Source organism: Mesorhizobium sp. M0159, assembly GCF_040322295.1.
Lineage (GTDB): Bacteria > Pseudomonadota > Alphaproteobacteria > Rhizobiales > Rhizobiaceae > Mesorhizobium.
Map to the genome: position 1 here is coordinate 1 of NZ_JAMYTF010000003.1, position 56063 is coordinate 56063.

The 56063-nt window shown below is 64.0% G+C and carries 54 protein-coding genes (1 of these 54 running past the window's edge); 24 read left to right on the top strand and 30 right to left on the bottom strand.

What is annotated here, in order from left to right:
* Nucleotides 1–226: 226 nt before the first annotated feature.
* On the bottom strand, nt 227–2071 hold the full coding sequence (gene ilvD / locus NKJ32_RS03635; RefSeq protein ID WP_352826814.1) for a dihydroxy-acid dehydratase: 1845 nt from the start codon (nt 2069–2071) through the stop codon (nt 227–229).
* 288 nt (nt 2072–2359) lie between these two features.
* Here ilvD and NKJ32_RS03640 point away from each other — a divergent pair, with 288 nt between their 5' ends.
* On the top strand, nt 2360–2833 hold the full coding sequence (locus NKJ32_RS03640; RefSeq protein ID WP_352826815.1) for a VOC family protein: 474 nt from the start codon (nt 2360–2362) through the stop codon (nt 2831–2833).
* 52 nt (nt 2834–2885) lie between these two features.
* Here NKJ32_RS03640 and NKJ32_RS03645 read toward each other — a convergent pair whose 3' ends face one another.
* The 4 genes from NKJ32_RS03645 to NKJ32_RS03660 form a co-directional block, all read right to left on the bottom strand.
* Entirely contained in the window at nt 2886–4484 is a 1599-nt protein-coding gene (locus NKJ32_RS03645; RefSeq protein ID WP_502897323.1) for a peptide chain release factor 3, read from the bottom strand.
* Nucleotides 4485–4567: 83 nt separating this feature from the next.
* Nucleotides 4568–4930 carry a hypothetical protein gene (locus tag NKJ32_RS03650; RefSeq protein ID WP_352635014.1) on the bottom strand — a complete coding sequence of 121 codons (363 nt, stop codon included), beginning with the start codon at nt 4928–4930 and terminating at the stop codon, nt 4568–4570.
* A gap of 266 nt (nt 4931–5196) precedes the next feature.
* Nucleotides 5197–6123: a haloalkane dehalogenase gene (locus tag NKJ32_RS03655; protein ID WP_352826816.1), complete on the bottom strand. Its 927-nt coding sequence runs from the start codon at nt 6121–6123 to the stop codon at nt 5197–5199.
* 4 nt (nt 6124–6127) lie between these two features.
* Complete coding sequence (locus NKJ32_RS03660; RefSeq protein ID WP_352591167.1) at nt 6128–6718, bottom strand: TetR family transcriptional regulator C-terminal domain-containing protein; 591 nt, start codon at nt 6716–6718, stop codon at nt 6128–6130.
* A gap of 116 nt (nt 6719–6834) precedes the next feature.
* On the opposite strand from NKJ32_RS03660, the gene NKJ32_RS03665 reads away from it, so the two are divergent.
* Complete coding sequence (locus tag NKJ32_RS03665) at nt 6835–7911, top strand: NAD(P)/FAD-dependent oxidoreductase (RefSeq protein WP_352826817.1); 1077 nt, start codon at nt 6835–6837, stop codon at nt 7909–7911.
* Here the strand turns inward: NKJ32_RS03665 and NKJ32_RS03670 are convergent.
* Together NKJ32_RS03670 and NKJ32_RS03675 are read right to left on the bottom strand one after the other, a co-directional pair.
* A complete protein-coding gene (locus tag NKJ32_RS03670; protein ID WP_352826819.1) occupies nt 7905–9275 on the bottom strand; it encodes an amidase in 1371 nt (456 codons plus the stop codon). The two genes, NKJ32_RS03665 and NKJ32_RS03670, sit on opposite strands and share 7 nt — an antisense overlap.
* A gap of 171 nt (nt 9276–9446) precedes the next feature.
* Nucleotides 9447–9662, bottom strand: a complete 216-nt coding sequence (locus tag NKJ32_RS03675) for a DUF6356 family protein (RefSeq protein WP_352826820.1) — start codon at nt 9660–9662, stop codon at nt 9447–9449.
* 115 nt (nt 9663–9777) lie between these two features.
* On the opposite strand from NKJ32_RS03675, the gene NKJ32_RS03680 reads away from it, so the two are divergent.
* The 3 genes from NKJ32_RS03680 to NKJ32_RS03690 all read left to right on the top strand — a co-directional run bounded on the left by NKJ32_RS03680 (nt 9778) and on the right by NKJ32_RS03690 (nt 11474).
* Complete coding sequence (locus tag NKJ32_RS03680; protein ID WP_023676368.1) at nt 9778–10248, top strand: Lrp/AsnC family transcriptional regulator; 471 nt, start codon at nt 9778–9780, stop codon at nt 10246–10248.
* A gap of 84 nt (nt 10249–10332) precedes the next feature.
* Nucleotides 10333–10818: a dUTP diphosphatase gene (gene dut, locus NKJ32_RS03685; protein WP_023717930.1), complete on the top strand. Its 486-nt coding sequence runs from the start codon at nt 10333–10335 to the stop codon at nt 10816–10818.
* On the top strand, nt 10818–11474 hold the full coding sequence (locus NKJ32_RS03690) for an HAD family hydrolase (RefSeq protein ID WP_352826821.1): 657 nt from the start codon (nt 10818–10820) through the stop codon (nt 11472–11474). Before dut ends, NKJ32_RS03690 begins: the two co-directional genes overlap by 1 nt.
* Nucleotides 11475–11507: 33 nt before the next feature.
* Here NKJ32_RS03690 and NKJ32_RS03695 read toward each other — a convergent pair whose 3' ends face one another.
* Entirely contained in the window at nt 11508–12092 is a 585-nt protein-coding gene (locus NKJ32_RS03695) for a TetR/AcrR family transcriptional regulator (protein ID WP_352698242.1), read from the bottom strand.
* Between the two features lie 82 nt (nt 12093–12174).
* On the opposite strand from NKJ32_RS03695, the gene NKJ32_RS03700 reads away from it, so the two are divergent.
* From NKJ32_RS03700 to NKJ32_RS03715, 4 genes are all read left to right on the top strand, one after another.
* Complete coding sequence (locus NKJ32_RS03700) at nt 12175–12585, top strand: SRPBCC family protein (protein WP_352570218.1); 411 nt, start codon at nt 12175–12177, stop codon at nt 12583–12585.
* A 77-nt stretch (nt 12586–12662) separates the two neighbouring features.
* Nucleotides 12663–13520 carry a hypothetical protein gene (locus NKJ32_RS03705; RefSeq protein WP_352698240.1) on the top strand — a complete coding sequence of 286 codons (858 nt, stop codon included), beginning with the start codon at nt 12663–12665 and terminating at the stop codon, nt 13518–13520.
* Between the two features lie 77 nt (nt 13521–13597).
* Complete coding sequence (locus tag NKJ32_RS03710) at nt 13598–14401, top strand: isocitrate lyase/PEP mutase family protein (protein ID WP_023676373.1); 804 nt, start codon at nt 13598–13600, stop codon at nt 14399–14401.
* Between the two features lie 14 nt (nt 14402–14415).
* On the top strand, nt 14416–15414 hold the full coding sequence (locus tag NKJ32_RS03715; protein ID WP_352698239.1) for a proline racemase family protein: 999 nt from the start codon (nt 14416–14418) through the stop codon (nt 15412–15414).
* Here the strand turns inward: NKJ32_RS03715 and NKJ32_RS03720 are convergent.
* Nucleotides 15345–16106, bottom strand: a complete 762-nt coding sequence (locus NKJ32_RS03720) for a sulfate transporter family protein (protein ID WP_352826823.1) — start codon at nt 16104–16106, stop codon at nt 15345–15347. The genes NKJ32_RS03715 and NKJ32_RS03720 overlap by 70 nt on opposite strands.
* Before the next feature lie 215 nt (nt 16107–16321).
* Between NKJ32_RS03720 and NKJ32_RS03725 the strand changes: the two genes are divergently transcribed.
* A complete protein-coding gene (locus NKJ32_RS03725) occupies nt 16322–17314 on the top strand; it encodes an adenosine kinase (protein ID WP_352826824.1) in 993 nt (330 codons plus the stop codon).
* Nucleotides 17315–17427: 113 nt separating this feature from the next.
* Here the strand turns inward: NKJ32_RS03725 and NKJ32_RS03730 are convergent, their stop codons facing one another.
* Nucleotides 17428–19707: an NADP-dependent malic enzyme gene (locus NKJ32_RS03730; RefSeq protein WP_352826825.1), complete on the bottom strand. Its 2280-nt coding sequence runs from the start codon at nt 19705–19707 to the stop codon at nt 17428–17430.
* 203 nt (nt 19708–19910) lie between these two features.
* Here NKJ32_RS03730 and mutS point away from each other — a divergent pair, with 203 nt between their 5' ends.
* Nucleotides 19911–22601, top strand: a complete 2691-nt coding sequence (mutS, locus tag NKJ32_RS03735; protein WP_352826944.1) for a DNA mismatch repair protein MutS — start codon at nt 19911–19913, stop codon at nt 22599–22601.
* Between the two features lie 96 nt (nt 22602–22697).
* Here the strand turns inward: mutS and NKJ32_RS03740 are convergent, their stop codons facing one another.
* From NKJ32_RS03740 to NKJ32_RS03750, 3 genes are all read right to left on the bottom strand, one after another.
* Nucleotides 22698–23543: an aldo/keto reductase gene (locus NKJ32_RS03740; protein WP_352698234.1), complete on the bottom strand. Its 846-nt coding sequence runs from the start codon at nt 23541–23543 to the stop codon at nt 22698–22700.
* Nucleotides 23544–23652: 109 nt separating this feature from the next.
* Nucleotides 23653–24039 carry a CopM family metallochaperone gene (copM, locus tag NKJ32_RS03745; RefSeq protein ID WP_352826827.1) on the bottom strand — a complete coding sequence of 129 codons (387 nt, stop codon included), beginning with the start codon at nt 24037–24039 and terminating at the stop codon, nt 23653–23655.
* Nucleotides 24040–24083: 44 nt separating this feature from the next.
* Complete coding sequence (locus NKJ32_RS03750) at nt 24084–26588, bottom strand: heavy metal translocating P-type ATPase (RefSeq protein WP_352826828.1); 2505 nt, start codon at nt 26586–26588, stop codon at nt 24084–24086.
* A 227-nt stretch (nt 26589–26815) separates the two neighbouring features.
* Between NKJ32_RS03750 and NKJ32_RS03755 the strand changes: the two genes are divergently transcribed.
* Together NKJ32_RS03755 and murJ are read left to right on the top strand one after the other, a co-directional pair.
* The gene (locus NKJ32_RS03755; RefSeq protein WP_352591208.1) at nt 26816–29614 is read left to right on the top strand and encodes a [protein-PII] uridylyltransferase; all 2799 of its coding nucleotides are present in this window, start codon (nt 26816–26818) and stop codon (nt 29612–29614) included.
* A 46-nt stretch (nt 29615–29660) separates the two neighbouring features.
* Nucleotides 29661–31259, top strand: coding sequence for a murein biosynthesis integral membrane protein MurJ (gene murJ, locus NKJ32_RS03760; RefSeq protein ID WP_352755992.1), 1599 nt, complete (start codon nt 29661–29663; stop codon nt 31257–31259).
* Here the strand turns inward: murJ and NKJ32_RS03765 are convergent.
* A complete protein-coding gene (locus NKJ32_RS03765) occupies nt 31234–31638 on the bottom strand; it encodes a type II toxin-antitoxin system VapC family toxin (protein ID WP_352614480.1) in 405 nt (134 codons plus the stop codon). The genes murJ and NKJ32_RS03765 overlap by 26 nt on opposite strands.
* Entirely contained in the window at nt 31638–31883 is a 246-nt protein-coding gene (locus tag NKJ32_RS03770; protein WP_023676383.1) for a type II toxin-antitoxin system VapB family antitoxin, read from the bottom strand. Before NKJ32_RS03770 ends, NKJ32_RS03765 begins: the two co-directional genes overlap by 1 nt.
* 364 nt (nt 31884–32247) lie before the next feature.
* Between NKJ32_RS03770 and trpS the strand changes: the two genes are divergently transcribed.
* The 3 genes from trpS (at nt 32248) to NKJ32_RS03785 (ending at nt 34626) form a co-directional block, all read left to right on the top strand.
* Complete coding sequence (gene trpS / locus NKJ32_RS03775; protein ID WP_352690993.1) at nt 32248–33330, top strand: tryptophan--tRNA ligase; 1083 nt, start codon at nt 32248–32250, stop codon at nt 33328–33330.
* Nucleotides 33331–33426: 96 nt separating this feature from the next.
* Nucleotides 33427–33918 (top strand): universal stress protein, encoded by a 492-nt coding sequence (locus NKJ32_RS03780; protein ID WP_023717912.1) that lies wholly within the window; start codon nt 33427–33429, stop codon nt 33916–33918.
* A gap of 138 nt (nt 33919–34056) precedes the next feature.
* Nucleotides 34057–34626: a NifU family protein gene (locus NKJ32_RS03785; protein ID WP_023676386.1), complete on the top strand. Its 570-nt coding sequence runs from the start codon at nt 34057–34059 to the stop codon at nt 34624–34626.
* 110 nt (nt 34627–34736) lie between these two features.
* Here the strand turns inward: NKJ32_RS03785 and NKJ32_RS03790 are convergent, their stop codons facing one another.
* The 4 genes from NKJ32_RS03790 to NKJ32_RS03805 form a co-directional block, all read right to left on the bottom strand.
* A complete protein-coding gene (locus tag NKJ32_RS03790) occupies nt 34737–35354 on the bottom strand; it encodes a L,D-transpeptidase (protein ID WP_352591300.1) in 618 nt (205 codons plus the stop codon).
* Nucleotides 35355–35692: 338 nt separating this feature from the next.
* The gene (locus NKJ32_RS03795) at nt 35693–35818 is read right to left on the bottom strand and encodes a hypothetical protein (RefSeq protein ID WP_023676388.1); all 126 of its coding nucleotides are present in this window, start codon (nt 35816–35818) and stop codon (nt 35693–35695) included.
* Nucleotides 35819–35947 carry a hypothetical protein gene (locus NKJ32_RS03800; protein WP_023676389.1) on the bottom strand — a complete coding sequence of 43 codons (129 nt, stop codon included), beginning with the start codon at nt 35945–35947 and terminating at the stop codon, nt 35819–35821.
* Nucleotides 35948–36106: 159 nt separating this feature from the next.
* Complete coding sequence (locus NKJ32_RS03805) at nt 36107–36433, bottom strand: GYD domain-containing protein (protein ID WP_352476054.1); 327 nt, start codon at nt 36431–36433, stop codon at nt 36107–36109.
* Nucleotides 36434–36582: 149 nt separating this feature from the next.
* On the opposite strand from NKJ32_RS03805, the gene NKJ32_RS03810 reads away from it, so the two are divergent.
* Both NKJ32_RS03810 and NKJ32_RS03815 read left to right on the top strand, forming a co-directional pair.
* Nucleotides 36583–36882 (top strand): DUF1330 domain-containing protein, encoded by a 300-nt coding sequence (locus NKJ32_RS03810; RefSeq protein WP_352570234.1) that lies wholly within the window; start codon nt 36583–36585, stop codon nt 36880–36882.
* A gap of 740 nt (nt 36883–37622) precedes the next feature.
* Nucleotides 37623–38123 carry an MmcB family DNA repair protein gene (locus NKJ32_RS03815; protein WP_023676393.1) on the top strand — a complete coding sequence of 167 codons (501 nt, stop codon included), beginning with the start codon at nt 37623–37625 and terminating at the stop codon, nt 38121–38123.
* A 101-nt stretch (nt 38124–38224) separates the two neighbouring features.
* On the opposite strand, the gene NKJ32_RS03820 is transcribed toward NKJ32_RS03815, so the two are convergent.
* The 10 genes from NKJ32_RS03820 to NKJ32_RS03865 form a co-directional block, all read right to left on the bottom strand.
* On the bottom strand, nt 38225–38413 hold the full coding sequence (locus NKJ32_RS03820; RefSeq protein WP_352570235.1) for a hypothetical protein: 189 nt from the start codon (nt 38411–38413) through the stop codon (nt 38225–38227).
* Between the two features lie 135 nt (nt 38414–38548).
* Nucleotides 38549–38911, bottom strand: a complete 363-nt coding sequence (locus tag NKJ32_RS03825) for a nuclear transport factor 2 family protein (RefSeq protein ID WP_023676394.1) — start codon at nt 38909–38911, stop codon at nt 38549–38551.
* Between the two features lie 85 nt (nt 38912–38996).
* Complete coding sequence (locus NKJ32_RS03830; protein WP_352448517.1) at nt 38997–39470, bottom strand: carboxymuconolactone decarboxylase family protein; 474 nt, start codon at nt 39468–39470, stop codon at nt 38997–38999.
* 111 nt (nt 39471–39581) lie between these two features.
* A complete protein-coding gene (locus tag NKJ32_RS03835; protein ID WP_352635844.1) occupies nt 39582–41135 on the bottom strand; it encodes an alpha/beta fold hydrolase in 1554 nt (517 codons plus the stop codon).
* Nucleotides 41136–41241: 106 nt separating this feature from the next.
* Nucleotides 41242–41550 carry a formate dehydrogenase subunit delta gene (locus NKJ32_RS03840; RefSeq protein ID WP_352570237.1) on the bottom strand — a complete coding sequence of 103 codons (309 nt, stop codon included), beginning with the start codon at nt 41548–41550 and terminating at the stop codon, nt 41242–41244.
* Nucleotides 41540–42367, bottom strand: coding sequence for a formate dehydrogenase accessory sulfurtransferase FdhD (gene fdhD, locus NKJ32_RS03845; RefSeq protein ID WP_502897325.1), 828 nt, complete (start codon nt 42365–42367; stop codon nt 41540–41542). The genes NKJ32_RS03840 and fdhD overlap by 11 nt, the downstream gene beginning before the upstream one ends.
* 202 nt (nt 42368–42569) lie before the next feature.
* Nucleotides 42570–45482, bottom strand: a complete 2913-nt coding sequence (gene fdhF, locus NKJ32_RS03850) for a formate dehydrogenase subunit alpha (protein WP_023676803.1) — start codon at nt 45480–45482, stop codon at nt 42570–42572.
* 12 nt (nt 45483–45494) lie between these two features.
* On the bottom strand, nt 45495–47051 hold the full coding sequence (locus NKJ32_RS03855; RefSeq protein WP_023676804.1) for a formate dehydrogenase beta subunit: 1557 nt from the start codon (nt 47049–47051) through the stop codon (nt 45495–45497).
* Entirely contained in the window at nt 47048–47527 is a 480-nt protein-coding gene (locus NKJ32_RS03860) for a formate dehydrogenase subunit gamma (RefSeq protein WP_023676805.1), read from the bottom strand. Before NKJ32_RS03860 ends, NKJ32_RS03855 begins: the two co-directional genes overlap by 4 nt.
* A gap of 133 nt (nt 47528–47660) precedes the next feature.
* Complete coding sequence (locus NKJ32_RS03865) at nt 47661–48560, bottom strand: LysR family transcriptional regulator (protein WP_023717897.1); 900 nt, start codon at nt 48558–48560, stop codon at nt 47661–47663.
* Between the two features lie 193 nt (nt 48561–48753).
* Between NKJ32_RS03865 and NKJ32_RS03870 the strand changes: the two genes are divergently transcribed.
* Both NKJ32_RS03870 and NKJ32_RS03875 read left to right on the top strand, forming a co-directional pair.
* Nucleotides 48754–49395, top strand: a complete 642-nt coding sequence (locus NKJ32_RS03870) for a DUF47 domain-containing protein (protein ID WP_023676807.1) — start codon at nt 48754–48756, stop codon at nt 49393–49395.
* On the top strand, nt 49395–50399 hold the full coding sequence (locus tag NKJ32_RS03875; protein ID WP_352826829.1) for an inorganic phosphate transporter: 1005 nt from the start codon (nt 49395–49397) through the stop codon (nt 50397–50399). Before NKJ32_RS03870 ends, NKJ32_RS03875 begins: the two co-directional genes overlap by 1 nt.
* 38 nt (nt 50400–50437) lie before the next feature.
* On the opposite strand, the gene NKJ32_RS03880 is transcribed toward NKJ32_RS03875, so the two are convergent.
* Nucleotides 50438–50815 carry a VOC family protein gene (locus NKJ32_RS03880; RefSeq protein ID WP_352826831.1) on the bottom strand — a complete coding sequence of 126 codons (378 nt, stop codon included), beginning with the start codon at nt 50813–50815 and terminating at the stop codon, nt 50438–50440.
* 194 nt (nt 50816–51009) lie between these two features.
* On the opposite strand from NKJ32_RS03880, the gene NKJ32_RS03885 reads away from it, so the two are divergent.
* From NKJ32_RS03885 to chrA, 4 genes are all read left to right on the top strand, one after another.
* A complete protein-coding gene (locus NKJ32_RS03885; protein ID WP_352826832.1) occupies nt 51010–52194 on the top strand; it encodes an Mrp/NBP35 family ATP-binding protein in 1185 nt (394 codons plus the stop codon).
* Between the two features lie 239 nt (nt 52195–52433).
* The gene (locus tag NKJ32_RS03890; protein WP_352577478.1) at nt 52434–54239 is read left to right on the top strand and encodes an IlvD/Edd family dehydratase; all 1806 of its coding nucleotides are present in this window, start codon (nt 52434–52436) and stop codon (nt 54237–54239) included.
* Nucleotides 54240–54557: 318 nt separating this feature from the next.
* Nucleotides 54558–55397, top strand: a complete 840-nt coding sequence (locus NKJ32_RS03895; protein WP_352826833.1) for a chromate resistance protein ChrB domain-containing protein — start codon at nt 54558–54560, stop codon at nt 55395–55397.
* Nucleotides 55394–56063, top strand: the 5' portion of a protein-coding gene (gene chrA, locus NKJ32_RS03900) for a chromate efflux transporter (RefSeq protein ID WP_352826834.1). 719 nt of this gene lie beyond the right edge of the window; 670 of the gene's 1389 nt are visible here — the first part of the coding sequence; the start codon lies at nt 55394–55396; its stop codon lies beyond the right edge, outside the window. Before NKJ32_RS03895 ends, chrA begins: the two co-directional genes overlap by 4 nt.

Sequence of the window (56063 nt, forward strand, 5' to 3'; positions counted from 1 at the left end):
GACCCAGAACACGATCCGCCATCCCGAATCTCCCTGCTTCGACCATCATCACAGAATCACCAATCGGCTTCTGTGCAAAGGTCTCCTTGTGGGAGAAGGTAGCCGCGAAGCGGCCGAATGAGGGGTGTTCCAGCTTGGCGCCGACGACACTCCGTCCAGCACCCCTCAACCGTCTTGGCGCTGCGCGCCAATCCACCTTCTCCCACAAGGGGAGAAGGAAAAGCCACTATTCCGGCACGTACCGCACCGCCCCCTTGGCGGCACTTGTCGCCATCGCCGCATAGGCGCGCAAGGCCGTCGTCACCTTGCGCTTGCGCTTTTCTTCGGGCTTCCAGGCAGCCGTTCCCCTGGCCTCCATCGCGGCGCGACGGGCGATGAGTTCGGCGTCGTCGACAGCAAGCCTGATGGTGCGGTTGGGGATATCGATCTCGATCGTGTCGCCTTCCCTGACCAGCCCGATCAGACCGCCTTCCGCGGCTTCCGGCGAGACATGGCCGATCGACAGGCCGGAGGTGCCGCCGGAAAAACGACCGTCGGTGATCAGTGCGCAGGCTTTGCCGAGGCTTTTCGACTTCAAATAGCTGGTCGGGTAGAGCATTTCCTGCATGCCGGGTCCGCCGCGTGGCCCTTCATAGCGGATGACGACGACATCGCCGGCCTTGATCTCGTTCGACAGGATCGCCTTGACGCTGGCGTCCTGGCTTTCGAACACTCTTGCCGGACCGGTGAATTTCAGGATCGATTCATCGACGCCCGCCGTCTTCACGATGCAGCCATCGAGTGCCAGATTGCCTTTCAGCACGGCAAGGCCGCCATCCCTGGAGAAAGGATGTTCGGCCGAGCGGATGACGCCCTTCTCGCGGTCGAGATCGAGATCGTCCCAGCGGCGGTCCTGGCTGAACGCGACTTGCGTCGGCACGCCGCCGGGTGCCGCCAGGAAGAAATCGCGGACATTCTGGCTGGTGGTGCGCGAAATATCCCAATGATCGAGCGCTTCGCCGAGGCTTGCGGTGTGCACCGTCGGCAGGTCGCGGTTGATCAGCCCGGCGCTATCCAACTGGCCGAGGATGGCCATGATGCCGCCGGCGCGGTGGACATCCTCCATATGGACGTCTGCCTTGGCCGGGGCCACCTTGCACAGCACTGGCACCCGCCGCGACAGCCGGTCGATGTCCGCCATGGTGAAGTCGACCTCGCCCTCATGTGCCGCGGCAAGGATGTGCAGCACGGTGTTGGTCGAGCCGCCCATGGCGATGTCGAGTGTCATGGCGTTCTCGAAGGCGCCCTTCGAGGCGATGCTGCGCGGCAGCGCGGTGTCGTCGTCCTGCTCGTAATAGCGCTGGGCAAGATCGACGATCAGGTGGCCGGCCTCGACGAACAGGCGCTTGCGGTCGGCATGCGTCGCCAGCGTCGAACCATTGCCGGGCAAGGACAGGCCGAGCGCCTCGGTCAGGCAGTTCATCGAATTGGCGGTGAACATGCCGGAGCAGGAACCGCAGGTCGGGCAGGCCGAGCGTTCGATGGTCCTGACGTCCTCGTCGGACACCTTGTCGTCGGCGGCCGCGACCATAGCGTCGACCAGATCAAGCGCCTGGCTCTTGCCGGCGAGCACCACCTTGCCGGCCTCCATCGGCCCGCCGGAGACGAAGACGGTCGGGATGTTGAGGCGCAGCGACGCCATCAGCATGCCGGGCGTGATCTTGTCGCAATTCGAGATGCAGACCATCGCGTCGGCGCAGTGCGCGTTGACCATGTATTCGACCGAGTCGGCGATCAATTCGCGCGACGGCAGCGAATAGAGCATGCCGTCATGGCCCATGGCGATGCCGTCATCGACGGCAATGGTGTTGAACTCCTTGGCAACGCCGCCGGCTTTTTCGATCTCGCGGGCAACCAGCTGGCCGAGATCCTTCAAATGGACATGGCCCGGCACGAATTGGGTGAAGGAATTGACCACGGCAATGATCGGCTTGCCGAAATCCGAATCCTTCATGCCGGTAGCGCGCCACAGGCCGCGGGCGCCGGCCATGTTGCGGCCATGGGTGGTGGTGCGGGAACGGTAGGCGGGCATTGAACTGTCCTTGCTGTCTGCGTCGCGCCCAAAGGTGCGGAAAACCGGAATTGAGCCGCAGGCCTTATAGACGGCACACTCTGGTCTGGCCACAATTTTGCGCTGCGCCAGGGTGCGGAACGAGCGGCCAGCCAAAGACGCAGCCGGTCCAGGCCGTAAAAAAGTCAGAAGTGCTGTCGGATCGTGTTTTGCTCGAGCGTCCTTGAGCAGACGGCGGGACCGGGCATCAATTGCCAGCCGGCCGTTTTGCGAGTGAAACAAGCCAAAACCAGCCCGAGGAGCAAGAGAATGCAAAAGATCACCCCTTGCCTGTGGTTCGACGACCAGGCCGAGGAGGCCATGAACCATTACATCTCCATCTTCAAGAATTCGAAGGTGCTGAGCGTGATGCGCTGGCCCAAGGGCAGCGGCGATAATGAGGGCAAGGTGCTGATGGTCTCATTCGAGCTCGACGGCGTTCAGTTCCACGCGCTCAACGGCGGCCCGCAATTCAAGTTCACCCAGGCAGTCTCGCTCTCCATCGACTGCAAGACGCAGGAAGAGGTCGACTATTTCTGGGACAGGCTCATCGCGGGCGGTGGCCAGCCCAGCCAGTGCAGCTGGCTGAAGGACAAATTCGGCCTCTCCTGGCAGGTCGTTCCCGAACAGCTGCCCAGGCTGCTGCTGGACCCCGACACGGAAAAGGCCGGCCGCGTGATGCAGGCGATGATGCAGATGAGCAAGATCGACATCGCCAAGATCGAAGAGGCAGCGAAAGGGTGAACGAACGCGATCTTCCCTTCTCCCACAACAAAGGAAGAAGGGAAGGGGCGCGTCAAGCCGCTCTGTCGCGGACCTGATAATCCTTGACCGCGGTAAAGCGGATCGCCTTCCAGCGCTCGGCCTCGTAGTTGAGCGAGAAGGCGTGCTGGGCGAGGAACACCGGATCGTTGTCGAGATCGCGGGCGATGTCGCCGCGATGCGCCTCGATGAAGCGCTGGAGTTCGGCCTTGTCGTCGGCCGATATCCAGCGGCAGACGGAAAAGCGCGACATCTCGAAATCGACCGGCAGCGTGTATTCGAAGTTTAGCCGCTCCTTCAAGACGTCGAGCTGCAGGGCGCCGACGACGCCGACGATGGCTGGCGAGCCGTCCTCCGGCGAGAACAATTGCACGACGCCTTCCTCGGCCATCTGGTGCAGTGCTTCCTTGAGCTTCTTGGCTTTCATGGCATCGCCGAGGCGAACGCGGCGCAGGATTTCAGGCGCGAAATTCGGCACGCCGCGAAACAGGATCTCCTCGCCTTCGGTCAGCGTGTCGCCGATGCGCAGCGTGCCGTGGTTGGGGATGCCGACGACATCGCCGGCGAACGCCTCGTCGGCGGTGACGCGGGTGCGGGCGAAGAAGAATTGCGGCGCCGACAGGCTCATCGGCTTTCCCGTGCGCACCAGCTTGGCCTTCATGCCGCGCTCGAGCTTGCCGGAGCAGACGCGGACGAAGGCGATGCGGTCGCGATGGTTGGGGTCCATATTGGCCTGGATCTTGAAGACGAAGGAGGTCATCTTGTCCTCGGTCGCCTCGACCTTGCGGCTGTCGGCCTCCTGCGCGCGCGGCGGCGGCCCATAGGCGCCGAGCGCCTCGATCAGGTCGCGCACGCCGTAATTGCGCAGCGCCGAGCCGAAATAGACCGGCGTCAGATGGCCCTCGCGGAAGGCGTCGAGGTCGAGCGGGCGACAGGCCTCGCGCGCCAGCTCCAGCTCCTCGATGAAGGCCTCCCGCTCGTTCTCCGGCAACAGGCCGGCGACGCGGTTGGAATCGGGTCCATTGACCGGCGTGCGCTCCTTTTCGGCGTCGCCCTTGCGCACCGCGTTCAGCGCCAGATGGTAGGTCCCGGAAAAGGTCTTGCCGCGGCCGATCGGCCAGGTGATCGGCGCTGTATCCAGTGCCAGCTTCTGCTCGATCTCGTCGAGGATGTCGAATGGGTCTCGGCTTTCGCGGTCCATTTTGTTGACGAAGGTGATGATCGGGATGTCGCGCAGCCGGCAGACCTCGAACAGTTTCAGCGTGCGCGGCTCGATGCCCTTGGCGGCGTCGATCACCATGACCGCGCTGTCGACCGCCGACAGCGTGCGATAGGTGTCGTCGGCGAAATCCTCGTGGCCGGGCGTGTCGAGCAGGTTGAAGACGGTGTCCTCGTATTCGAAGGTCATCACCGAGGTGACCACCGAAATGCCGCGCTCGCGTTCGATCTTCATCCAGTCCGAGCGGGTCTGGATGCGGTCCTTCTTGGCCTTGACCTCGCCGGCAAGCTGGATAGCGCCGCCGAACAAAAGCAGTTTTTCGGTCAGCGTCGTCTTGCCGGCGTCGGGGTGGGCAATGATCGCGAAAGTGCGGCGGCGCGATACCGCTTGTTCGATGTCTTCAGCCAATTTCATGGAATCCTGTCTGTGGCGCGGGCTTCTAGCAGCGCTTTTCCGGCCTGTCGAACGGAAACACCGCTGATACCCCGGCAGCAGGTTCAGTCTCTGACGATAGCCGCCTGCGTGACCGAGCCAGCGTCATCCAGGCGCATAACCAGCCATTCAGAGTCGATCGAAAAAAATCCTCTTTCCGAACCAAGAATATAAACCAGACTCCAGTCCTCAAAATGGTCCGTCTTCGGCGGCTCGCCGAGCATGGCAACAACTTCTGCCCGCGATTTCCCAACCAACGCCCCGGTCAGCACCAAACCGTCAGCAATGCGATGGCGCTTATGCAAAGGATCCAGCCAGTTGTCGTCCTGCCACCAAGATCGAACGATCGGCAGCGGGCCGAAGAAGACGGCATAGACAATGGCGGCTCCGGCTGCAGCAAAAACCAGCCCTTTTATCCAGCGGCGCAAATGACCCTCATGTGATTGAGCTGAACGTTTCCAGTGAGGCGATCGTCATCGACCCGCTTCGAGAGCGGTCCCGGCAACGCTCTTGGCAAGTCTGTACCATGGTGGCAATGAGGGCAAGAAGTCCTGGGCGTTTGAAGGTACACGGCCGCGAGCAAGAACATCATCGTCATTGGATCCGGCATCATTGGCGCCTCCATCGCTTGGCACCGGCAGAGCTAAGCTGTCGACCTCTCCGGCTGCCGCAGCCGCCGGTTCACGTCCCGACGTCAGGCCGATTCGGTCGCTCGGCTCTCGAAGGCCACCTCCGGAATCCACTCGGCAATTGCGGCGCCGATCCTGTCGGCATGGTCCTCCTGCAGATAATGCGCGCCGGGTCCGAGATCGATCAACCGGCAGTTCTTTAGGCCGGCCGCGAATTCCCGTGCCGCCTGCGGCGAGACGAGGGCCCCCGGATCGCCTGAGAAAAGCAGCTTCGGGTAGGAAGAGAGCCGGAGCGCCCGATGGTCGTGCTCGCTGATGGCAGCGACATCGGCGGGCTGGCCTTCAATCGGCAGGTCGCGCGGCAGCCGCAGGATCGGCTTGCGCGATTGCGGCGTCGGGAACGGTGCCCGGTAGGAGGCCATTTCCTCATCGCTCATCGTGCGCAGCACCGCAGCCGGCAACACCTTTTCGACGAAGACGTTATCTTCCAGGACAAGCTTCTCACCGACGCCAGGCGTGCGCATTGCCTTGAACAATTCGCGCGCCTGCGGACGCTGGTGAAAATCGTCCCAACTCTCGAAGGGGCGGATGAATTCCATGAAGGCGAGGCCGAGGATCCGCTGCGGCCGCCGGGCCGCGAGATGGAAGGCGAGCGCGGTGCCCCAGTCCTGCGCGACGACAACCATGTCGGTGATGCCAAGCGTCTCGATGAAGGCGTCGAGATAGCGGACGTGGTCGAAGAAGCGATAGTCGATGTCCGGCTTGCCGGATTGGCCATAGCCGATCAGGTCGGGCGCAATGCAGCGGCCGAACGGCGCCACATGCGGGATGATGTCGCGCCAGATGTAGGACGACGTCGGGTTGCCGTGCAGGAAGAGTACCGTCGGGCCAGCCGTGCCTGCCTCGACATAGGAGATGGTGGAATCGAGCACCGCGACTTGCGAGCGTGGCAACATTGTGCGGGATTGCTGCTTTTCGAGTTTCGGGTTCATCGGATCAGCTCCTTTTTGCGAAGACTGTTTTGAAGACGATATTCTTGAAACGCTCGAGCGGTTCGGGACTGCGCTCCACCTTCATGCGCAGCATCGCGCCTTGCCAGGAACTCAACAGGAAATCGGCGAGGTCCTCGGCATCGAACGCGTCGGTGATGTCGCCAGCCGCCTGGCCCTCGGCGATGCATTCGGCAAAGGGCTTACGCCAGCGTTCGAAAATGGCGACGAGTTGCAGCCTCAGCGCCTCGCTGTGAGCCGCCGTCTCGAGGCTGAGATTGCCGATCATGCAGCCCCGTGCCCAATCATGCGCCTCCAGCTTCGACGTGATGATTTCGAGATAGCGGCGCAAGCGCCCGACCGGGGGCGTGCCGTCCCGAGCAAGGGCCTGCTCCACCAAACCGCTCACATAGGCGAAATAGCGGTCCAGCACCTCGCCGGTGAACGCCTCCTTGGAGACAAAATGATTGGTGAAGGACCCCGGGCGGGCATCGGCCGCGGCGACGATGTCGCGTACGCCGGCGGACGAATAGCCGGAATTCCAGATGGTTTTGAAACCGGCGTCGAGAAGTTTTTCGCGAAGTGAATGTCTAGCCATGCCGGTGTAATCGTACGTACGTATTAAAGTCAAGAAGCATATTTTATACCGCGCGCTCTTGGCAGAACCCACGGGCAATGGCATCGCAGTGGTGGCGTTGGAACGAGGAGTGAAGCATGACAGCGGCGAAACAAGTCATCGTCATCGGCGCCGGCATCATCGGCGCCTCCATCGCCTGGCACCTGACCAGGGCCGGAGCAAAGGTGACGGTCATTGCCGACAGCGGCGCCGGCGGCGTCGCGACACCGAATTCCTTTGCCTGGATCAATGCCAGCTGGGGCAATCCGGAGGTCTATTTCCGCCTACGCATTCGGTCGATGGCCGAATGGACGCGGCTGGCGAACGAGGTGCCCGGCATCCCGTTGCAGTGGTGCGGTGGCTTGTGCTGGGACCTGCCACGTCCCGAACTTGAGGCCTATGCGGCCGAGCACTCCGCATGGGGCTACGGCATCGAGCGTGTCGACCGTGCCGGAGCGGCGCGTATCGAGCCCAATCTGGCCGAACTTCCCGATTTCGCCCTTTATGTCGCCGAGGAAGGTGTCGCCGAGCCGGTCGCCGCCACGCAAGCACTGCTGGCCGACGCCGAACGGCGCGGCGCGCGAATTGTAGCCGGGACGACCGTCACCGCTCTGGTGCAAGCCAACGGCAGGATTGCCGGCGTCGATACATCCGGCGGGCGGATTGCTGCCGACGAGGTGGTGATCGCGGCCGGAGCCGGCTCTCCGGCACTAGCGGCAATAGCCGGGATAGAACTGCCGATCGAGACGCCACCCGGCCTGATCGTGCATTCGCGCCCCTACGAAAAGCTGCTCAACGGCCTGGTGATCGGCGACCGCCTGCATATGCGCCAGACGGCGGAAGGCCGCATCATCGCGGGCTCGGATTTCGGCGGCGCCGATCCCGGCATGGATGCCGCGGCCACCGCCGGCGACCTGTTTGCGGCGATGAAGGCGATGCTACGCGGCGCGGATGAGCTGGAACTCGATTTCCACACCATTGGCTACCGGCCGACGCCGGTCGATGGCTTTCCGATCATTGGCCGCGCCGAAGGCACGAGCGGCGTCTACGTCGCGGTCATGCATTCCGGCATCACGCTGGCACCGGCCGTCGGCCTGTTCGCCGCCCGCGAAATCCTCGACGGCGAGCGCGATCCGCTGCTTGATCCCTACGGGCTGGCGCGGTTTACTCAATAACCGGGCGGGCGGCGAAAGCCGCCGGCCAGCGGGTCGATTGCCCTGGCGATCCCGAGCAGGCGCGACTCCGACCAGCGTTTGCCAACAATCTGTAGTCCGATGGGCAGGCCATTGCTGTCCTGTCCGCAGGGCAGCGACAGTGCGGGGTGGCCGCTGTAATTGAACACCGCGCCATAGGCCGGCAGCATCCAGTAGCTTTGCTTCTCGCCGTCGACCTCGATCGACGTTCCCGGCTCGCAATGCGGGAAGGCGGTGGCCATGGCGACCGGGCACAGCAAGGCGTCGCAGCCGTCGAAGAACCGTTCCCACGCCAGGATGGAGCGGTCGCGGCGGGCGAGCGCCTCGAACCAGCGCGAGACCGGCGTCGGCTTCTCCGGTGGTTCGGGCTGCGCCGCCTCCAGCATCATGCCGATCAGCGCACCGCCTTGCTCCAGGTCGTCGTGCAGGTCGAGCTTCGGCAATTCGGCCTCGACGATGGCGCCCGCAGCCTGAAGCTCTTTTGCCAGGCTTTCGACCGCCGCGCTGATCTCGCCGGCCACCGGAAAGCCCGGAAAGGACGGCGCGACGGCAATCCGCAAATTTCTGAGATCCAGCTCCGGCATGGTTTCGACCGGTACCGGCGCAAGGTCGGTATCGCTTCCATCCGGCCCGGCAATGAGGCCGTAGATCAGTGCCAGGTCCTCGACGCTGCGCGCCATCGGTCCGAGGCAGGAGATCAGCCTCACGCTGCGCGGCGCCCCGCCTGGATCGGGGAAGGCGCCGGCGAGCGAGACGCGGTGCTCGGTCGGCTTGAGGCCGTAGACGCCGCAAAAGGCGGCGGGCAGCCGGATCGAATCCTGCATGTCGGTGCCGACCTCGAACGGCGTCATTCCGGTGCCGAGCGCCGCCGCCGCACCGCCACTGGAGCCGCCGGCGGTGCGCTGGAGATTCCAGGGATTGCCGGTGCGGCCAAACAGCGGATTGCTCGACTGCCAGTCACCGAGCATTGTCGCCACGTTCGTCTTGCCCACCAGTATGCCCCCTGCCGCCTTCAGCCGGGCAACGACCGGACTGTCTGCCCTCGGGGCATAGTCGGCGAAAGCCGGGAAGCCGACGGTGGTTCTCATGCCCGCTGTTTCGTGCGTGTCCTTCAGTGTGAACGGCACGCCATGCAGCGGCCCAAGGGCCTCGCCGCGCGCCTGGGCTTCGTCGGCCTTGCCAGCGCGTTGCCGCGCACCGTCCCGATCGAGGGTTACGACTGCGTTGACCGCCTCATTGTGCCTGTCAATCTGCGCCAGATGCTCGTCCAGCACCTCTATTGCGGAAACCGTACGGTCGCGGATGGCCGCGGCCAGATTGGTGGTCGAGGAAAAGACGATATCCATGGTGAATGCTCCGGGCTATCGCGCCGCGCTCCTCAAAATGGCGGATTGGCGCGTGGATGCAAGCCTGGCTCGACATTTCGACGATGGCGGCGCTTGATCGGGATTGCGCTGCGGGGCCCGTTGAGGGGCGGCCCTGTCCAGCGGCCTCGCCGCGCTCGGCGCCTCTACGGCCTACCGTCCCCTGTTGTGCGTCCGCTCATAGAGCTCACGGATGATGCCGCTTGCCGTGGTCTCGAACAGAAACGGCAAGAAAGCATGAACGAGCGCGGCAAACGCCGCCATGAACAATCGCGACGAGAACCATGCGGCGAAAGCCATATGGCCGAAATAGCTCTCGCCGACCGCGGCCGAGTGAGAGGTGAAAAGTCTTGCGAGCCGTGCCGTCATGTCGATCCCTCCTGCCGGCATGAAGAGCCGGCGATGAGTATACTGGCATGGGTGTTCGGTTCATCGGTCTCAAATTGTCCTTGTGAAAGGCTGAATTTTGGGACAAACATCCCACATGGCGCCGGAAATCGACGAAATAGACCGGAGATTGCTGGCCGAGCTGCAACGCGACGGCACGCTGTCCGTCGACCAGCTCTCGGCAAGAATATCGCTGTCGCGCAATGCCTGCTGGCGCCGGGTGAAGCGGCTGGAGGAAGACGGCGTCATCACCGGCCGGGTGGCGCTGGTCGACGCCGACAAGCTTGGGCTCGGCCTTTCGGTGTTCATCCTGATCCGCACCTCGAACCACGATCCCGACTGGCTGCAAAGATTCCGAGCGGCGGTGACCGGCTTTGCCGAGATCACCGGCGCCTACCGCATGTCCGGCGATCTCGACTATGTCCTGCGCGCCCGCGTTGCCGATGTGAAGGCCTATGACCGGCTCTACCAGCGGCTGATCGCCAAGGTGGCGCTGTCGGACGTTTCGGCCTCCTTCGTCATGGAGGAGATCAAGGAGACCACGGTCGTTCCGATGGAACTGCGCTGAAGCGGAACTGTGCTGAAAGAAAGCCGTTGATAGCATTGCCGCCGAGTTGACTGAACCGGCGTTCGCGACGATAGGATCAGCCTCATGCGCGCAGCACTTTATCCCACCTCCGTCATCGGTCCGGCTGTCGGCTTCGTCAGGCTGCCGCATGGCGAGGGCTTGCCGCTTCCGGCCTATGAAAGCTCGGGCGCCGCCGGCATGGACCTGCGCGCCGCCGTCCCGGACGACAGGCCGCTTTTGATCCTGCCGGGAAAGCGTGCGCTGGTGCCGACCGGGCTGGTCCTGGAAATTCCGGAGGGCGTCGAAGGCCAGGTCCGGCCGCGTTCGGGCCTCGCCTTCAAGCACGGGCTCACCTGCCTCAACACGCCGGGCACCATCGACAGCGACTATCGCGGCGAGGTCAAGGTGCTGCTGATCAATCTCGGCGACGAGGATTTCGCGGTGACGCGCGGCATGCGGATCGCCCAGATCGTCTTCGCCCCGGTGACGCAGGCGACCGTCGAGGAGCGCACATTGGCTGGCGGCACAACGCGCGGCTCGGGCGGCTTCGGATCGACCGGCACGGCCTGATGAAAATACCCAAGCTCGTCATCTTCGATTGCGACGGGGTTCTGGTCGACACCGAGAACCTGGCCAATCGGCGCCTCGCCGAATGGCTGAGCGCGGCCGGCTTTCCGGCCAGCTTCGAATATTGCCGCAAGAATTTCTCCGGCCGCAGCATGGTCTCGGTGCAGAAGGAAGTCGAGGCGACCGGCGTCAGCCTCGGCGCCGATTTCGTCGAGCGCTGGAACGCCGGCCTGCCGGACCTGTTCGCGCATGGCGTCGAGGCCATCCCCAACGTTCGCGAGTTCATCGAAACCGTGCACGCCGCCGGCATCGCCACCTGTGTCGCCTCGTCGGCACGGGTGTCCAAAATGCACATCACGCTCGGCCAGACCGGGCTGCTGCCGCTTTTCGAGCATGCGCTGTTCAGCTCGACCATGGTCTCGCGTGGCAAGCCGTTCCCCGACCTCTTCCTGCATGCGGCAGCGACGATGGGCTTCGCGCCCGCCGACTGCATCGTCATCGAGGACAGCGTCGCCGGCACGGCAGCCGGCATCGCCGCCGGCATGCGCGTCTATTCCTACCACGGCGACCCGCTTTCCGACCGCGATGGACTGATCGAAGCCGGAGGCATCCTGTTCGACGACATGCGTAAACTGGCCGGGCTGGTGCCGATCCACTGATCGCCTTTGCGCAGGCTGCATGCGCGCCAGATCTCAGACCGGGCGCGGCGCCCCAAGTACTCGGTCGACCGTGTCGCGTATGAGAGTGCGCAGATTGGCCGGCCTGTCGAGATGACTGACGACAAGCAGGCCGTCGGCCGCCACTGTTAGCGCGTCCGCGGTGCGGTCCGGATCGGGATTTGCGTCAGCGATCAGCAGATCCCTGAGGATGCCCCACTTCCAGTGACGATGCTTATCGATTGCCTCGCGAACCGGGCTCCTCGGGTCGGGGTATTCGGCCGCGGCATTTTGGAACGGGCAGCCGCGGTAGCCCGGCTGATCCGCCGCATCGGCAATGAGATCGAATACGGCAAGGATCATCAGGCGAGGTGGCCGCCGGCCAAGGCTCGCGATTGCCGCCCGTCCTCCCTTGCTGATCTCCTCGATATAGGCGCGGACGAGGTCGTCCTTGGCCGCGAAGTGATGATAGAACGTCGCCTTCGCAACGCCGGCCTCGGCGATGATGCGGTCGATGCCGACTGCACGGACCCCCTCCAGAGAAAACAGCGCGGTCGCCGTTTCGAGGATGCGGCGGCGCGCAAGACTTTCGGGACGATCGTTGATTCGGGCTGCGGACATGCCTTGACCGTATAGCAGACAGGTCTGTATACATCCATATGTAGACAGACAGGTCTACCTGTTAACGAAGGGAAGGCGAAACATGGCTTCGATAGTCAGGGAAATCATCGTAGATGCTTCACCGGAAAGCGTATGGGCGACGGTGGGCGACTTCGCCGGCGGCGCCCAACGGATAGCCCCAGGCGTTTTCGTCGATTGCCGGGTGGATGAGGGCGACGTACGGGTCCTTACTTTCGCCGACGGCAAGATCGTGCGAGAGCGGCTCATCGCCCGCGACGAGCAGGGCCGGCGGATCGTGTGGGGATGGCTCGGCGACGAGGTCACTCACGATAACACCTCCATGCAGGTCTTTGCCGAGGGCGAGGGCCGGAGCCGCCTGGTCTGGATTCACGATACTCTGCCCGACGAACTCGGCACGTGGCTCGCAGCCGCCATGGATCAGCTGGTGCCGGTTTTCCAGCAGACCCTGGCGAGCCAAGCCAAACCAACATAGTGAGGCAACGCCAAGTGTTTCCTCTTGGCCGCAAAATGCTATAGCTTGCGCGCGCCCGACATAACGAGCGCGCGCGCATGACCTTCTCCCTGCTTCGTTTCATCGTTGCTTGCCTGCTGCTGCCCTGTCTTTGGACGACGGCCAGCGCGGAGGCCGTCAGCTTCCCGGAGCTCGGCAGCGCTGTCCCCGGCCACGGCGATGTCACCTATCTCGATCTCGCCAGGATGGTCATTCCCGATCTGGCCGCGGACAAGGCCGGCTTTTTCCGGGGTTCGATGCCGATCGAGATGCGCCACATCGCTGGACCGGACTACGACGGCTCGCCGCCGGCGACGTCGGGTCTTTCCAGCGCCGACGTGCTCGACATCAAGGCCGGCGGCAAGGACCGGCTGGCGATGCTGCTCGACCTCGGCGACTCGCCTGACAGCGCCGAGGGTTATGCAGTGCTGGCACTCTACGACATCACCGGCAAGCCGGCCTTGCTCGACGCGGTCAATGTTGCCGTTGACCGCAGCACCTACTTTCGCGATCCGGGCAAGCTGTCGATCGGGCCCGGCGATGACGTCATCATCACCACGAGCACGCATTTCAATTCGAGCCAGGGCTATGTGATCGCGCCGCTGGTCATGGTCCGCAACGACAGGTTCGAGCTGATCGACATGATCTATACGTTCGACGAAAACCTCTGCACCAACCGAAGGACGCAGAATGCGGCCTTCCAGGCGATTGCCGACGGCCAGCCCTATGCAGCCATCAAGGTTACGGTGACCGACGCGACAGTGCCGGGCGATGAAAGCTGCGACGGCCAGCCGCCGCCAGAGGCGTCTTCGCGCGACATTTCCGTCACCTATCATTGGGACAAAAACGCTTCGCGTTACGTCAAGGATTCCGATGCGCTGGACCGATTGGCAGGAGAGAACGCCAAACGCTTCTGAGCCAACCGCATTTGTTTGCCCGGCGCGTTCCGCCGGGCTAGAATTTGCCTCACATTCTGCACTGGAGGGGAGCATCCATGGACAAGGGCAAGATTTTTCGCGACCTGCATACATCGATCTTCGTTATGGCCAATTCATGGGACGTCGGCACGACCAAGCTCTTGGCCTCGTTCGGCTTCAAGGCGCTGGCCACGACCAGCGCCGGCTTTGCCTTTTCGCGCGGCCTGCCGGACGGCGCGGTGACGTTCGAGGCGATGATCCATCATTGCCGTGAAGTGTCAGCGGCGACCGGGCTGCCGGTTTCGGCGGACCTCGAAAAGGGCAAGGGCGACAGCGCGACAAGTGCCGGCGAGACCATCTTCGCCGCCGAGGCGGCTGGCCTCGCCGGCTGCTCGATCGAGGACCATACCGGCGAGCCCGCCAAGCCGATCTATGATTTTTCGCATGCCGTCGATCGCGTCGCGGCGGCGGCGGAAGCGGCACGGGCACTGAAACGCGATTTCGTCTTCACCGCGCGGGCCGAGAATTTCCTGTGGGGCAAGCCCGATCTCGACGACACGATCAAGCGGCTGCAGGCCTTCGAGAAAGCCGGTGCCGACGTGCTCTATGCACCGGGCCTGGGCGACATCGAGATGGTGCGAACCGTCTGCTCGGCGCTGACCAAGCCCGTGAACGTCATGGCTAGGCCCGGCTTCACCATCGCCGATCTTGCCATGGCTGGGGTAAAGCGCATCTCGCTCGGCCCATGGCTGACCAATTTTGCTTTCGGCATGCTGGAGACCGCGGCGCGCGAGATCCAGCAGGATGGCACCTTCGGCTTCACCCGCGCCGCCATGCCGTTCGGCAAGCTGCAGGCGCTGTTTGCCAAATCTTCCGCCTAGGCGGGGCCCGGCGAATGACGCTCACCGTCGTCGACATGCACACCGGCGGCGAGCCGCTGCGGATCGTCACCGGCGGCTACCCCGACATTCCCAAGGGCACGATCCTCGAAAAGCGTGCCTATGTGCGCGACCATCTCGATCATCTCAGAAAGATCCTGATGTTCGAGCCGCGCGGCCATTACGACATGTATGGCGCGCTGCTGGTGGAGCCCGACCTGCCGGGCGCCGACCTCGCGGTGCTGTTCATGCACAATGAGGGCTATTCGACGATGTGCGGCCACGCCATCGTCGCGCTCGGCCGCTACGCCGTCGACGAGCGGCTGGTGGCGCCACGCGAGCCGATGACGACCGTCAATATCGAGGCGCCATGCGGGCTGATTTCGGCTGCGGTCGAGGTAAGGGACGGCAAGGCCGGCGCGGTGTCCTTCGAAAGCGTGCCGGCGTTTCTGTTCGCCGGCAACCAGCGGATCGAGCTGCCGGGCTATGGTCCGGTCGGCTTCGACATCGCCTATGGCGGCGCCTTCTATGCACTGGCCGACTGCCGCCAGTTCGGGCTGGAATTCGGCCAGAACCGGGTGCGCGATTTCGTCGATGCAGCGACCGCGCTGACCAATAAGCTCAAGGCCGAATTGCCGCTGTCGCATCCCGACCATGCCGATCTCGCCTTTCTCTACGGCACCATCCTGACCGACGGACAGGATGCGTTCTCCGATACGCCGACCAAAAACATCTGCGTTTTCGCCGAGGCGGAGGTCGACCGTTCGCCGACCGGCTCCGGCGTCACCGCGCGGCTGGCGGCCATGCACGCCAAGGGCCAAATCGAGATTGGCCGGACGCGGCTGTTCGAGAGCATCGCCGGCTCGCGCTTTTCCGGCGCCGTCGTACGCACGGCCACAGCCGGGCCGCATGACGCCATCATCGCCCGCGTCGGCGGCCGCGCCTATTACTCAGGGCGGGCCGAATTCATCGTCGAGGACGACGACGAACTGGGCAGGGGTTTTCTGCTGAGATAGCTCCCCTCCCGTGCCGAGATCGCCTTGTGCAGGTGCACTATCATGACGGCGGCGAACAGCGGCGTCAGAAGATTGAGTAGCGGCACGGCGAGGAAAGCGGCGACCACCAGCCCGGCCAGGAACACGGTGATGGAGTGCTTTCTGCGCAGCGCCTTGGCCTCGGCCTCCGGGCGAAAGCGCATGGCGGCGAATTCGAAGAACTCGCGTCCGAGCAGATACCCATTGACGATGAAGAAAGCGGCGATGTTCACGCCCGGCACCAAGAGCAGCAGCAGGGCGACGATGTTGCCGAGGATAACGACGCCGAAAAATCGGATCGCCAGCACCAGCGAGCGCAACGCCGGCACGGCGCGGCCGGGCGGGTCGTTTGGATAATCCGTGCGCTCGACCACTTCGGCGACGTCGTCGAGGAACAGGCCGGCGATGATCGCCGTCACCGGCGCGATGAGCAGCGCCAAGCCCAGCGCAAGGCCGATGCCGGCGACGACGGCGCCCAGCCATCCGGCCCAGGAGGGTAGGGCGGGGAGCCATGCATCGATCCACGGCCAGGCCAGCCATTCGAACAAGCTCTTGATCCCGAACCAAAGCGCCGCCAGCGCCAGCAAGGTCAGCCCCAGCGTCTTCAGGAACACAGAACGGAATTCGGGCGAGAACAGCCGGCTCAAGGCGGCACGGGCGGCGTCGAGGATCACGGCGTTTCCAATTCCATGTCAAACGAGGCCCATGGGCGATATTTCGGGATAGGCGGAGACAGGTCGCGAGACAAGCGCAAACCGCGCGATACGAAGCATCTGCGTTCTGCCCGGATTTATAACTCGCGGCCTAGGCAAAGCCGCATCAAACCGCTAGACCCGCCCGCGCCCGGCGTGGCAGAAAGCCGGTGGGTTTTTGGCGGAGACATGAATTGATGCCGGACTATGACGTGCTTTGTATCGGGAATGCCATCGTCGACATCATCGCCCAGTGCGACGAGGCGTTCCTGGAGACGAACGGCATCATCAAGGGCGCGATGAATTTGATCGACACGAGGCGCGCCGAACTGCTCTACAGCCGCATGGGCCCGGCCATTGAAGCCTCGGGCGGCAGCGCCGGCAACACGGCGGCGGGCGTTGCCAGCTTCGGCGGCCGCGCCGCCTTCTTCGGCAAGGTCTCGAACGACGCGCTCGGCGAAATCTACGCGCACGACATCCATGCCCAGGGCGTCGCCTTCGACACCAGGCCGCTCAGCGGCGAGCCACCGACGGCGCGCTCGATGATCTTCGTCACGCCGGACGGCGAGCGCTCGATGAACACCTATCTCGGCGCCTGCGTCGAACTCGGCCCGGAGGACGTCGAGGCCGACAAGGCGTCGGGCGCCGCCGTCACTTATTTCGAGGGCTATCTGTGGGACCCGCCGCGCGCCAAGGAGGCGATCCGGCAGACGGCGAAGCTCGCCCATACCGCCGGGCGCGAAGTGTCGATGACATTGTCGGACTCGTTCTGCGTCGACCGCTACCGCGACGAGTTCCTCGATCTCATGCGCTCCGGCACCGTCGACATCGTCTTTGCCAACAGCCACGAGATCAAGTCGCTCTACCAGACCGCGTCATTTGACGAAGCGCTGGCGCGGATCCGCAAGGACTGCAAGATCGCCGCCGTCACCCGCTCGGAAAAGGGCTCGGTGATCGTGCGCGGCGACGAGACCGTGACCATCAATGCGACCAGGATCCGCGAGCTGGTCGACACCACCGGCGCCGGCGACCTCTACGCCGCCGGCTTCCTCTATGGCTACACGCAAGGCCGCAGCCTGAAGCAGTGCGGCGATCTCGGCTCGCTGGCGGCCGGGCTGGTCATCCAGCAGATAGGCCCAAGGCCACGGCAGAATTTGCGCAGAGAGGCCGAGCAGGCCGGGCTGCTGTAGCGGCATCTCTTCCTTCTCCCCCTGTGGGAGAAGGTGGATCGGCGCGCAGCGCCGAGACGGTTGAGGGGTGCTGGACGGAGTGCTGCCGGTGCCAAGCTGCCGCTACGCGCTCCTCAAGCCCCCGCGCTATACGCCGCAATCGCACCCATGTTGACGATGTCTGAATCCTTGGCGTTGAGCGAGACAATCTGAACCGGCTTGTTCAGGCCGACCAGCAGCGGGCCGATGACGGTCGAGCCGCCGAGCTCCTGCAGCATCTTGGTCGAGATCGAGGCCGAGTGGAAGGCCGGCATGATCAGCACATTGGCGGGGCCGGTCAGCCTGATGAACGGATACTGCGTCATGGCGCGGGCGTTGAGCGCCACGTCGGCGGCCATTTCGCCGTCATACTCGAAATCGACGCGGCGCTTGTCGAGGATGCGCACCGCTTCCTGGACGCGCTCGGAGCGCTCGCCCTGCGGATGGCCGAAGGTCGAATAGGCGAGCATGGCGAGCCTCGGCTCGTAGCCCATGCGGCGGGCGAAGCCGGCGGCTTCCTCGGCGATGTCGGCGATCTCGACGGCATCCGGCATGTCGTGCACCGCGGTGTCGGCAACGAGGACGGTGCGACCGCGCGCGAGCACGATCGACACGCCGATGACGCAATGGCCGGGCCTTGCGTCGATGACGCGGCGGATGTCATCGAGCGCCGTCGAATAGTTACGGGTAACGCCGGTGACGATGCCGTCGGCATCGCCCAGCGCCACCATGCAGGCGGCGAAATGGTTGCGGTCGTTGTTGATCAGCCGCTGGCAGTCGCGGAACAGAAAGCCTTTGCGCTGCATGCGCTCGTAGAGATAGTCGGTGTAGACCGAGTTGCGCCGCGACAGCCGCGCATTGATGATCTCGATGCCTTGCTTGCCGAGATCGATGCCGGCATTCCTGGCGTTTTCCTTGATGATGTCGTCGCGGCCGAGCAGGATGGCGGTGCCGAGCCGCTGGTTCACATAGGAGACGGCGGCGCGCATCACCTGCTCCTCCTCGCCCTCGGCAAAGACGATGCGCTTGGGCTGGCGGCGGACGCGGTCGTAGATGCGCTGCAGCGTCGAGGCGATCGGGTCGCGGCGGGCGGAAAGCTCCTGCGCGTAGCGGTCGAGATCGAGGATCGGCTTGCGCGCGACGCCGGAGTCCATCGCCGCTTTGGCCACCGCAATCGGAATGGCCGAGATCAGGCGCGGGTCGAACGGCACCGGGATGATGTAGTTGGGGCCGAATTTCGGCCGCATGCCCTGGTAGGCGGCGGCGACGTCGTCGGGCACGTCCTGGCGCGCCAGTTCGGCGAGCGCTTTGGCCGCGGCGATCTTCATGTCGTCGTTGATGGTGGTCGCCCGCACATCGAGCGCGCCGCGGAAGATGTAGGGGAAGCCAAGCACGTTGTTGACCTGGTTGGGATAGTCGGACCGTCCCGTCGCCATGATGGCGTCGGTGCGGATCTCGGCGACCTCCTCAGGCGTGATCTCGGGGTCGGGATTGGCCATGGCGAAGATGATCGGGTTCTTGGCCATGGACTGCACCATCCTGGTGGTCAGCGTGCCCTTGGCCGAGAGGCCGAGGAACACGTCGGCGCCGTCCAGCGCCTCGGCCAGCGAGCGCGCGCCGGTTTTCACGGCATGCGCCGATTTCCACTGGTTCATGCCTTCGGTGCGGCCCTGGAAGACGACGCCCTTGGTGTCGCACAGGATGATATTTTCTGGCGCAAAGCCCATCGCCTTCATCAATTCGATGCAGGCGATGCCGGCAGCACCGGCGCCGTTGCAGACCATTTTCGTGGTCTTCATGTCGCGGCCGGTGATTTCCAGCGCGTTGATCAGGCCGGCGGCCGAGATGATGGCGGTGCCGTGCTGGTCGTCATGGAAGACCGGGATGTCCATCAGCTCGCGCAGCCGCTGCTCGATGATGAAGCACTCCGGCGCCTTGATGTCCTCGAGGTTGATGCCGCCGAAGGAGGGGCCGAGAAAGCGCACGCAGTTGATGAATTCGTCGGCATCCTCGGTATCGACCTCGAGGTCGATGGAATCGACATCGGCGAAGCGCTTGAACAGCACCGCCTTGCCTTCCATCACCGGCTTCGAGGCCAGCGCGCCGAGATTGCCGAGGCCGAGGATAGCGGTGCCGTTGGAGATGACGGCGACCATGTTGCCGCGAACCGTGTAGTCGAAGGCGCGGCTCGGGTCCTCGGCGATGGCCAGAACCGGAACCGCGACGCCCGGCGAATAGGCAAGGCTGAGATCGCGCTGCGTCGCCATCGGTTTTGTGGCGACGATCTCCAGCTTGCCCGGACGGCCCATGGCGTGGAATTCCAACGCCTCCTGGGCGCTGACGGAGGGCCCGTTGCTTTCGGTTTTCTTGGCCATGGTACTTTTGGTTTCCTCGCCCGTACCGCACCGCTTGAGATGGGTGCGCATGCTTTCTTTTGTGGAAGGTTCGGGATTAAGGCTACACTTCGCCGCTGTAAACCGCCAAGCATGGCTTGCAAAATTTTGGAAGCAGCTTCTTGAACGACGAGACGCCCATTCGAAGCGACAACGCCACGCCGGCCTTCGCGCCGGCGACGCCGATGATGGAGCAGTATATCGAGATCAAGGCGGCGAACCCGGATTCGCTGCTGTTCTACCGCATGGGCGATTTCTACGAACTGTTCTTCGACGATGCCGAGAAGGCAAGCCGGGCGCTCGGCATCGTGCTGACCAAGCGCGGCAGGCACCAGGGGCTCGACATCCCGATGTGCGGCGTACCGGTGCATGCCGCCGACGATTATCTGCAGAAGCTGATCGGCCAGGGGTTCCGCGTCGCTGTCTGCGAGCAGATCGAGGATCCGGCGGAGGCGAAGAAGCGCGGCGGCAAATCGGTGGTGCGCCGCGACGTGGTGCGGCTGGTAACGCCCGGCACCATCACCGAAGACAAATTGCTGGCGCCGTCGGAATCGAGTTTTCTGATGGCGCTCGGACGGGTCAAGGGCGGCAGCAGCGATACAAGAGGCGGGGAGCGCGGAAGCGCGACAGGGAACCAAGGAAGTTTCGCCCTAGCCTGGATCGAGATCTCGACCGGTGTCTTCCGCGTCGCCGAGACAACCGCCGACCGGCTGCTCGCCGATGTCTTCCGCGTCGATCCGCGCGAGCTGATCGTCGCCGAACCGGTGTTTTACGACCCGGAGCTGAAACCGGTGTTCGACGTGCTCGGCCGCGTCGCCAGCCCGCAGCCGCCGTCGCTGTTCGATTCGGCTTCGGCCGCCGGCCGCATCGCCCGCTTTTTCGAGGTGGCAACGCCGGATAGTTTCGGCACGTTTTCGCGCGCCGAACTGTCGGCGATCTCAGGCGTCATCGCCTATGTCGAGAAGACGCAGAAGGCCGAGCGGCCGCCGCTGTCGCGGCCGCAGCGCGAGGAGCAGGGTTCGACGCTGTTCATCGACCCGGCGACGCGCGCCAATCTGGAGCTGCTGCGCACGCTGTCCGGCAGCCGCGACGGGTCGCTGTTCAAGGCGATCGACCGCACGGTGACCGGCGGCGGCGCAAGGCTGCTCGCCGACCGCTTGATGGCGCCGCTGACCGACCCGGCGGCCATCGCCGCAAGGCTGGACTCGGTGTCGTTCTTCCGCTCCGAAACGCGCCTCTGCCAGGCGGTGCGGGCAAGCCTGAAGAGCGTCGCCGACATGCCGCGGGCACTGTCCAGGCTGGCGCTCAACCGCGGCGGTCCGCGCGACCTCGGCGCGCTGCGCGCCGGTTTCGAAGCGGCCGGCGCCATCGCCGAACTGTTCGGCCAAACCGCCTTGCCGGGCGAACTGGCCGCGGCGTTGGGAGCTATCAAGGCACTGCCCAGTGAACTGGCGACGCATCTGGCACAGGCGCTCAGCGACGAGCTGCCGTTGCTCAGGCGCGACGGCGGCTTCGTCCGCGGCGGCTACCACGCCGAACTCGACGAGATGCGGGCACTGCGCGACGAGTCGCGAAAGGTGATCGCCGGGCTGGAGCGTTCGCTGATCGACGAGACCGGCATCCGCTCGCTGAAGATCAGGCACAACAATGTGCTGGGCTATTATATCGAAGTCACCGCTAACCACCATGCGCTGATGACCGGCAGCGACGGCGCCAAGGCGCGCTTCATCCATCGCCAGACCATGGCCAACGCCATGCGCTTCACCACCACGGAACTCGCCGAACTGGAAACCAAGATCGCCAACGCCGCCGACCGGGCGCTGGCGATCGAGCTTGCCGCTTTCGAGGCGCTGACGGCGGAAGTGGTCGGCCAGGCCGACACGATCCGTGCCGGCGCCGAAGCGCTCGCTGTGCTCGACGTTTCGGCCGCACTTGCCTTGCTTTCCGAGAGCGAGGCCTGGTGCCGGCCGCTGGTCGATGCGAGCCTTGCCTTCGAGATTTCGGGTGGACGTCATCCGGTGGTCGAACAGGCGCTGCGGCGTTCCGGCGAAGGCCCGTTCGTCGCCAATGATTGCGATCTGTCGCCGCAAGGCGATGCCAAGGCCGGCGCGATCTGGCTGCTGACCGGCCCCAATATGGGCGGCAAATCGACCTTCCTCAGGCAAAACGCGCTGATCGCCATCCTCGCCCAGACCGGCTCCTTCGTGCCGGCGGCATCAGCCCATATCGGCGTCGTCGACCGGCTGTTTTCGCGGGTCGGCGCCTCCGACGATCTGGCGCGCGGCCGCTCCACCTTCATGGTCGAGATGGTCGAGACGGCGGCGATCCTCAACCAGGCAGGCGAACGCGCACTGGTCATCCTCGACGAGATCGGCCGCGGCACCGCCACTTTCGACGGCCTGTCGATTGCCTGGGCGGCGGTCGAATATTTGCACGAGAAAAACCGCTGCCGGGCGATCTTCGCCACGCATTTCCACGAGATGACGGCGCTGGCCGGAAAATTGCCGCGGCTCTCCAACGTCACCATGCGGGTCAAGGAATGGGAGGGCGACGTGGTCTTCCTGCACGAGGTCGGCAAGGGTGCGGCCGACCGTTCCTACGGCGTCCAAGTAGCGCGGCTGGCCGGCCTGCCAGAGGCCGTCGTCTGCCGGGCCAAGGAAGTGCTGCACCAGCTTGAAGCAGGCGAGGTCTCGGGCAAGGCCAACCGTCTGGTCGACGACCTGCCGCTGTTTTCCGTGGCAGCGAAGCGGGAGGCGTCGAAGCCGGTGAAGAGTGATGGGCTGGGTTTGGCGCTAGCGGAGATCAATCCCGACGAGATGACGCCAAGGGAAGCGCTGGAGGCGCTGTACCGGCTGAAGGGGATGGCTGGGAAGTAGTGCTCGTCCGATAGCGCTCTACGGCACCCCCCTCTGTCCTGCCGGACAGAGGGGGTGTGACGGAACGCTGCTTTGGCTTGCCTTCCGCCCCACCCCTCAAATCATCGCCAGGCCCGACTTCCGCCTCGGCGGTGGGAAGGCGCGGTCAATTTCGGCGAAATCTTCGCTCGTGAGCTCAATCTCCAACGCCGCGACATTCTGCCGGATATGCTCCGGGCGGCTGGCCTTCGGAATGGCGATGACGCCCTCCTGCGCCATCACCCATGCAAGTGCGATCTGCGCCGGCGTCGCACCGTGGCGGGCGGCGATGGCATCTAACCTGGCGTTGCGCGCCAATACCCCCTGATCGACCGGCGAATAGGCCATCAGCGGCATGCCGCGTTGCCGGCTCCACGGGGCGAGGTCGAACTCGACGCCGCGCTGCGACAGATTGTAGAGCACCTGGTTGGTCTGGACGTTGCCGCCGGCCGGCAACCGGACCAGCTCCTCCATCTCGCCGGTATCGAAATTGCTGACGCCCCAATGGCGGATCTTGCCGGCCGCCTTCAACGCTTCGAACGCCTCTACCGTTTCCATCAAAGGCACGCTGCCCGGCCAATGCAAGAGATAGAGATCAATGCGGTCGGTGGCGAGATGCCTCAGGCTGTTCTCGCAGGCCCGTTTCACGCCGGCGCGTGAGGCATTGGACGGCAGCACCTTGGAGACCAGGAAAACCTCGTCGCGGCGCCCGGCGATGGCCTCCGCCACCACCTCCTCGGCGCCGCCGCTGGCATACATTTCGGCGGTGTCGATCAGCGTCATGCCGAGATCCAGCCCGAGCTTCAGGGCATTGGCCTCGTCGCCACGGCGGCGAGCGTCTTCGCCCATCTTCCAGGTGCCCTGGCCGAGCACCGGCACAGCTTCGCCGCAGGGCAGGGAGGTCGTTCTTATCGTCGATGGCATGGCATGCTCCAGTCCGAGGCCCGGATAGCACCATAGCCGCCAAGGGAAATCCAGGCGAAGCAGAAATCCAGGTGAAGCCTCTCGCCCGGATTCCTCGACAGCGTGACGCCTACTTCGCCGGATGGGAGGCAAGCCAGTCCTGCATCTGCTTGATCTCGGCTTGCTGCGCGGCGATCACCGCTTCCGCCAGCTTGCGGATTTCCGGATCCTTGCCATTGGCGAGCTCGATCTTGGCCATGTCGATGGCCGCCTGGTGATGCGGGATCATGCCGCGGGCGAAATCGACATCGGCATTGCCGGAATATTCGATTGCCATCATGTCGGTATGCATCTTGTCCATCGCCGCCTTGTAGCCCTCGCTCGAGGGGCTCTGCGCGCCCATTGCGCCCATGTCGTGCTTCATCTCCTCGGCTTGTGCCGGAACACTTTCGAGGAAAACGGCAAGCAGCATTCCCGCCGCCATCATCAGCAGCACGATCTTCTTGGCCAAGGTCATTCATCGTCTCCTTTTTTTGAACAGGGTCTATCTGGAAGTTTTACTCAGAGTTTCAACGTCCTGAGCCGCAATGCGTTGGCGATCACCGAAACCGAAGACAGGCTCATCGCCGCCGCCGCGAGCATCGGCGACAGCAGCGTGCCGGTGAGCGGATAAAGCACGCCGGCAGCAACCGGCACGCCGAGCACATTGTAGAGGAAAGCGAAAAACAGGTTCTGGCGGATGTTGCGGATCGTCGCGCGGGCGAGCGTCCTCGCCCTGACGATGCCGTTGAGATCGCCCTTGACCAGCGTAATTCCCGCACTTTCGACCGCAACATCGGCGCCGGTGCCCATCGCGATGCCGACATCGGCGGCGGCAAGTGCGGGCGCATCGTTGACGCCGTCGCCGGCCATGGCAACGCCGGCACCGCCGGCGCGCAATTCCTCGACCAGCGCGTTCTTCTGTTCGGGCAAGAGCCCGGCACGCACCGCGTCGATGCCAAGCTTGGCTGCGATGGCCTTGGCAGTACGCTCGTTGTCGCCGGTCGCCATGACGATCTTCAGCCCGCTGTCATGCAGTGCCTTGATCGCCTCGGCGGTGGTCGCCTTGATCGGGTCGGCGACGGCGACGAGGCCGGCGAGCCGGTTGCCGACAGCAACGAACATCGCGGTCTTGCCGTCGGCCTGCAGCGCCTCGGCGCTGGCCAGGACCGAAGCCGTGTCGATGCCGAGATCGGCCATCATCGCGGCATTGCCGAGCGCCACCTTCTGCCCCGAGACCGTGCCGGAAACGCCCTTGCCGGTGACGGCCTCGAAACCGCTCGCGTCGGGGACCTTCACGCCGCGTTCGCGGGCGCCGTCGACGATCGCCTCGGCCAGCGAATGCTCCGAGCCTTTTTCCAGCCCGGCGGCGAGCGCCAGCAGATCGTCTTGCGCCATGCCTTCGACGGCGATGACGTCGGTCAGCCGCGGCCGGCCTTCGGTCAGCGTTCCCGTCTTGTCGACGATCAGCGTGTCGACCGAGGCAAAGCGTTCGAGCGCCGCCGCTTCCTTGATCAGCACGCCGGCATGCGCGCCGCGCCCGGTGGCGGTCATGATCGACATTGGCGTGGCAAGGCCGAGCGCACACGGACAGGCGATGATCAGCACCGAGACCGCCGAGACGATGGCAAACACCAGGCTGGGTTCCGGTCCGACGATCGCCCAGGCGACGAACGCTATGATTGCGACCAGCACGACGGCCGGGACGAAGTAGAACGAGACGCGGTCGGCCAACCCCTGGATCGGCGCGCGCGAACGCTGCGCCTTGGCGACCAGCTCGACGATGCGCGCCAGCGTCGTCTCGGCACCGATCCTTTCGGCGCGCATGATCAGCGAACCGTTCCTGTTCAGCGTGCCGCCGGTGAGGTTGTCGCCTTCGGTCTTCTCGACCGGCAGCGGCTCGCCTGTGATCATCGATTCATCGATGGAAGAGCGTCCTTCGAGCACAATGCCGTCGACCGGCACGGCGTCACCGGGGCGGATGCGCAGGCGGTCGCCGGCCTTGACCGTATCGAGCGGCACGTCGTTTTCGGAACCGTCCGCGCCGATCAGCCGCGCCGTCTTCGGCGCCAGGTCGAGCAGCGCACGGATCGCCGACCCGGTTTTCTCGCGGGCGCGCAATTCCAGCACCTGGCCGAGGAACACCAGCGCAACGATCACCGCCGCCGCCTCGAAATAGACCGGCACGGTGCCGTCATGGCCGCGGAACTGGTGCGGAAAGAGGCCTGGAAACAGCGTGGCGACGACGCTGTAGAGATAGGCGGCACCGACGCCGAGCGAAATCAGCGTCCACATATTGGGGCTGCGGTTGAGGACCGAGTTCCAGCCGCGATGGAAGAACGGGAATGCCGCCCACAGCACCACCGGGCTGGCCAGCGCCAGCTCCAGCCAGACCTTCGCGCGGTCGTCGATGAAGGCCTGAAACGTCAGGCCGAGCATCGGCGCCATGGCGATGAGCAGCAACGGCACGGACAGCACCGCGCTCACCCAAAAGCGCCTGGTGAAGTCGACCAGTTCGGGGTTAGGTCCCTCGTCGCCGGTCGGCACGCCCATCGGTTCGAGCGCCATGCCGCAGATCGGGCAGGAGCCGGGCTTGTCGCGGATGATTTCCGGATGCATCGGGCAGGTGTATTGCGTGCCCTTGGGCATCGGCTGCGGCGCCGGCCTGTCGCCGAGATATTTTGCCGGCCCGGCTTCGAACTTCGCCTTGCAGCCGGCCGAGCAGAAATAGAAGCCCCGGCCCTCGTGCCGCAAAAAGTGCTTGGCCGTGGCGCGATCGACGCTCATGCCGCAGACGGGATCGGTTGCGGTCAGGTATTTTTCCGGCTCGGCGACGAATTTCGCGCGGCAGCTCTCGCTGCAGAAATGATAGCGATGGCCGTCATGCTCGGCCGTTGGCTTGCCGGCAGCCGGATCGACGGTCATGCCGCAGACCGGATCGCGGACGACGGCGTCCGCAGCAGAGGAGACGCCTTTTGCCGAGCAGCAGCTGCCATGGGCGTGATGATGGTGATCGGAATGCGTCATGCCGAAAGCCCCCGTAGTTCGGTGTTGCGGCGGAGGTAGTGCTTCCAGTAACTGGAAGGTCAAGGGCTGATTTCGATTTTTCGTGGCCAGGCCCAAACTGCACCGGCCGCGGGCATGAGACGATCGTCCCGTTCCACGGCTGCGGAGAACGCGTCCGTCCGCCCCATACCCAGCGCCGCGAAAACGCGCTATAGACGCCGCCGAAACGGCGAGGCCGAACGGCATTTATGGCAAGAATATCCCTGAAGCTCGAGGAACTGATCGACGGCGAAGCCTTGCGCCGCGAGATGACCGAACTGACCGAGGCGACGGCAGGCGACGGCTCCGGCAAGGCCGCGCGCAGCGGCGTTCTCAAGCTTCTCAAAAGCCGGCTCGCCGACGGCCGCACGGTCGCCGAACGCATGCTGATGGACGATGGCAGCGGTACCGCCTGCGCCGCCCGGCTGTCGCATCTGATGGATGAGATCATCCGCGCGCTCTACGACTTCGCCGCCACCCATGTCTATCGCGTCAAAAACCCGTCATCGGCCGAGCGCATGGCGGTCGTGGCCGTCGGCGGCTATGGCCGTGGCACGCTGGCGCCCGGGTCTGACATCGACCTGCTGTTCCTGCTGCCCTACAAGCAGACGCCATGGGGCGAGCAGATCGTCGAATACATGCTCTACATGCTGTGGGACCTGGGGCTGAAGGTCGGCCACGCCACCCGCAACATCGACGAGTGCCTCAGGCTGTCGCGCACCGACATCACCATCCGCACCTCGATCCTGGAGGCGCGCTTCCTGTGGGGCGAGCAAAAACTCTACGACGAGCTTTTGCAGCGCTTCGACCACGAGGTGGTGCGCACCACCGGCCCCGAATATGTCCAGGCCAAGCTCGCCGAACGCGACGAGCGCCACGCCAAGGCCGGCGAGAGCCGTTACCTGGTCGAACCCAACGTCAAGGACGGCAAGGGCGGCCTGCGCGACCTGCAGACGCTGTTCTGGATCGCCAAATATTTCTACCGCGTGCGCACCGGCGAGGAACTGGTCGACAAGGGCGTCTTCACCGACGCCGAATACAGGGAATTCCAGAAGGCCGAGGATTTCCTATGGGCGGTGCGCTGCCACATGCATTTCCTCACCGGCAAGGCCGAGGAGCGGCTGCATTTCGACATCCAGCGCGACATTGCCGAGCGGCTGGGCTACACCACCCATCCCGGCCTGTCGGCGGTCGAACGCTTCATGAAGCACTACTTCCTCGTCGCCAAGGATGTCGGCGACCTAACCCGCATTTTCTGCGCCGCGCTCGAGGAGGAGCAAGCCAAGCATGTGCCGGGCTTCAACCGCATCTTCCTCACCTTCTCGCGGCGCAAGCGCAAGCTCGCCGGCACGGCCGATTTCATCGTCGACAACCACCGCATCAACATTGCCGACGACGAGGTGTTCGAGCGCGATCCGGTTAACCTGCTCAGGCTGTTCTGGTTTGCCGACAAGCATGGCCTGGAATTCCACCCCGATGCGCTGAAGCTTTTGACCCGTTCGCTCGGCCTCGTCGGCAAGGCGCTCAGGCGCGACGAGGAGGCCAACCGGCTGTTCCTCGATATCTTGACCTCGGACCGCAATGCCGAGCTCAATCTGCGGCGCATGAACGAGGCCGGACTGCTGGCAAAGCTGATCCCGGATTTCGGCAAGATCGTCGCCATGATGCAGTTCTCGATGTACCACCACTACACGGTGGACGAGCACCTCATCCGCTGCATCGGGGTGCTGGCCGAGATCGAGCGCGGCGACGGGGAAAAGATCCATCCACTCGCCCACTCGCTGATGCCGGGGCTGAAGAAGAGCCGCGAGGCGCTCTATGTCGCCGTGCTGCTGCACGACATCGCCAAGGGCAGGCCGGAGGACCATTCGCAAGCCGGCGCCAGGATCGCCCGGCGCATCTGCCCGCATATGGGGCTCTCGCCGGCCGACACCGAAACGGTCGCCTGGCTGGTCGAGAACCACCTCGTCATGTCGATGACGGCGCAGACCCGCGATCTCAACGACCGCAAGACGATCGAGGATTTTGCCGCCATCGTGCAGTCGGTCGAACGGCTGAAGATGCTGCTTGTGCTTACCGTCTGCGATATCCGCGGCGTCGGGCCTGGGGTCTGGAACGGCTGGAAGGGCCAGCTGCTGCGTACGCTCTATTACGAGACCGAGCTTTTGTTGACCGGCGGGTTTTCGGAGGTGTCGCGCGCCAAACGGACGGCGGCGGCGCGCGAACAACTGGCCGAGGCGCTTGCCGACTGGCCGGAAAAGGCCCGCAAGCGTTATGTCGGCCAGCACTACGAGAACTATCTGCTGGCGGTCGATCTTCCCGACCAGCTCCGCCATGCCGAATTCATCCGCGAGGCCGATCACGCCGGCAAGAAGCTCGCCACCATGGTGAAAACCCACCAGTTCGAGGCGGTGACCGAGATCACGGTGCTGGCGCAGGACCATCCGCGCCTGCTCTCGGTGATTGCCGGCGCCTGTGCCGCGGCCGGCGGCAACATCGTAGACGCGCAGATCTTCACCACCTCGGATGGTCGGGCGCTCGACACCATCCTGATCTCGAGGGAGTTCGACCTCGACGAGGACGAGCGCCGCCGTGCCGAGCGCGTCGGCCGGCTGATCGAGGACGTGCTGTCGGGCAAGAGCTGGCTGCCCGAAATGATCGAGAAGCGGACCAAGCCGCGGCGCGGCGCCAAGGTTTTCCGTATTCCGCCACGCGCCGAGATCCGCAACACGCTGTCGAACCGTTTCTCGGTGATCGAGGTCGAGGGGCTGGACAGGCCGGGCCTTCTGTCGGAGATCACCGGCATGTTGTCGGACCTGTCGCTCGACATCGCCTCGGCCCACATCACCACCTTCGGCGAAAAAGTCATCGACACGTTCTACGTCACCGATCTCACCGGCCAGAAGATCGACAGCCCGTCGCGTACGGCGACCATCCGCAACAGGCTGATCGCGGTGCTCGAGGGCACGGCGTCCGAGCGCGGCAAGACCAAAACGGCCGCCGAGTGACTGTTACCTTCCATTTGCCCCAATCGCACAGGCAGTCTTCAAGCGCATGAGCCTTGTCAAGAAATTCGCCACGGTCGCTTCCGGCACGCTGATGAGCCGCGCCCTCGGTTTCGGCCGCGAGATGCTGATGGCTGCCGCACTCGGCACCGGGCCGATCGCCGACGCCTTCAACGCCGCCTTCCAGTTTCCCAACACCTTTCGCCGGCTGTTCGCCGAAGGCGCCTTCAATGCCGCCTTCGTGCCGCTGTTCGCCAAGGAGATCGAGACACACGGCACCGACGGCGCCAAGCGCTTTTCCGAAGAGGTGTTCGGCGTCTTGTTCACGGCGCTTCTGGCGCTGACCATCGCCATGGAACTGGCGATGCCGCTGATCGTGCGCTACCTGGTGGCGCCGGGCTTTGCCGACACGCCGGGAAAATTCGAGACGACGGTGGCGCTGGCGACCGTCATGTTCCCCTACCTGATCTGCATGTCGCTCGGCGCCATGATGGCCGGGATGCTGAATTCGCTGCGCCGCTATTTCGCCGCTGCGGTGGCGCCGGTGTTCCTCAACGTCATCCTTATCGCCGTGCTTGCCTATGCCTGGTACAAGGGTTCGGACGCCGGCACCGTTGGTTTCGGCCTGGCCTGGGGCGTGCTGGCGGCCGGCCTGGTGCAGCTGGCGATCGTCTGGGCGGCGGTGCGCCATGCCGGCATTTCGATCGGCTTCCGGCGGCCGAAGATGACGCCGAACGTCAAGCGGCTGCTGATCCTGGCGCTGCCGGCGGCGATCACCGGCGGCATCACCCAGATCAACCAGCTGATCGGCACGGCGATCGCATCGGCGCAGGACAGCGCGGTGTCGTCGCTGGCCTATGCCGACCGCGTCTACCAGCTGCCGCTGGGCGTCGTCGGCGTCGCCGTCGCCATCGTGCTTTTGCCGGAACTGTCGCGGGCACTGAAATCAGGCAATCTGGTCGAGGCCGCCAATCTGCAGAACCGCTCGGTCGAGTTTACCCTTTTCATGACCTTGCCGGCGGCGGCCGCGCTGCTGGTTATGTCCGAGCCGATCGTGCGGCTGGTCTATGAGCGCGGCGCCTTTGCCGCCAACAATTCGACGCCGACGGTCGCGGCAATCCTGGCGATCTTCGGCCTCGGCCTGCCGGCCTTCGTGCTGATCAAGGCGTTCACCCCAGGCTATTTCGCCCGCGAGGACACGCGCACGCCAATGATTTTCGCCGCCATCTCGGTGGCGGTTAACATTACGACGGCGCTGACGCTGTTTCCGACCATGGGCGCGCCCGGCATTGCCGTTGCCTCCGCTGTCGCAGGCTGGGTCAATGCGGCGATGCTGCTCGCCGTGCTGATCCGGCGCGGCCATTGGGGCCGCGACGTGCCGCTCATGAAACGCATCCCGCGGCTGGTGCTGTCGGCGGCGGTGATGGCCGCGGCGCTCTATTTTGCCGAGCACTGGTTCGCCGCAAGTCTCGGCTCCGGCTCGCCGCTGGTGATCAAGGCGGTAACCCTGCTTGCGCTCGTCGCCGGCGGGGCGCTGCTTTACTTCGTCACCGCCTTCGCCACCGGCGGCGCCGATTTCGGCATGATCCGCCGCAATATCGGGCGCAAGGGCTCCCAGCCGGTCAAGCAACAGTCTCCAGATCCGTGAAGCGGAATTCGTCCGCCGTCGAAAGCATCGGAACGGCGTAGTAGCGCGCACAGGCGTAGTGGAAACAGTCGGCCATGTTGAGGCGGCCAGCGTTGTTGCGAAACCGCGACGCAGCCTCGACTGACAGAGATGCTGCGTCAGAGGAAGGCGGAAGCTCCCGCAAGGTGATTCCACGCTCTTCGAGAAAACGGCTGACTATCTTGAAGCTTGTGGCGACCGGTACGGCCAGCTTTTCCGATCGCGAAAGCGCCATCGCGGCTTCCCAAACCGCGATCGCCGACGTGAACGGAGCCGACGCTTTCATGACCGCCTGCGCGCAGCGCGGGGCTTCGGTCTCGTTGCTCAGTATGGCAACGATAGCGGCAGCATCGATGAACATCAGTCTTCGCCGGACAATTCGTCGTAGACCGAGCGCGGCAGCGGCTTGCGCGCCTGCTCGCTCAGCTCAATACCGAACTCGGCCCGGAGCCGTGCCGCCGTCTCCAGCGGCGTCTCGCGATTGCGTCGGCGCTCCAGAGCTTCGCGCATGGCGATCACGATTGCCTCGGTGATCCCGACACCTTCAAGCCTGGCAAAAGCCCGCGTCAGGCTGTCCGCTTCCTTGTTGTTGATGTTGATCGTCATTGTTTTGCTTCCGCTGTGTAAAATATTATGTAGCTATCTACATCAGTCCGTCAATGTGGCCCTAAGCCAAATCGAAGCGATTGCCGAGGCGAGCTATTTTGTTCTTGCTTTGTGCCGGCAGCTATGCTAGTAACTTCGGTATGGGTGCTCATTGGCGCCGAAGACCCGCCGCAAGGCGGGTTTTTGTTTCTGGTCGGCGTCATCCCCTTCAAACAGCCTCCTGCGGCGTCTTGCTCGGCCGACGCCAAAGCCTGCGCGCCCAGTCAATACCCCTCTTGATCGCCTCCTCGCTCTCGTCCATAAGCGCGCCGTCGCAAGACTTTCGCCGCGCGCGAAACGGCCCTCCACAAGCCAGGGAAACACTATGACCGACCTCAACCAGCCCGCCTTCAAGCCGCTCGTGTTTTCCGGCGTCCAGCCAACCGGCAATCTGCATCTCGGCAATTATCTCGGCGCCATCAAGAAATTCGTCGCCCTGCAGGACACTTCCGACTGCATCTATTGCGTCGTCGACCTGCATTCGCTGACCGCGCAGCTCGTCTATGAGGACCTTCAGGACCAGACGCGTTCGATCACCGCGGCGTTTCTCGCCTCCGGCATCGACCCGACCAAGCACATCGTCTTCAACCAGTCGCGGGTGATGCAGCACGCCGAGCTTGCCTGGATCTTCAACTGCGTGGCGCGCATCGGTTGGATGAACCGCATGACGCAGTTCAAGGACAAGGCCGGCAAGGACCGCGAGAACGCCTCGCTCGGCCTGCTTGCCTATCCCTCCCTGATGGCCGCCGACATCCTTGTCTACCGCGCCACCCACGTGCCGGTCGGCGACGACCAGAAGCAGCATCTGGAGCTGACCCGCGACATTGCGCAGAAATTCAACAACGACTTTTCAGACCGCATCGCGGCGCTTGGTGTCGGCGTCGAGATGCAGGTCGGCGAAGAGACGGTGAACGGCTATTTCCCACTGACCGAGCCGGTCATCGGCGGCCCGGCGGCGCGCATCATGTCGCTGCGCGATGGTTCGAAGAAGATGTCGAAGTCCGACCCGTCGGACCTGTCGCGCATCAATCTGACCGATGATGCCGATGCCATCTCGAAGAAGATCCGCAAGGCCAAGACCGACCCGGAGGCTTTGCCCGGCGAACTGGACGGGCTTGCCGGTCGGCCGGAAGCGGAAAACCTCGTCGGCATCTATGCCGGCCTCGCCGAAATCTCGAAAGAGGCCGTGCTGAAAGAGTTCGGCGGCCACCAGTTTTCGGTGTTCAAGCCGGCGCTGGCCGATCTTGCCGTGGAAAAGCTGGCGCCGATCGCCGGCGAGATGCGCCGCATCTCCGCTGACCGCGCCTATGTCGACGCGGTGCTGCGGGATGGCGGCGAGCGTGCCGGCACATTGGCCGAAGCGACGATGAAGACCGTGCGCGACATTATCGGCCTGCTGCAAGGCTGACCTTAGAGCGGCGCCCTGTCGCCACAGCCGCCGGTCGCTTGCGGGCGGGCTGTGGCGGTGGCAGATTGCGAACCGAAACCATCGAACAGGGTGAATATGGTCTCCAAACGCCTCAGCCGCGAAGCCGGTCATCGTCGCAAGTTCCTGGCGATCATCGACGATACGCCAGAATGCGAGCGCGCCGTCGCCTACGCCTCGAAGCGGGCGCAAAGCACGGGCGGCGTACTGGTGCTGCTCTATGTCATCGAGCCGGATGATTTCCAGCACTGGCTGGGCGTCGAGAAGATCATGCGCGAGGAGGCGACCGCCACGGCGCGTGCGGCACTCGACAGCTACGCCAACAAGGTGCGCCAGAAGCTCGGCATCGAGCCGGAACTGGTGGTGCGCGAAGGCAAGCCGACCGAAGAGATCCACAAGCTGATCGAGGAAGACCAGGACATCGCCATCCTGGTGCTGGCGGCAGGCGCCGGCAAGGAAGGGCCTGGGCCGCTGGTCGGCGCGGTCGCCGGCAAGGGCGCCGCCTTTCCGATTCCGGTCACGGTGGTGCCGCAGAACCTGTCGGACGAAGAGATCGACAGCCTCGCCTGAGCGCGCCTCGCTCAAGGCAGGGGTAAAACATTCCGCCTGCCGCTTCCGCCGACGATGCCTTTCGCTTGAATGTCGGGCGGATAAAGCCTAATTAGAATTATTCCAAACTAGCTGCCCGAAACGGGCACGGAGACGGCCATGTTCATCCAGACCGAGTCGACGCCAAACCCGGCGACGCTGAAATTCCTGCCCGGCAAGGAAGTGCTGCAAGAAGGCACCGCCGATTTCCGCGATGCCGATAGCGCCGCGACGGCTTCGCCGCTCGCCGGCCGGCTGTTCGAAATCCCCGGCGTCACCGGCGTCTTCTTCGGCTATGATTTCATCACCGTGACCAAGGACGGCCCCGACTGGCAGCATCTGAAGCCGGCTATCCTCGGCGCCATCATGGAGCATTTCATGTCCGGCGCCCCGGTGATGGCCAAGGCCGGCCCCGCCGCCGAGACCAGCCAGACCGGCGAATTCTACGACAAGGCCGACGAGGAGTTGGTCGTCACCATCAAGGAGCTGCTCGACACGCGGGTGCGCCCGGCGGTGGCCCAGGACGGCGGCGACATCACCTTCCGCGGCTTCGAGAACGGCACCGTGTTCCTGCACATGAAGGGCGCCTGCGCCGGCTGCCCGTCGTCGACCGCGACGCTGAAGCACGGCATCCAGAACCTGCTCCGGCACTTTGTGCCGGAAGTGCAGCACGTCGAACAGGTCTCCTGACGCACCGTTCCATCGTCAACATCGATAGACAACAAAAAACCGGGCCAAAGTGCCCGGTTTTCTGTTTGCGACGTCTGTGTTGTTGCCTAGACGGTCCGCGTATAAGGGTCTTATATCACGATGACCTTGGCGCCGACCGAGGTGCGGTCGTAGAGGTCGATAATGTCCTGGTTCATCAGCCGGATGCAGCCCGACGACATCGCCTTGCCGATCGAATTCCATTCCGGGCTGCCATGCAGGCGATAACCCATGTCGCCGCCCTTGTTGAACAGGTACATGGCGCGCGCGCCGAGCGGGTTCTTCAACCCCGGGTCCATGCCACCGGCAAACTTGGCCAACTCCGGCTGGCGCTTGATCATCTGCGAAGGCGGTGTCCAGGTCGGCCATTCGCGCTTCAGCGCGATATGGGCGGTGCCGTGCCATTCGAAACCCTCACGGCCGACGCCGATGCCGTAGCGCATCGCTTCGCCGTCGCCCATGACGAAATAGAGGAACTTGTTCTGCGTATCGACGATAATGGTGCCCGGCTTTTCCTTGGTGTCGTAGTCGACGATCTGCCGGCGGTATTTGAACGGCACCTTTTCGATCGGAACGCGCGGCAGGTGATAGCCGGCGTCGGTCACCGCGCCGTAGTTGTTGGTGAAGATCTGCGAGCCGATGGTGCTGCAACCGGCGACAGCCGTCGACAGCGCCAGGGCCGCGACGATTGCAAGTGACTTCATGCGCATGAAAAGGTCCGATGCCTGCCCAAACAACAGCGGCTCGAGTCGGCCGCTTTTTTCATCTTCATTCATGCTGGCATTTGCTTTGCTTGCCAAGCGGGCGATGCCTATATCCTTGGACTTGTGTGCTGGTAAACCTGCGACTATGGCATTTCGGCAACAGCCCCCGCAGGATTATGTTGCAAAATCAATGGGCCAAGAACAAGAACCAGGAGACGAAGAAATCACCCATGAATGTCGGTGACGCTGCCCGGCGCTCTGGCCTGCGGCCAAGACCATCCGTTGCTGCGAGGAGATCGGACTGAGACGCGGCCGCTGCAGGAGAAAGTCCAGACGGGCCGGGTTTAATAAAGGACGCCGCGAAGCACGGTCCAAGCCAGAAGCCCGAACGTGCCGATCACCACCAATGCACCCAGGACCGTGCCGATCGTTTCAGGCAGTCCATCGGGGCGACCAGGACCGTCGGCCATTCAACTATCGATCATGACGTAGGCCGCACCAAACACGGCAACGATAATTGCCCCAAGCACCGCCCATCCTCTGATGGCCGGGCGGATTTCCTCCGGCGTCGCTGATTTCCGGTCGTCATCTTCCGTCATCTAATGCTCCTCGTAAAACACCGTAGCCGACATTGAAAGCGCAAGCTGCCGGCGCTGCCAAGAGCCGCAGTGGACTCTTTTGCGCAAAAGTTTAGGAACGTGCGCAGTTCGCGAGCAAGCGTTACCAGCCTTCGACACTCCGCAAAGCGCGGGCGGCGGTCACGATCCCGGTGGGCGATACCGGATCGACTTGGCTTTCCCAAGGGCTTCCATCGTCTCTTCGACACTTAGCAGCACGGTGGTCTCGTAAGAGCTGAGCGCGCCTCCCGCACCGATGGCGAGCATGACGGATGCCATCGACACGTTGTCCGGCGCCTCCCATAGGTTCCAGCCATCGTACTCTCCGAAGGCATACCAGAACCCGTGCAGCTTTCCGCCGACCGACTCGATGTAGGAACGGGCAGCCTCGCGTCTATCCTCGGGATTATCCATCAAGCGCGCCCAGGTTTCGGGCCTGTAGCTGAATCGCGTGAGATACATCGGCATGGTTCGTCTCTCCCAGAGCTGCCCCCACCAAGACAGTTAAGCGCCCCAATCCGGGAGAACGCGAGTCGTTTCCGAGGCGTAGTACCGCTGGCTTAGTTGCGGGGCCGCTAATAGACCTGTTTCAATGTTTTTTTCAGGGAGTAAGGTCAATGGCCGCATATCTCATTGCTGATGTAGACATAACCGACGCCGCCGTTTTCGAGGAATACCGCCGGGATGTGCCGGCAACCGAAGCCCGCTATGGGGGGAGGTACATCGCTCGCGGCGGAGCCACCAAAGTTCTGGAGGGCGATTGGGAACCTCATCGCCTCGTCATTGTCGAATTCCCGGACATGGCGTCCCTCCTGGCATGGTACGACTCTCCAGAATACAGCCGCCTCAAAGCCATCCGCGAACGCTGCGCAAAGACGAGAATTATTGCCCTGGAAGGGATGATGCCGATTAGCTGAGGGCCGGGTCGATGACAATGGCAAATCTGAGTTGCCATATCTGGTGCGGCCCGGCGACGGGACAGGAGCATTCTGATATGAATCAGCAAGCTTTAAACTTGCGGGCGGGAAATGACGGCCAATGATGGGAGGATGACGCCGGAAGCACTCATTGACGGGACCTACAAATCAATATGACCCAACACCAGATCGGCAGGCGGTGTTGCAGCGTGACCTAGGGTTGTGTCATGGCATTGAAAATGCCGGCGCCAACTATCGCACATAAGGCTGCGGCCCCAAGCCCTCCCACAATGATGCACCACCAGGCGCGGCCATTTCCCCGAAGCACGGGATTCATTTTTATCATCCGTCGCGCCAGAAGCCCCTGGTAGAGTGCATAAGAAGACCCGAAACCGGCGAGCCAAATGACGGAAAATACGACGCCCCGCGTGAGCATCCTATTGAGCCTAGTCTGCTCGACCGTCAAACTTGCATTCTCAGTAACCATGCTTCGCCACCTTTTTGATTATGCTGCGACCACTATCGGGCCTGCAGCGGTGAATATTAGATCAACCGCGACGCCTCGCGAAAACATAGCTCCCCTCACCAGTAGGAAACGCATTCATAACGCGAGCGGCCCGCCTTGTGGAAGGGCGGGCCTTGTAGCGCCCGCTCCACAGTATTTTGCAGATTAGGTTTGTCAGCCAGATAATCGCCGCGACCGGGTTCAAACCGTGAACAAAATCTGGCATGGTGCGGTAATGCCGATCATCTCACCTCTACCCCTCAATCCGCTCATCGACGGCCGCCAGTCGGAGCGCGCCATGCTGGTCAGGCGCGGCGTGCAGCGGCTGCTCAGGCAGATGGGCGCGCATGTCTTGCCCGAACTGTCGCTGGCCACCGGCCGGCGGGCCGACCTGGTTGCGCTGACCCGCCAGGGCGACATCTGGATCATCGAGATCAAATCCTCGATCGAGGATTTCAGGGTCGACCGCAAATGGCCGGACTACCGGCTGCATTCCGACCGGTTCTTCTTCGCCACCCATCCCGGCGTACCCCAGGAAATTTTTCCGCAGGAGTGCGGCTTCATTCTCTCCGACGGTTACGGCGCCGAGATTTTGCGCGATGCGCCCGAGCACCGCATGGCGGCGGCAACGCGCAAGGCGCTGATGCTGAGGATCGCACGCGCCGGTGCGTCGCGGCTGCTGGCGGCGGAGCTTGCCGGCGTGTCGGTGCCCGCGCTGGACGGCGAGAGCGAATAGAGGTTTGCGCTCTCCGTAATTATAGACGTCGCGCTGCCCCTCATCCGGCTGCCGCCACCTTCTCCCCGTAAGTGACGGGGAGAAGGGAGTAAGCCGGACTGCTATTCCACGATGCGGTAGATGTTCCACAGGCTGGTGCCCGACACGACATAGGGCTCCATCTCCTTGCCCCATTTGGCGTGCGCGTCGATCTTGGCGATCCTGGCGAAGAACGCCTCCAATTGGGCGAGGCTTTCGACCTGGTGATGTGACCCGACCGTCGCTTCCCGCGCGCCGTTCGATTCGGTCATGATCTGGAACTTGAGGTCGTCGAGGCCGACCTGCGAGCCGATCTCGCGTTCTCATTCTTTAATAGTTCGAGCACGGTCTGCTTGTGGCCGAACTTGGCGTCGATCTGCCACCTGGCACTGAACATCGCCGCCGCCTCACTCGTCCCATGCCTGCACGACGGTCTGCCGCACGATCAGGCCGTTCTTCAGCTCCAGCATCGCCGCGCAGAACACCTTGGTCCCGTCCGGATAGGCGCAGGCCTGGGTGAAGGCGAGATTGTTGCCGTCGGCGATGGTGGTGTCGACCTTGTGGGTCATCGCCCGGCTGCAGATGTCGTCCCAGAACGTGGTGATCGCAGCGCGCCCGCGGATTTCGCGCGGCTTGCTCGGCGGGTTGTTGCGGTCGATCACCCGCACCAATGCGTCGTCGGCATAGAAGCTCGCCAGCAATTTTCCATCACGGCCCTCAATCGCCTTCTTGATCGCAGCGCCGTCTATCGTCTGTGTCTTGGTCGGCAATTTTTCCTCCATAGGCCCGTCTTCTCGGATCGGGTGGTTGCTTGATCAGGCACTGCCCGGCGCTCGCCGCCGGGCAGTGGCTTCTTCACTGCGACTTCGCCTTGACGGCCGCGAACACCTCGTCGGACTGCTTCTTGAAAGTGGCGAGATCGACCTGGCTGCCGTTGAGCATCGTCGACCAGTGGCGCACGATCGCCGCCATCGCCACCGCCTCCTTGATCTCCTCGTCGCTGGCGCCATTGAGCTTGGCCGCCTGCGTGTGGAAATAGATGCAGTACTGGCAGGGGATCTGCGAGGCGACGGCGAGGCCCATCAATTCCTTGGTCTTGCCGTCGAGCGCGGTGTTTGGGTTGAGCTGCACGCCCTTGATCTCGGCCCAGGCGCCGGCAACGGCGACGTCCGGCAGCGTCTTGAACATGTCCGGTACCGAGCCGAGCGTTGCCTGGATGTCCTTGTAGGCAGCCGTCGCCGAGGCGTCTTCGGCCTTGGCAGGAACGATCGCCAACAGCGCGCCAACGCCTGCCGCCAGCACCAGTGATTTGAGTGTCGACTTCAGCATTTTATTCCTCCCTTCGCAGCGCCTTTCCCGGCGACATCCGCCTGGCCTGCATGGGACGAAGTGATAGCGCTTACGCATGCCCGGCCGCTTCGCCCGAAAGCGCCATGGCTCCTATGGCCCGTGCGGGCCAGCGTGCCGGGCCGAGAACGCCGCCGCCGCCGCCCGCGACGGCAGGTCCAGCTTGAGCAGAATATTGGCTACGTGGCGCTTGACGGTGTGTTCGCTCAGCCCGAGTTCGGCGGCGATCGCGGCATTGCTCTTGCCATCGGCGATGAGGTTCACCACCTCGCTTTCGCGTGCCGTCAGTGCGGCCGGCTCGGCAGCCTTGGCCTTCGGCCGGCAGGCCGGCTCCAGATGCTGTTCCGAGGTCGCCTGCACCAGCGCCAGCGGCTCATCCAGCTCGTCAAGCGCGATGCGCCCGGCGTCATTGAAATGAAGGCCTGAACCGGCGGCGAGGTCGGCGACCAGCCGCGAAGCGAGGATGTCGCCGCGCCCGGCATGCGCGGCAAGCTGCATCGTCACGCGCGCCGTCAACCCCGTCGGCGGCCCACGCAACTCGACCTCGCCGACATGCACGCCCTGCGCGCTGGCGACGCCGATCTCCTGCGCCGCATCGCGCAGCGCCGCCGCACAGCGTACGGCCCGCGCCGGGCCGTCGAAGCGCGCCATCATCAGCTCGCCATTCGTGCCGGCCGGGCGGCCGCCATGGCGCCCGACCAGCAGCCGCCATGTTTCCTGAAAACGCTGGCTGCGCTCGCTCCACATGCGGTCGCCAAGCCGCGCCGTGTCGTAGATCCGGGTGACCAGCAGTGCAGCCAGCACGCGCTCGGCCTCGGCAACGGCGCGCGCTCCGGTCAGGAACTCCTCGATCAGATCGGCCACCCGGTCGACATCGCCGGTCCAGATCGGGTGATCGCGCCCGGGCACCTCGACCAGCCGCGAATTCGGGATCTTCCTTGCCAGGAAGCGGCTGGCCTCCGGGTCGACGCGCGCATCGTTGCGGCGATGGACCAGCAGCGTCGGTGCGCTGATCGCCGCCAGCACGCCGCGCACGTCGATAGCTGCATTCATGCGGGCCAGGGCGATTGCCGCGGTCGGGCTCGCCGACAGCCGCTCGAAGCGCGCCCACCATGTGGCGAAACGCGGATCGTCGACGCGGCCGGGTGCGAAATGCGGCAGGGTGGCGCCGGTGCCCCATGCGGTCTCCGCCGTCGCGATGAACGCCTCCAGGCGTTCCGGCGGCATCACCCATTTGTGGAAATGCGAATAGCCGCCATAAAGCGCCAGCGCCCGCGTCCGCTCCGGGTAGGTGGCGGCGAACAGCATTGCCATCGGCGCGCCTTCCGAAGCGCCGAGCAAGGCGGCGCGGCCGCTGCCGGTCGCATCCATCACCGCGCGCACATCGTCCATGCGGGTTTCGAGGCTGGGCAGATGGTGGGCATCGACGCGATCGGACAGACCGGTGCCGCGCTTGTCGAACAGGATCAGCCGTGAGAACGCGGAAAGCCGCTTCAACAGCCGGGTGTAGCCCTCGTCTTCCCAGTGCAGGTCGAGATTGGAAATGAAACCCGGCACGAAGACGAGATCGAGCGATCCCTGGCCGACCACCTGATAGGCGATCCGCACGTCGCCACTGAGCGCGTATCGAGTTTCGATCGGCCTCACGAGGTTTGTCCGCCCGACCCGACGAATTCTTGTCGCCGATCATAGCAGAGGCGCGCAGCTTGCGGCAGATGAAACTTTAGAGAGCGTGAATGTGGGCCCGCGGCGCCTACTTCTGTGACGCGGCGGTCGTCTCGGTGTTCGCTCCGCCAGCGCTGAAACCTGCGCCCTCCGGCGCGCCAGGCCGCTTGATGTGTGGCGCGGCCGCGACGACAAGCTCGTTGAACCCTTCGCCGCCGCTGTCCAGCATCTCGAACAATTGCCGGCGCATCCTCGGCTCCCAGAACTTGTTGATGTGCTCGGCGACGCCGGCAATGCCTTGCTCGCGCGGCTTTGAGTGGAAAAAGGCGGCGATCTGGTTGGCCATGCGAACCAGCTTTTCGCTGGTGCTCATGAGGTGGCCCTCGTCATGCGACATGCTTGGCAACTCCGGAAACCACTCGGTCAGGATGGGTAAAAATATCGAAATCGTCGCCGCGCACCAGCGCCACCAGCGTCATGCCGGCATCGTCCGCGGTGCGGATGGCAAGTGCGGTCGGCGCCGAGACGGCAATGATGACGGCCGAGCCGATCGCCGCGGTCTTCTGCACCATCTCGACCGAAACGCGCGACGTGACGACGACGGCCCCCGACCTGCCGTCGATACCGGCTTTGGCCAGCGCGCCAGCCAGCTTGTCCAGCGCGTTGTGGCGGCCGACATCCTCACGCGCCATGACGATGCCCTTGCCGGGGAGGTAAAAACCGGCGGCGTGGACGGCACCGGTCTCGGCGTGCAGCGGCTGCAGCTTCGACAAAAGCTTGACCGAGCGGACGATGTCATTGGCCTGAAGTGTAAGTTGCGACGCACCGACCGGGTTTACCGAGCGCATCGCCTCCTCGATCGATTCGATGCCGCACAGCCCGCAGCCGACCGGCCCAGCCAGCCTGCGCCGCCGCGCTTCGAAGCGGGTGTTGGCCTGGTCCTTCAGCCGGATCTGGATATCGATGCCGGCGCCGTGATCCTCGACCTCGATCGCTTCGATTTCGTCCGGCGAGGCAATGATGCCTTCGGTCAGCGAGAAGCCGAGCGCGAAATCCTCGAAATCAGCCGGGCTTGCCATCATCACCGCATGCGTGGTGCCGGCAAAGGAGAACGCCACCGGCGTCTCTTCCGGCACCATGCGGTTGGCGGCCGCAGTGCCGCCGGCGCGGCGCGCGAGGCGGCTGATCTGTGTGACAGCACGACGTTTGGGCATCACGCGGCACCCCCCTCTGGCCTGCCCTCTTTGTCATCATTTGGCATCTCCCCCTCAAGGGGGGAGATCGGCAGTTCAGGCGTCGCGGCGCACCTTTCGACTTTGGTGATTGGCGAAAGTCGAGATGACATCCAATCTCCCCCCCTGAGGGGGAGATGGCCGGCAGGCCAGAGGGGGGTACTCCGGCACGAAACCAAAACCGCTACTCCGCTGCTTGCAGCGGGGCGATGCGGCGGCTTTGCTTTGCCTGCTCGTCATAGTCGCGCTGCCATTCCGACGGGCCGTTGGATGCACCCACCTGCACCGCGGTCACCTTGTATTCCGGGCAGTTGGTCGCCCAGTCGGAGAAGTCGGTGGTGATGACGTTAGCCTGGGTGTCGGGATGGTGGAAGGTCGTATAGACGACGCCCGGCGACACCCGCTCGGTGATCAGCGCGCGCAGCGTCGTCTCGCCGGAGCGGCTGGTCAGCCGCACCCAGTCGCCGTCGCGCAGGCCGCGATTTTCGGCATCGTGCGGATGGATCTCCAGCCGGTCCTCGCTATGCCAGACCACATTGTCGGTGCGCCGGGTCTGCGCGCCGACATTGTATTGCGACAGGATGCGGCCGGTGGTCAGCAGCAGCGGGAAGCGCGGTCCGGTCCTTTCGTCGGTCGCGACGTATTCGGTGCGGATGAACTTGCCCTTGCCGCGCACGAAGCCGCCGATATGCATGATCGGCGTGCCTTCCGGCGACTTCTCGTTGCAGGGCCACTGCACCGAGCCCACCCGGTCGAGAAGGTCGAAGGAAACGCCGGCGAAACTTGGTGTTGTCTTGGCGATCTCGTCCATGATCTGGGACGGATGCGTGTAGTTCCAGCCGAGGCCGAGCGCCTTGGCGAGCTCCTGCGTCGTTTCCCAGTCGGCATAGCCGCATTTCGGCTCCATCACCTTGCGCACCATGTTGATGCGGCGCTCGGCATTGGTGAAGGTGCCGTCCTTCTCGAGGAACGTCGAGCCGGGCAGGAACACATGCGCGTAGTTGGCCGTCTCGTTGAGGAAGAGGTCGTGCACGACGACGCATTCCATCGCGGCGAGACCGGCGGCGACATGCTTGGTGTCGGGGTCCGACTGCAGGATGTCCTCGCCCTGCACATAGAGCCCCTTGAACGAGCCGTCGACGGCCGCATCCAGCATATTGGGGATGCGCAGGCCGGGCTCGTCGTCGAGCTTGACGCCCCACAGGCTCTCATAGATGGCGCGCACCGCGTCGCCTGAAATGTGGCGATAGCCGGGAAGCTCGTGCGGGAACGAGCCCATGTCGCAGGAGCCCTGCACATTGTTCTGGCCGCGCAGCGGGTTCACGCCGACGCCCGGCCGGCCGATATTGCCGGTCGCCATGGCGAGGTTGGCAATGGCGATGACAGTGGTCGAGCCCTGGCTGTGCTCGGTCACGCCGAGGCCGTAATAGATCGCGCCGTTACCGCCGCGGGCGTAGAGCCGCGCCGCGCCGCGTATGTCGTCGGGATCGACATTTGCAAGCTGGCCGACCACTTCCGGGCTATTTTCCGGCAGCGCCACGAACGATGCCCAGTCCTGGAACTCGTCCCAGTCGCAGCGCTCGCGGATGAAGGCCTCGTCGAACAGGCCCTCGGTGACGATGACATGGGCAAGTGCGGTCAGCATGGCGACGTTGGTGCCCGGCTTCAGCGGCAGATGGAACTGCGCCTCGACGTGGGCCGAGCGCACGATGTCGGTGCGGCGCGGATCGAGCACGATCAGCTTGGCGCCCTCGCGCATGCGCTTCTTCATGCGCGAGGCGAACACCGGATGCGCATCGGTCGGATTGGCGCCGATCAGCAGGATCACGTCCGTCTGCTCGATCGAATCGAAGTCCTGCGTGCCGGCGGAGGTGCCGAAGGTCTGGCCGAGACCATAGCCGGTCGGCGAATGGCAGACACGGGCGCAGGTATCGACATTGTTGTTGCGGAAGCCCTGCCGGACAAGCTTCTGGACGAGGTAGGTCTCCTCGTTGGTGCAGCGCGAGGAGGTGATGCCGCCGATCGAGGTGCGGCCGTACTGGTACTGGATGCGGCGGAATTCATTCGCCGTATGGGTGAGCGCCTCTTCCCACGACACTTCGCGCCACGGATCGCTGACCTTCTCGCGGATCATTGGTTTCAGGATACGGTCCTTGTGCGTCGCGTAGCCATAGGCGAAGCGGCCCTTGACGCAGGAGTGGCCGTGGTTGGCCTTGCCTGCCTTGTAGGGCATCATGCGGATGACCTCGTCGCCCTTGACCTCGGCCTTGAACGAACAGCCGACGCCGCAATAGGCGCAGGTGGTGACGGTCGAGCGCTCGGGCAGGCCCTTCGCCAGCACGGTCTTTTCCCTCAGCGCATCGGTCGGGCAGGCCTGCACGCAGGCCCCGCACGACACGCATTCGGAATCGACGAACGCCTCGTGCATGCCGGCCGAGACCCTGGATTCGAAGCCGCGGCCCTCGATGGTCAGCGCGAACGTGCCCTGCACCTCCTCACAGGCGCGCACGCAGCGCGAGCAGACGATGCACTGCGTCGGATCGTAGGTGAAATACGGGTTCGATTCATCGCGGGCGATGTAATCGATGGTCAGCGAGCCATGGCCGGGCGCCACGCCGTTTTCCTGCTTGACGTGGTTGCGGCCGTCCACGCCATAGCGGTTCTCGGTCAGGCCGACCGTCCTGACGACCTTGTCGAACTCGCTGGCGCCAGTGCCGGCCTTCTCGCCCCACGCCGCAGGATGGTCGGAGACGTAGAGTTCCATCACGCCGCGGCGAATGGCGTCTAGCCGGTCGCTCTGCGTATGCACGACCATGCCTTCGCCGACCGGCGTCGTACACGAGGCCGGCGTGCCGCCGCGCCCGTCGATCTCGACGAGGCAGACCCGGCAGGAGCCGAACGAGTCCAGCATGTCGGTGGCGCAGAGTTTCGGGATTTCGACGCCCGCTTCCATCGAAGCGCGCATGATCGAGGTCCCCGCCGGCACCGTCACCGACTTGCCGTCGACCGTCAGCGTTACCTTTTGTTCTGCTTCAGAGGCGGGTGTGCCGTAGTCGATTTCCTGGACCAGCGATTTGATGTCGAATGCCGCGTTCATACCTGTCCGCTCCTATTCCGCTGCTTCGGCGACCGGCGTCGGCCGAAAGTCGTCCGGGAAATGGTTGAGTGCACTCATCACTGGATATGGGGTGAAGCCGCCGAGAGCGCAAAGCGAGCCGAACTTCATCGTGTTGCAAAGGTCGGTGACCAGCGCGATCTGCTTTTCCGGTTCGACGTTCTGGGAGAGCCGGTCCAGCACCTCGACACCGCGCGTCGAGCCGATGCGGCACGGCGTGCACTTGCCGCAGCTCTCGATGGCGCAGAATTCCATGGCGAAGCGTGCCTGCTTCAGCATGTCGGCGCTGTCGTCGAAAACGACGATGCCGGCATGGCCGATCAGCCCGTCCTTGGCCGCAAACGCTTCGTAGTCGAACGGCGTGTCGAACAGGGCGCGCGGGAAATAGGCGCCGAGCGGACCGCCGACCTGTACCGCCTTGACCGGACGCCCGGTCGCCGTGCCGCCGCCGATATCGTCGACGATCTCACCCAGCGTCATGCCGAACGCGGCCTCGTAGAGACCGGGATACTTGACGTTGCCGGCAATCTGGATCGGGATGGTGCCGCGCGAACGGCCCATGCCGAAATCCTTGTAGAAGGCAGCGCCCTTGTCCATGATCACCGGCACCGAGGCCAGCGAGATGACGTTGTTGATCACTGTCGGCTTGCCGAACAGGCCCTTGTGCGCCGGCAGCGGCGGCTTGGCCCGCACCTGTCCGCGCTTGCCTTCGAGGCTGTCGAGCAGGGCGGTTTCCTCGCCGCAAACATAGGCGCCGGCGCCGACGCGCACTTCCATGTCGAATGAATTGGCCGAGCCGAGCACATTGACGCCGAGCACGCCGGCCTTGCGGGCGATCTCGACGGCCTTCTGCATCACCGCCACCGCGTGCGGATATTCGGAGCGGATATAGATAAAGCCCTTGGTCGCGCCGGTGGCGATGCCGGCGATCGCCATGCCTTCGATCAGCACGAAGGGGTCGCCTTCCATGATCATGCGGTCGGCGAACGTGCCGGAATCGCCTTCATCGGCATTGCAGACGATGTATTTGCGGTCGGCCGACGTATCGAGCACAGTTTTCCATTTGATGCCGGTCGGGAAGCCGGCGCCGCCGCGACCGCGCAGCCCGGACTCGGTCACCTGCTTGACGACCTCGGCCGGCGTCATCGCCACTGCATTCTGCAGGCCCTTCAGCCCGCCATGCGCCTTGTAGTGATCGAGCGACAGCGGATCGGTGACGCCGCAGCGCGCAAAGGTCAGCCGCGTCTGCCTGGCAAGGAACGGGATCTTGTCCGGTGCGCCCAGCCAGCGCTTGTGGTGGCCGCCGGTGAGGAAGCCGCAGTCGAACAGGCTTTTGACGTCGGAGGGCTTCACCGGCCCATAGGCGACGCGGCCATTAGCTGTTGCCACTTCGACCATCGGCTCGAGGAAATAGGCGCCGCGCGAGCCGTTGCGCACGATCTTGGCCTCGATGCCGCGCTCGGCCAATTCCGCACGAACCGCCTTGGCGACCTTTTCCGCACCGAGCGCCAGCGCGCCGGAATCGCCGGGAATATAGATACGCGGGATCATGAGCGCACCTCGGCAACGATCTCGTTGAGCTTTTCGTCGTCGAGCCGCCCGATCACCTCGTCATCCAGCATTGCCGACGGCGAGCAGGCGCAAAGGCCGAGGCAATAGACCGGCTCCAGTGTCACCGAACCGTCGCGGGTTGTCTCGTGGAAACCGATGCCCAGCAATGATTTGAGCTTGGCGGCAATCGCATCCGAGCCCATCGACTGGCAGGCTTCCGCCTGGCAGAGCTTCAGCACATGGCGGCCAGCCGGCTGGCTGCGATAATCGTGATAGAAGGTCACGACGCCGTGCACCTCGGCCCTGGAAATGTTCAGCGCCTCGGCGATGACCGGCAGCGCGTCCTGCGGCACATAACCGAACTCTTCCTGGATGCCGTGCAGGATCGGCAGCAGCGGGCCTTCGAGGCCTTTCAGCTCGTGGATGATCGCCGCGGTGCGCGATGCGATCTCGGTACTTGCAGGCTGCATCGTCATGCAGCGCCCTCCCTGGTCGTGGCGGTCTTCCGCTAAGTGCTTAGGAAATCAGAGGAAACCCGCTAAATCAATAAAGCCGATCCGTTGCTCGATAGAAATTTTCTATCGTTCGCGGTCACCAGCCTTGTCTAGCCTAGCGGCGGGCGCGGAAATCGTCCGCCAGCGCCATTGCCTCGTCCAACAGCGCCGAGACCAGTGGCGTGTGCGGTTCGCGCGGTGCCGCCACCAGCCCGACGGTGTGGCTGGCATCCGGCTCGACGATCGGGATAGCCCGGATCGGCTCGGAAAAGCCGAACGTTTCCGCAAGGTTAAGCGGCATGATGGACGACCATTTGCCGGTGCGGATATGCGAAAACAGCACGATCATCGAGTTGGATTCCAATGTCGGCCGCACCTGCACGCCGGCTTCGGCCAGATGCTGGTCGATGATGCGGCGGTTCTGCATGTCGGGCGTCAGCAGGCAGAGCGGCAGCTGACTGAGTTCCGCCCATGTCACTTTGTCGCGGTCGAAATAGGGGTTCCCGACGGCGGTGATCAGTTGGTAGCGCTCGTCGTAGAGCGGCACGCTGGTGACGCGTCCGAGCGGTTCGTTGTCGAGATAGGTGATACCGGCGTCGATGTCGAAATTGCCGAGCAGCGACAGCACCTCGATCGAGGTGCGCGACAGCACCGAGAAGGTGACGCCGGGATGCTTTGCCCGAAACGGCGTCGTCAATCGCGCCACCATGGCCAGCGCCGTCGGGATCGCGGCGATGCGGATGCGCCCCGACAGGCCGTGGCGTGCCGCCCGCATCTCCTCGCGCATGGTCCTGCTGTCGCCGACGATGCGGCGCGCCCACACCAACACCTGCTTGCCTTCCGGCGTCAATCCCTGGAAGCGCGAGCCGCGCAGCACCAGCATCACGCCGAGCTGGCCTTCCAGCTGCTTGATGCCGGCCGAAAGCGTCGGTTGGGTGACGCCGCACACCTCCGCCGCCCGGCCGAAATGTTCTTCCCTGGCAAGTGCTATGAAGAATTCCAGCTTATCGATCATGCCGTCGGGAGCCTGTCACGGACGCTGTGTCCGATTGTAGCGCGCAACGTCGTGGAAATCGCCTTCGGCCGCAAGCCGCGTGTGTAAATCGTCCGCATCCACATCTTTCAGCCGGCTTACTGTTTCCCGCGATGGAATGCGGCGCTATGTGAATGAGACGGGGTCGTGGACTGGACACGACGGGAGACCGAACATGCTGGGCTGGTTCCGCAAGCTGCTGCCGCGCGAAGATCGCTTCTTCGACCTGTTCGAGCGGCATTCCCGCACCGTGGTCGGTGGCGCCGAGGCACTGCAGCAGCTTTTGCAGGGCAACGACATCGACCGCTGGTGTCAGACGATCATCGATCTCGAGGACGAAGCCGATCAGATCACCGCGGAAGTGCTGCTGGCCGTGCGCCGCTCCTTCATCACGCCCTTCGACCGCGGCGACATCAAGGACCTGATCCAGTCGATGGATGATGCCATCGACATGATGCACAAGACCGTCAAGACGGTAAAGCTGTTCGAAAAGAAGGAATTCGACCCGCTGATGCAGGAAATGGGGGGCGTCATCGTCGAGGCCGCCAAGTTGGTGGCCGAGGCGATCCCGCTTCTCGGCAAGGTCGGGGCGCATACGGTGCGCCTCAACGCCATCGCCGAGGAAGTCATGCGCGCCGAAGGCCGGGCCGACGACCTGCACGAACAGGGCCTGAAGGACCTGTTCAAGCGGCACGGCCGCAGCGATCCTATGGCCTATCTGATCGGCAGCGAGATCTACGGCCAGCTGGAAAAGGTGGTCGACCGCTTCGAGGACGTCGCCAACGAAATCAGCGGCATCGTCATCGAGAACGTATAGTGGAAGCCGCGATAGCCTTTCCGGTGCTGGTCGGCCTTGTCGTCGTCGCGCTGTTCTTCGATTTCCTCAACGGCCTGCACGATGCCGCCAACTCTATCGCCACCATCGTCTCCACCCGGGTGCTGCGGCCGCATTATGCGGTGTTCTGGGCGGCCTTCTTCAATTTCATCGCCTTCATGTTCTTCGGTCTCCACGTAGCGGAGACGCTCGGAACCGGCATCATCGACGCCAGCATCGTCACGCCGGCAGTGGTCTTCGCAGCACTTGTCGGCGCCATCGTCTGGAATATCGTCACCTGGCTCGTCGGAATTCCGTCCAGCAGCTCGCACGCTCTGATCGGCGGTTTGGTCGGCGCCGGCGTTGCCAAGGCAGGCACCGGTGCCATCGTCTGGACCGGGTTGGGCAAAACGACGGCGGCCATCGTGCTATCGCCGGCGGCAGGCTTTCTGCTGGCGCTTGTCTTGATCCTCGCGGTCTCCTGGCTGTTGGTGCGGCAGACGCCGTTCGCCGTCGACAGCACCTTCCGCGTCATGCAGTTCTTTTCCGCCTCGCTCTATTCGCTCGGCCATGGCGGCAACGACGCGCAGAAGACTATGGGCATCATCGCCGTGCTGCTCTATTCGCAAGGCATGCTCGGCGCGAATTTTTACGTGCCGCTTTGGGTCGTCATCACCTGTCAGTCGGCGCTGGCGCTGGGCACGTTGCTCGGCGGCTGGCGCATCGTCCACACGATGGGCTCGAAGATCACGCGGCTGAACCCGATGCAGGGTTTCTGCGCCGAGACCGGCGGAGCGATCACCCTGTTCGCCGCCACCTGGCTCGGTATTCCTGTATCGACCACGCACACGATCACCGGCGCCATCATCGGCGTCGGCGCCGCCCGCCGCGTCTCCGCCGTTCGCTGGGGCATTGCCGGTAACATCGTGGTGGCATGGATCGTCACCCTGCCGGCAACCGCGGTGATCGCGGCTCTCACCTACCTCGCGGTCGGCCTGGCATGGTGACAGCACCGTAGCACTGCGCGGCAGGCGATGCGCCGTATCTACCTATCCACAAGGTTCAGGATGTTGCCGTCCGGATCCTTGAACCATGCGACCTTCATGCCCTGACCGACATGAACATCACCCTCCAGCGTCAGGCCGGGCATGTCGTAATGCTCGAAGGTCACGCCCTTCGATGTCAATGCCTCAACGATCTTGCCGAGTTCGTCGCCGACCGTCCATGTCACAGCCGTCGCCTTGTTGGTCCCAGCGAAGTTCGAACGGTAGACGTTGATGCTGGTCTCGCCGCTTTTATAGACGATCAGTTCGCCACCTTCATTGTGCACCTCTTTCAGGCCAAGGACCCCTTCGTAGAATGCCCTGGCCTTGGCCAGGTCCTTCACGGCGAGATTGGCCGTCGCGTTGCTGTTTGCGAGCATGATTCGTCTCCTTCCCTGGCTGTCATTCCATGCTCATGAAATAGGCTGCGTTGACGATTTGGCGACGGCTGCTCCCACTGGAAATGCCGTCATATGCTCGCTGCCTCCCCGATACGCCGCTGCAATTGGTGGTCCATCGCTTGGTTCTGTTCCTGAACTGCATTATCTGGAGCGGAAAAGTAGAGGAAAAACTCATGCCCGCCGCCAATGAAAACGTGACCAAGGAAATCGTTGTCGAGCGCCTGAAGACGGTCAATGGGCCGGATTTCACCGGCAATATCGTCGACCTCGGCCTGGTTTCCGAGATTTTCATTGCCGATGCCAAGGTGTTCTTTTCGATCACCGTTCCCGCTGCCCGTGCCCAGGAGATGGAACCGCTGCGTGCGGCGGCCGAACGTGTCGTCAAGGCGATCCCCGGTGTTGCCGGCGCCGTGGTCGCGCTGACGGCGGAAAAGAAGGGCGGCGGCATGGAGGCGCCGGTTCCGCAAAGACCGGCTCAGAGGCCCGCTCCGCCGGCCGCACCTGCGCGTCCCGCGCCGCAGGCGCCCGCCTCGCACAGCCAGGGCAAGCGCGGCGTACCCGGCATCGAAGCGATCATCGCCGTCGCTTCCGGCAAGGGCGGCGTCGGCAAGTCGACCACCGCCGTCAATATCGCCCTTGGGCTTGCCGCCAACGGGCTGCGGGTCGGGGTGCTCGATGCCGACATTTATGGCCCTTCCATGCCGCGTCTGCTCAACATTCGTGGCAGGCCTCAGACCGTCGACGGCAAGATCCTGAAGCCGATGCAGAATTATGGCCTCAAGGTCATGTCGATGGGCTTCCTCGTCGATGAGGAGACGCCGATGATCTGGCGCGGGCCGATGGTGATGTCGGCATTGACGCAGATGCTGCGCGAGGTCGAATGGGGACCGCTTGATGTGCTCGTCGTCGACATGCCGCCCGGCACCGGCGATGCCCAGCTGACCATGGCCCAACAGGTGCCGCTGGCCGGCGCCGTCATCGTCTCGACGCCACAGGACCTGGCCCTGATCGATGCGCGCAAAGGCCTCAACATGTTCAGAAAGGTCGACGTGCCGCTATTGGGTATCGTCGAAAACATGAGCTATTTTCTCGCCCCCGATACGGGAAAACGCTACGACATCTTCGGCCATGGCGGCGCCCGCCGCGAGGCCGAGCGTCTCGGCGTCACCTTCCTTGGCGAAGTGCCGCTCGAGATGGGCATCCGCGAAAGCTCCGATGCCGGCACGCCAGTGGTGGTCTCCAAGCCGGATGGCGCTGAGGCGAAAATCTATCGCGACATCGCCGCCAAGGTCTGGGACCGCGTCAATGAAGAGCGCGGCGCGGCCGAGGCTGCAGTGCCGAGCATCGTGTTCGAGTGATGCGGATGTCCCTCCCCCAAGTGGGCCCCTTGAGGGGGAGGGTGGCCGGAAGGGTCAGGTAGGGTCCGCGGCGACGCGCTCCAACTTTTCCGGGATAGCGGGCTGACAAACCACGATCCCGTCTAGCGCGGAGGCAGGTGTATGTCTTTCGTACCAAAGAGCGGATTCGGATGGCGCGTGCCCCTTGCCTGCTCCCGCGCGTTGTCATATCGATTTGTCATACAAATACGGAGACCACGATGGCAGGCGCCCCCACCCACAAGAAAAAATTTCGCTCGCAGGAGTGGTTCGACAATCCCGACAATCCGGGCATGACGGCACTCTATCTGGAGCGCTACCTGAATTACGGGCTGACGCGGGCCGAACTGATGTCCGGCAAGCCGCTGATCGGCATCGCCCAGACCGGCTCGGACCTGTCGCCCTGCAACCGCCATCACATCGAACTGGCCAAGCGCGTGCGCGAAGGCATCGTCTCGATGGGTGGCATCCCTTTCGAGTTCCCTTGCCACCCGATCCAGGAGACCGGCAAGCGGCCGACTGCTGCACTTGACCGCAACCTTGCCTATCTCAGCCTGGTAGAGGTGCTCTACGGCTATCCGCTCGACGGCGTGGTGCTCACCATCGGCTGCGACAAGACGACGCCGGCCATGCTGATGGCCGCGGCCACCGTCAACATTCCGGCTATCGCGCTTTCGGTCGGCCCGATGCTCAACGGCTGGCACAAGGGCAAGCGCACCGGCTCCGGCACCATCGTCTGGGAATCGCGCCAGCGCCTGTCGGCCGGCGAGATTGGCTATGACGAGTTCATGGATATCGTTGCCTCCTCGGCGCCGTCGACCGGCTATTGCAACACGATGGGTACCGCCACCACGATGAATTCGCTGGCCGAGGCGCTCGGCATGCAATTGCCGGGCTCGGCCGCTATCCCCGCCCCCTATCGCGAGCGCGGCCAGATCGCCTACGAGACCGGAAAGCGCATCGTCGACATGGTGCATGAGGATCTGAAGCCCTCCGACATCATGACCCGTAAGGCCTTCGAGAACGCCATCGTCGTCAACTCGGCGATCGGCGGCTCGACCAATGCGCCGATCCACCTCAACGCCATCGCCCGCCATCTCGGCGTGCCGCTCGACAATGACGATTGGCAGAAGGTCGGCCTCAACATACCGCTCATCGTCAATCTGCAGCCGACGGGCGAATATCTCGGCGAGGACTATCACCATGCCGGCGGCGTGCCGGCCGTGGTCGCCGAACTGATGAAGGGCGGCCTGCTGCCCTATCCGGAAGCCATGACAGCTAACGGCAAGACCATCGGCGACAATTGCAGCGGCGCCGTCAACGAGAACCTCGACGTCATCCGCACGGTTGCCGAGCCGCTGAAAGCCAATGCCGGCTTCATCAATCTCAAGGGCAATCTGTTCGATTCGGCGATCATGAAGACCAGCGGCATCTCGCCCGAATTCCGCGAGCGCTATCTGTCGAACCCGAAGGACCCCGAAGCCTTCGAGGGCAACGCCATGGTCTTCGACGGCCCCGAGGACTATCACGCCCGCATCGACGACCCGGCACAGGGAATTGACGAGCACACCATCCTGTTCATGCGCGGCGCCGGCCCGATCGGCTATCCCGGCGGCGCCGAAGTCGTCAACATGCAGCCGCCTGCCTATCTGATCAAAAAGGGCATCCACGCGCTGGCCTGTATCGGCGACGGTCGCCAGTCGGGCACGTCGGGCTCGCCGTCGATCCTCAACGCCTCGCCGGAAGCCGCCATCGGCGGCGGCCTGGCGCTGCTGAAGACCGGCGACCGCGTCCGCATCGACCTGCGCAAGGGCACCGCCGACATCCTCGTCAGCGACGACGAGATCACGCGGCGCCGCGCCGAGCTGCAAAACAATGGCGGCTATCAGTATCCGAAGCACCAGACGCCCTGGCAGGAAATCCAGCGCGGCATGGTCGACCAGTTTTCCGAAGGCATGGTGCTGAAGCCGGCGGTGAAATACCAGGATGTGGCTCATACAAGCGGCGTGCCGAGGGACAATCACTGACCAGGGTCCGTCGCACGAGCCAGCCGCCGGTGCAGGCAATTTGCCGAGGTCAGCGCCAGGAGGGGTAGGGGTGGGGGTACATCGTAGAGCGAAAGCCTCGGCTTTCCACCTGCGATAGCCTGCCGTTAATGGGCAGAAATGCCCGGCACAGGGTTGGACGCGGTCATTTGTCAACAGCGATTGCTCCCGCGAGAACGGCAATGCTTGACAAGCGGGCGTGACAAATCCACGATCATCACAAGGGGTGCATCGCGACGACCCCGTGAGGCGTCAGCCCAACGTTCGCGTCCAAGCTTCTCTTTCAAGGAGGTGGACGCCATGCCGTCAACAACCGCTATCACTGTATCGCAACTGTCCCGTCTGATTGGGCTGCCGGGTGCACCCGCAATCATCGACGTCCGCATCGACGATGACTACAACGCCGATCCGCGCCTGCTGCCGGGGTCGGATCGTTGTGATTTCAGGAGTGTCTCGAACTGGGCTGCCGACTTCGTCGGCAGGCAAGTGACAGTCGTCTGCCAACAGGGAAAAAAGCTCTCGCAAGGCGTGGCCGCATGGCTACGGCAGGAGGGCGTTGCCGCCGAATCGCTCGATGGCGGGTTTGAAGCATGGCGCGATGCCAAGGGCCTTCTCGTTCACGCCGATAAGATACCGCCCGCCGATGCCAAGGGCCGCACCGTTTGGGTAACGCGTACGCGCCCGAAGGTCGATCGCATCGCCTGCCCCTGGCTGATCCGGCGCTTCATCGATCCTCACGCGGTCTTTCTCTTCGTCGAGCCGGCCGAAGTGGCGGCCGTCGCCGATCGCTTTCAGGCCATCCCTTTCGACATCGAGAACGTGTTCTGGAGCCACCGCGGCGAACGCTGCACCTTCGACACCATGATCGAGGAGTTCGGGCTCAAATCCGAAGCGCTCGATCGCCTGGCCACGATCATACGCGCTGCCGATACTGCGAGCCTCGATCTTGTTCCACAGGCGGCCGGGTTCCTGGCCGCCTCGCTTGGCCTGTCACGGATGTTTCGCGACGATCTGGAGCAGCTCGAGGCCGGCATGCTGCTTTACGATGCGTTCTTCCGCTGGTGCCGCGATGCCACCGAGGAGACGCATAACTGGCCGGTCGCCGGCGCAGTCAGTCTCGGCGCAGGCAAACCATCGTGAGCGCCGTCTTTTCGAAAAAGCCGGCGGAGATCCAGGAGCCCGCTGTGCCGAGCTTCCGGCAGGCCGTGAAGGTCTGGGCGAAAATCGGCGTGCTCAGCTTTGGCGGCCCGGCCGGGCAGATCGCGCTCATGCACAAGGAACTGGTCGAGGAACGGCGCTGGATCGGGGAACAGCGCTTTCTGCATGCGTTGAACTACTGCATGCTGCTCCCTGGCCCCGAGGCCCAGCAACTCGCCATCTATATCGGCTGGTTGCTGCACAAAACGGTCGGCGGCCTTGTTGCCGGCCTCCTCTTCGTCGTGCCGGGCGCGCTTGTCATGCTCGTCCTGAGCAGCCTCTATGCGCTCTATGGCGATGTACCACTCGTCGCGGCGCTGTTTTTCGGGGTCAAGGCGACCGTGCTCGCCATTGTCATCGAGGCGGTGATCCGGATCGGCAGACGCGCGCTGAAAAACCCGGTCATGGTGTCGATCGCACTCGCCGCCTTCATCGCCATCTACGCGTTGAACGTGCCGTTTCCGCTGATCGTGCTGCTTGCCGGGCTGGCAGGCTGGATCGGCAACCGTAGTGCGCCGGCAGTTTTTTCCGGCGCCTCGCATGGCAAGGGCGATGTTCCCGACATAAAGGGCGTGGTCGATCTGATGTTCGAGCGCGGTGAACTGACCC

Bases quoted from the DNA above. Each gene is read 5' to 3' on its own strand.
- ilvD (WP_352826814.1), bottom strand. From the start codon at position 2,071: ATGCCCGCCTACCGTTCCCGCACCACCACCCATGGCCGCAACATGGCC.
- NKJ32_RS03640 (WP_352826815.1), top strand. From the start codon at position 2,360: ATGCAAAAGATCACCCCTTGCCTGTGGTTCGACGACCAGGCCGAGGAG.
- NKJ32_RS03645 (WP_502897323.1), bottom strand. From the start codon at position 4,484: ATGAAATTGGCTGAAGACATCGAACAAGCGGTATCGCGCCGCCGCACT.
- NKJ32_RS03655 (WP_352826816.1), bottom strand. From the start codon at position 6,123: ATGAACCCGAAACTCGAAAAGCAGCAATCCCGCACAATGTTGCCACGC.
- NKJ32_RS03660 (WP_352591167.1), bottom strand. From the start codon at position 6,718: ATGGCTAGACATTCACTTCGCGAAAAACTTCTCGACGCCGGTTTCAAA.
- NKJ32_RS03665 (WP_352826817.1), top strand. From the start codon at position 6,835: ATGACAGCGGCGAAACAAGTCATCGTCATCGGCGCCGGCATCATCGGC.
- NKJ32_RS03670 (WP_352826819.1), bottom strand. From the start codon at position 9,275: ATGGATATCGTCTTTTCCTCGACCACCAATCTGGCCGCGGCCATCCGC.
- NKJ32_RS03675 (WP_352826820.1), bottom strand. From the start codon at position 9,662: ATGACGGCACGGCTCGCAAGACTTTTCACCTCTCACTCGGCCGCGGTC.
- NKJ32_RS03680 (WP_023676368.1), top strand. From the start codon at position 9,778: ATGGCGCCGGAAATCGACGAAATAGACCGGAGATTGCTGGCCGAGCTG.
- dut (WP_023717930.1), top strand. From the start codon at position 10,333: ATGCGCGCAGCACTTTATCCCACCTCCGTCATCGGTCCGGCTGTCGGC.
- NKJ32_RS03690 (WP_352826821.1), top strand. From the start codon at position 10,818: ATGAAAATACCCAAGCTCGTCATCTTCGATTGCGACGGGGTTCTGGTC.
- NKJ32_RS03695 (WP_352698242.1), bottom strand. From the start codon at position 12,092: ATGTCCGCAGCCCGAATCAACGATCGTCCCGAAAGTCTTGCGCGCCGC.
- NKJ32_RS03700 (WP_352570218.1), top strand. From the start codon at position 12,175: ATGGCTTCGATAGTCAGGGAAATCATCGTAGATGCTTCACCGGAAAGC.
- NKJ32_RS03705 (WP_352698240.1), top strand. From the start codon at position 12,663: ATGACCTTCTCCCTGCTTCGTTTCATCGTTGCTTGCCTGCTGCTGCCC.
- NKJ32_RS03710 (WP_023676373.1), top strand. From the start codon at position 13,598: ATGGACAAGGGCAAGATTTTTCGCGACCTGCATACATCGATCTTCGTT.
- NKJ32_RS03715 (WP_352698239.1), top strand. From the start codon at position 14,416: ATGACGCTCACCGTCGTCGACATGCACACCGGCGGCGAGCCGCTGCGG.
- NKJ32_RS03725 (WP_352826824.1), top strand. From the start codon at position 16,322: ATGCCGGACTATGACGTGCTTTGTATCGGGAATGCCATCGTCGACATC.
- NKJ32_RS03730 (WP_352826825.1), bottom strand. From the start codon at position 19,707: ATGGCCAAGAAAACCGAAAGCAACGGGCCCTCCGTCAGCGCCCAGGAG.
- mutS (WP_352826944.1), top strand. From the start codon at position 19,911: ATGATGGAGCAGTATATCGAGATCAAGGCGGCGAACCCGGATTCGCTG.
- NKJ32_RS03740 (WP_352698234.1), bottom strand. From the start codon at position 23,543: ATGCCATCGACGATAAGAACGACCTCCCTGCCCTGCGGCGAAGCTGTG.
- copM (WP_352826827.1), bottom strand. From the start codon at position 24,039: ATGACCTTGGCCAAGAAGATCGTGCTGCTGATGATGGCGGCGGGAATG.
- NKJ32_RS03750 (WP_352826828.1), bottom strand. From the start codon at position 26,588: ATGACGCATTCCGATCACCATCATCACGCCCATGGCAGCTGCTGCTCG.
- NKJ32_RS03755 (WP_352591208.1), top strand. From the start codon at position 26,816: ATGGCAAGAATATCCCTGAAGCTCGAGGAACTGATCGACGGCGAAGCC.
- murJ (WP_352755992.1), top strand. From the start codon at position 29,661: ATGAGCCTTGTCAAGAAATTCGCCACGGTCGCTTCCGGCACGCTGATG.
- NKJ32_RS03765 (WP_352614480.1), bottom strand. From the start codon at position 31,638: ATGTTCATCGATGCTGCCGCTATCGTTGCCATACTGAGCAACGAGACC.
- NKJ32_RS03770 (WP_023676383.1), bottom strand. From the start codon at position 31,883: ATGACGATCAACATCAACAACAAGGAAGCGGACAGCCTGACGCGGGCT.
- trpS (WP_352690993.1), top strand. From the start codon at position 32,248: ATGACCGACCTCAACCAGCCCGCCTTCAAGCCGCTCGTGTTTTCCGGC.
- NKJ32_RS03780 (WP_023717912.1), top strand. From the start codon at position 33,427: ATGGTCTCCAAACGCCTCAGCCGCGAAGCCGGTCATCGTCGCAAGTTC.
- NKJ32_RS03785 (WP_023676386.1), top strand. From the start codon at position 34,057: ATGTTCATCCAGACCGAGTCGACGCCAAACCCGGCGACGCTGAAATTC.
- NKJ32_RS03790 (WP_352591300.1), bottom strand. From the start codon at position 35,354: ATGCGCATGAAGTCACTTGCAATCGTCGCGGCCCTGGCGCTGTCGACG.
- NKJ32_RS03795 (WP_023676388.1), bottom strand. From the start codon at position 35,818: ATGGCCGACGGTCCTGGTCGCCCCGATGGACTGCCTGAAACGATCGGC.
- NKJ32_RS03800 (WP_023676389.1), bottom strand. From the start codon at position 35,947: ATGACGGAAGATGACGACCGGAAATCAGCGACGCCGGAGGAAATCCGC.
- NKJ32_RS03805 (WP_352476054.1), bottom strand. From the start codon at position 36,433: ATGCCGATGTATCTCACGCGATTCAGCTACAGGCCCGAAACCTGGGCG.
- NKJ32_RS03810 (WP_352570234.1), top strand. From the start codon at position 36,583: ATGGCCGCATATCTCATTGCTGATGTAGACATAACCGACGCCGCCGTT.
- NKJ32_RS03815 (WP_023676393.1), top strand. From the start codon at position 37,623: ATGCCGATCATCTCACCTCTACCCCTCAATCCGCTCATCGACGGCCGC.
- NKJ32_RS03820 (WP_352570235.1), bottom strand. From the start codon at position 38,413: ATGACCGAATCGAACGGCGCGCGGGAAGCGACGGTCGGGTCACATCAC.
- NKJ32_RS03830 (WP_352448517.1), bottom strand. From the start codon at position 39,470: ATGCTGAAGTCGACACTCAAATCACTGGTGCTGGCGGCAGGCGTTGGC.
- NKJ32_RS03840 (WP_352570237.1), bottom strand. From the start codon at position 41,550: ATGTCGCATGACGAGGGCCACCTCATGAGCACCAGCGAAAAGCTGGTT.
- fdhD (WP_502897325.1), bottom strand. From the start codon at position 42,367: ATGCCCAAACGTCGTGCTGTCACACAGATCAGCCGCCTCGCGCGCCGC.
- fdhF (WP_023676803.1), bottom strand. From the start codon at position 45,482: ATGAACGCGGCATTCGACATCAAATCGCTGGTCCAGGAAATCGACTAC.
- NKJ32_RS03855 (WP_023676804.1), bottom strand. From the start codon at position 47,051: ATGATCCCGCGTATCTATATTCCCGGCGATTCCGGCGCGCTGGCGCTC.
- NKJ32_RS03860 (WP_023676805.1), bottom strand. From the start codon at position 47,527: ATGACGATGCAGCCTGCAAGTACCGAGATCGCATCGCGCACCGCGGCG.
- NKJ32_RS03865 (WP_023717897.1), bottom strand. From the start codon at position 48,560: ATGATCGATAAGCTGGAATTCTTCATAGCACTTGCCAGGGAAGAACAT.
- NKJ32_RS03870 (WP_023676807.1), top strand. From the start codon at position 48,754: ATGCTGGGCTGGTTCCGCAAGCTGCTGCCGCGCGAAGATCGCTTCTTC.
- NKJ32_RS03880 (WP_352826831.1), bottom strand. From the start codon at position 50,815: ATGCTCGCAAACAGCAACGCGACGGCCAATCTCGCCGTGAAGGACCTG.
- NKJ32_RS03885 (WP_352826832.1), top strand. From the start codon at position 51,010: ATGCCCGCCGCCAATGAAAACGTGACCAAGGAAATCGTTGTCGAGCGC.
- NKJ32_RS03890 (WP_352577478.1), top strand. From the start codon at position 52,434: ATGGCAGGCGCCCCCACCCACAAGAAAAAATTTCGCTCGCAGGAGTGG.
- NKJ32_RS03895 (WP_352826833.1), top strand. From the start codon at position 54,558: ATGCCGTCAACAACCGCTATCACTGTATCGCAACTGTCCCGTCTGATT.